Genomic DNA, 55156 nt, shown 5'->3' with positions numbered 1-55156 from the left:
GCCGAGTTCCCGCGCGCCGCGCTGGAAGCCCTGCGCGAGCCGCTGGAGAACGGCCACATCACCATCGCCAGGGCGGCGCGGCGCTGCGAGTTCCCGGCGCGCTTCCAGTTCATAGGTGCGATGAACCCCTGTCCCTGCGGCTGGCTGGGCCATCCCCACAAGGCCTGCCGCTGCACGCCCGACCAGGTGGCGCGCTACCAGGGCAAGCTCAGCGGCCCGCTGCTAGACCGCATCGACCTGCACGTGGACGTGCCCTCCTTGCTGCCGGAGGACTTGCTGCGCGCGCCGGCCGGCGAAGCCAGCGCCGCCATCCGCGCGCGCTGCATTGCCGCGCGGGACCGCGCCCTGGCCCGCCAGCACAAGCCCAACCGCGACCTGCAGGGCAAGGAGATCGATGCCCACGCCGCGCTCGACAGCGCAGCCGCAGCCTTCCTGAACAAGGCCGCCGCCCGGCTGACGCTGAGCGCGCGCGCCACCCACCGCGCGCTCAAGGTGGCGCGCACCATCGCCGACCTGGAAGGCGCGGACCAGGTCGAGGTGGCGCATGTGGCCGAAGCGATGCAATACCGGCGCGCGGGGACCGGCAGCTGAAAACTGCCTTGCGGCAAAGGCCGCGCTGCCACTACCATGGCCCAGACACAGCACCATGGCCCAGCAACCTTTCGACCAACTCAGCGAGCGCCAGCGCCAGCGCGAAGCGTGGCAGCCGCACAAGACGCCCTGGGCGCCGCGCTCGTTCCGCTGCCAGTGCGGGCTGCCGGTGTTCTTCCGCAACAGCCGCTGCCTGACCTGCGGCAGCGAGCTGGGCTACGCGCCGGAGCAGGGCGAGCTGCTGTCCATCGCGCCCACGCCCGAGGTGGCGGACGCCTGGCGGGCGCTGCGCGACGGCGAGGACGGGCCCAGCTGGCGGCGCTGCAACAACTTCAGCCTGGCCGGCTGCAACTGGCTGCTGGCCAGTGACGACGAGGAGAAAGAAGGGCTGTGCCTGGCCTGCCGCCTCAACCGCACCATCCCCGACCTGTCAAACGCCCGGCACGTCCAGCTGTGGTCGCGCATCGAGCTGGCCAAGCGGCGTGTGGTCTCGCAGCTGATTGCACTGGGGCTGCCTATCGATCCCAAGCCGGACGAGACAGCCGAACCCGGCCTGGCCTTCGACTTCCTGGCCTCCTGGCCGGATGGCTCAGCCGTGTTGACCGGCCATGCCAAGGGCCTGATCACCCTGAACATCGAGGAGGCCGACCCGGCCGCGCGCGAGCGCGCGCGCCAGGCGATGGACGAGCCCTACCGCACCCTGCTGGGCCATTTGCGCCATGAGATGGGCCACTACTACTGGGATGTGTTGGTGCGAGACAGCGACTGGCTCGAGCCCTTTCGCGCCCTGTTCGGTGACGAGCGCCAGGACTACCAGGCCGCCTTGCAGGCCAGCTACGACCAGGGGCCGCCGCCCGACTGGGACACCCGCTTCATCACCAGCTATGCCAGCAGCCACCCCTGGGAGGACTGGGCCGAGACCTGGGCCCACTATCTGCACATGATCGACACCATCGACACGGCCCTGAGTTTCGGCATCGACGCCGACAACATCGACATCGAGGCCCAGCCCTGGGGCCGCGACGCGCTGTGGCGCCCCGATGATGCGACCGCCGATGTCTGCCTGGGCTTCGTCAATGCCTGGGTGGAAGTGACGGCCGCCCTGAACGAGATGTCGCGCAGCATGGGCCTGAACGACTTCTATCCCTTCGTCATGTCGCGCCCGGTCATCACCAAGCTGCACTTCATCCACCTGCTGGTCCAGGGCCGGCCGGCGGTGGTCTGAGACCATCTCTCACTCCGCTTTTGATAGCAACTCAGGCCCATTGGACGGGGGCTGGAGGCTGATTTGCCAATGAAGCGCCATGCCACAATGGCGCCATGCCGCCGCTGACCGCCACCACCCGCCCGCTCGACAGGCGGCTGGTGGGCTGGCTCTCGCTGGGCCAGCTGGTCACCTGGGGCAGCGTGTTCTACACCTTCGCCCTGTTGATGGAACCGGTTGAACGCGAGCTGGGCCTGACGCGGGCGCAGTCGTCCCTGGCCTTCAGCATCGCCCTGCTGGCCGAAGGCGCGCTGGCCTGGCCGGTGGGCCGCTGGATCGACCGCGGCCACGAGCGTGCGGTCATGACCGGCGGCTCGCTGCTGGTGGCGGCCGGCCTGCTGCTGCACAGCGTGGCACACAGCGCCGCCGGCTTCTACGCCGCCTGGCTGGTGCTGGGCGCGGCGCTGTCCGCCACCTTGTATGCGCCGGTGTTCGCGGTGGTCACGCGGCGCTTCCCGGATGATTTCCGCAAGGCCATCATCACCCTGACTTTTCTGGGCGGCCTGGCCAGCACGGTCTTCATCCCGCTGTCGGCCTGGCTGATCCAGGCCCTGGGCTGGCGCCATGCGCTGTGGGTGCTGGCCGCCTTCCACCTCTTCTTGTGCGCTCCCTTGCATGCCGTGCTGCTGCGCGATGCGCCGCCGCCACGGGTCCATGCGCCAGATCACGCAGCCGCAGGGCTGTCGACCTACCTGCGCAGCCCGCCATTTCTGCTGATCGGCGTCTTCGTCATCGGCATGATGGGCGTGACCGCGGCCCTGCCGGCCCACATGGTCAGCCTGCTGCGCGAGAGCGGCCTGTCCGAAGCCTGGGTGATCGCGCTGCCTGCGAGCATCGGCGCCATCCAGGTGCTGGGCCGGCTGCTGCTGTACTTCTTCGAGCACCGCTTCGACCTGCATCTGGCGAATCGCCTGATCCCCTGCCTGATCCCGCTGGGTCTGGTCACGCTGCTGGCCGCCGGCGGCCATCCGGCCCTGGCCCTGGTCTTCGTCGCCTTCTATGGCCTGGGCAACGGCATGATGACCATCGTCAAGGGCACGGCCATCGCCCAGTACGTCAACCGGGACCATGTGGCGGCCCTCAACGGCGCGCTGGGTCTGCCGTCGGCGCTAGCCCGCGCGCTGGCGCCTCTGCTGCTGGGGCTGCTGTGGTCGCAGCAGGCAGGCTACAGCTGGGGCCTGTGGCTGCTGCTGGCCATGAGCGTGGTGTCGGCGCTGGCGCTGTTGCTGGCCCAGCGCCGCTCGCTGCTGCCGCTCTGAGCATCGGGCTTGTCGCGGCGCTTGCGCTCGTCCTCCACCGCCTTGGCACAGCCGGCGGCGAACAGCAGCACGGCCGACGAGAAGTAAATCCACATCAGCAGCACCACCAGCGAACCCGCCGCGCCATAGGCCGAGACCACGGCCGCGGTCGACAGGTAGATCGCCAGCACCTGCTTGCCCACGCTGAACAGGATGGCGCCGACAAAGCCGCCCAGCACCAGGTAGCGCAGCTGCGGCTTGGGACCCGCGCTCATGCGCATCAGGGCGACGAACAGCGCGGTGCACACCAGCAGGGAGACGAGCTCATTGAGCACGCGCAGCAGCTGCTCCAGCCCCATCCACTGGCCGGCCCAGCCCGAGAACAGGTTCAGCAGGGTGGACACCGCCAGGGATGTCAGCAGCAGGAAGCCGAAGGCCAGCACATAGGCCACGCCGCGCAGGCGCAGCGAGGCGCCGTGCCACCACTTCTGTTTGGCCGCCACCTCGGTGCCGTGCAGCCAGAGCCGCTCGAAGGCCTCCTGCAGTTCGCTGAAGACGCCGGTGGCGCCGAACAGCAGCACGGCAAAACCGATCAGCGAAGCGGTGATGCCTTCGGCCGGTTCCTTGGCGCTGGCCAGGGCCTGCTCGATCAGGGCTCCGCCCTGCTGGCCGACGATGGTGCCGATCTGCGCCACCAGGCCCTGCTCCAGCACCTCGCGGTCCATCCACCAGCCCAGTACGCCGACCAGCACGATCAGCAGCGGCGCCAGGCTGAGGATGCCGTAGAAGGACATGGCGGCGCTCATGCGCATGCCGCCGGCATCGCTCCACAGCTGCGCGGCGCGCGCGATGGGCGCAGCCGGCCGCGCCGCACTGCGCAGCCAGGCGGGAATGTGGTCAGACCAGGAAGCCATCGCGCCATCCTGGGGCCGCGCCGCTGCGGCGCCCATAGGCCGACCTCATCGGCCGGCGTAGGCTGGCTCCGACGGTTCTAGAGGTTGGGCGCCAACAGGCGCTCGAGGCTGGCGATGTCGGCGCCGCGGCGGCGGGCCTGGTCCTCGAGCTGGTCCTGACCGATCTTGCCGACGTTGAAGTAGGTGCTCTCGGGGTGCGCCAGGTAGAAGCCGCTGACGCTGGCGGCCGGCAGCATGGCCAGGCTGTCGGTCAGCGACATGCCGACCTCGCCGGCCTGCAGCACCTCGAACATCGGGCCCTTGACGCTGTGGTCGGGGCAGGCCGGGTAACCCGGCGCCGGCCGGATGCCGCGGTACTTCTCGCCGATCATCTCTTCGTTGGACAGGCCCTCATCCGCCGCGTAGCCCCACAGGTCGGTGCGCACACGGTGGTGCAACGCCTCGGCAAAGGCCTCGGCCAGCCGGTCGGCCAGGGCCTTGAGCATGATGGCCGAGTAGTCGTCCAGGTCGTCGGCGAAGTACTTCTCCTTCTTGTCCACGCCGATGCCGGCCGTCACCGCGAACATGCCCACGTAGTCCTTCAGGCCGCTGGCCTTGGGCGCGACGAAGTCCGCCAGGCAGCGGCTGGGCCGCATCACGCCCTCGATCACCTGTTTCTCGGTCTGCTGGCGCATGCCGTACCAGGTCAGCGCGGCCTGGCTGCGCGACTCGTCGGTGTAGAGCACGATGTCGTCGTCGTTCTCGGTGTTGGCCGGCCAGAAGCCGACGACACCGCTGGCCGTCAGCCAACGGCCCTCGATCAGGCGCTGCAGCATGCGCTTGGCGTCGCCGTAGACGCGCACCGCCTCCGTGCCCACCACTTCGTCCTTGAGGATGGCCGGGAAGGGGCCGGCCAGGTCCCAGGTCTGGAAGAAGGGGCCCCAGTCGATGTAGCGGGCCAGTTCCGTCAGGTCGAAGTTCTTGAAGACACGGCGGCCCAGGAACTTCGGGACAGGCGGCAGGTAGGCGGCCCAATCCAGCGGCGTCTTGTTGGCGCGGGCCTTGGCCAGGGGCCACAGCGGCACCTGCTTCTTGTTGGCGTGCTGGTGGCGCACCTTGTCGTAGTCGGCGTTGATCTCGTCGATGTACCTGGCCGCCTGGTCCGACAGCAGCGACTGCGCCACGCTCACGCTGCGCGAGGCATCGGGCACGTAGACCACCGGCCCTTCGTAATGCGGCGCGATCTTCACCGCGGTGTGGACGCGGCTGGTGGTGGCGCCGCCGATCAGCAGCGGAATCTTGCGGATGCGGAAATGCTCGTCCTTCTGCATCTCGCCGGCCACGTACTGCATCTCTTCCAGGCTGGGCGTGATCAGGCCCGACAGGCCGACGATGTCCGCTCCCTCGACCTTGGCCCGGGCCAGGATCTCGTGGCAGGGCACCATCACGCCCATGTTGACCACCTCGAAGTTGTTGCACTGGAGCACGACGGTCACGATGTTCTTGCCGATGTCGTGCACGTCGCCCTTGACGGTGGCGATGATGATCTTGCCCTTGGTCCGCACGTCGCGGCCGGCGGCCTCGTCCAGGCGCTTTTCTTCCTCGATGTAGGGGATGAGGTGGGCCACGGCCGACTTCATCACCCGTGCCGACTTGACCACCTGGGGCAGGAACATCTTGCCCTGGCCGAACAGGTCGCCCACGATGTTCATGCCGTCCATCAACGGGCCTTCGATCACGTGCAGCGGCCGGCCGCCCCTGGCCAGGACCTGCTGGTAGGCCTCTTGCGTGTCCTCGACGATGAAGTCGGTGATGCCGTGCACCATGGCATGCGAGAGGCGCTGGTTGACGTGCACCGGATGCTCGGGCGTGCCGCGCCATTCGAGCTTCTTGCTCTCGTCCTTGGCGCCGCTCTTGGCGGTCTCGGCGATCTCGACCAGGCGCTCGCCGGCGTCGGGCCGGCGATTGAGCACCACGTCCTCGACCCGCTCGCGCAGCACGGGCTCGAGCTCGTCGTACACGCCGACCATGCCGGCGTTGACGATGCCCATGTCCATGCCCGCCTGGATGGCGTGGTAGAGGAAGACGGTGTGGATGGCCTCGCGCACCGGGTCATTGCCGCGGAAGCTGAAGGACACGTTGCTCACGCCGCCCGAGACCTTGGCGCCCGGCAGGTTCTGCTTGATCCAGCGCGTGGCCTCAATGAAGTCCACCGCGTAGTTGTTGTGCTCCTCGATGCCGGTGGCGATCGCGAAGATGTTGGGGTCGAAGATGATGTCCTCGGGCGGGAATTCGATCTCGTCGACCAGGATGTCGTAGGCCCGCTTGCAGATCTCGACCTTGCGCGCGTAGGTGTCGGCCTGGCCCTTCTCGTCGAAGGCCATCACCACGGCCGCAGCGCCATAACGGCGCAACAGGCGGGCCTGGTGCTTGAAGCCCTCCACGCCCTCCTTCATGGAGATGGAGTTGACGATGCCCTTGCCCTGGATGCAGCGCAGGCCGGCCTCGATCACCTCCCACTTGGAGCTGTCCACCATGATGGGCACGCGGGCGATGTCAGGCTCGCTGGCGATCAGGTTGAGAAAGCGCACCATGGCGGCCTTGCTGTCCAACATGGCCTCGTCCATGTTGATGTCGATCACCTGGGCGCCGTTTTCCACCTGCTGGCGCGCCACGGCCAGGGCCTCCTCGAACTGGCCGTTCAGGACCATGCGGGCAAAGGCCTTGGAACCGGTGACGTTGGTGCGTTCGCCGACATTGACAAACAAACTGCCCGCGCCGATGGCCACCGGCTCCAGGCCGGACAGTTTCATGGGGGGTACGTGTGTCTGCTGCATCTGCCTCACCTTGTGTTCGCAAGCCGGCGCGTGCCGGCGGTTGGTCCAGGTGAGCGCAGTTGGGTCCTCAAGCCTGACGCCGGGCCTCGGTGGCCGGACGCTGCAGCGCTCCTTGAGATACAGTCATTTTATTCCGCCCAGGCGCATGCCGCTGCGTCCAGCCCTCCAATGCGCATCCTTTCCAAGCTCTTTTCCCGCAAACCCGGCGCAAGCGCGCCGGCAGGGCCGGACGACCGCGGCAGCTATCCGTCCGAAGGCTCGGCGGCCGCCGACCGGGCGGCCGAACTGCTGTCCGCGCCCAGCGCGGCGCTGCAACTGGGCCGCGATGAAGCGCGCCAGGTGGTGGCCTACATGCGGCCGCTGCGCATCAGCGAGGGCACGACCTTCATCCGCGAAGGCGACACCAAGCACACCGACTTCATGCTGTTGCTGCTTGAAGGCCAGGTGACGATCGAGACCATCGTGGTCAGCCGCACCGAGCCCATCACCGTCACCGTGCTGGGCCCGGGCAGTCTGATCGGCGAGATGGGCTTGCTGGACGGCGAGCCGCGCTCGGCCTCCTGCACCGCGATGAGCGAGCTGCGCTGCGCCATCCTCACCCGCAACGCGCTCAACCGCCTGCTGCAGGACCACCCGCAGACGGCCGCCAAGCTGATGATGGCGGTCTCGCTGCGCATCGCCGAGCGCATGCGCGAATGCCAGGACAAGCTCAAGCTCTATGCCCAGCTGACCCAGGCCATGAACGAGGAAATCCACGCTCTGATGCCGCACTAGGCAGGCCCGGGCGCAAAAAAATCCCCCGGGACCTTCCCGCCCCGGGGGATATGAGCAGGTCAGGCTGAAGAAACTTGCAAAAGCTGCCTAACCGAGGAGACGTCAGCAGGTAAGCATCAATCGTGCCTGGGCCGCAGAGCCCCGCTCCGCCGCTCCTGCGACAGGGGTTCCTGCCGGCTTCCCTAAAATCGCCGGTTCCGAAAACAGGGGATTTGCAATGCGTGTGCGTCTTTCCTTGGTGGCAGCGGCAATCTGCTGCGCCGCCCTCCCGGCCGCCCAGGCCCAGGACAAGTGGGTGGTCGGCCAATCCGCGCCCCTGAGCGGCAGCAATGCCAAGTTCGGGACCGACATCCGCGCCGGCGCCGGCGCCTGGTTTGCCGCCATCAACGCCAGGGGCGGCGTGCAGGGCCGGCCGCTCGAACTGGTCGCCATGGATGACAAAAATGACCGCGCCACGGCCGGCACCAACACAAAAGCGCTGTTACAAAAGCCCAACCTGCTGGCCCTGTTCGGCTATGGCTCGGCCACCCTGAGCCTGGACGCCATGCCGCAGGCCGAGGCGGCCGGCGTGCCCTTCGTCGCGCCATTTTCCGGGGCCAACCCGGTCCGGGCCAAAAGCCAGACCCTGTTCACCACCCGCGCCTCCTACGGCGAGGAGATGGAAAGGATCCTGGGCTTCTGGACCAGCCTGGGCTTCAAGCAGGTCACCGTGCTGCACTACGACGACGAGGTGGGCCGGCAGAACCTGCAGGTGGTCACTGAGTACCTGCAGAAGATCAAGCTGACGCCCCAGGCCTTCGCCCTCAAGCGCAACGCCTCGGTGGGCAAGGCCGAGGTCGACGCCATGCTGGCGCAAAAACCCGAGCTGATCCTCAACACCGTGCTGTCGGGCGCGCTGGCCCAGCTGCAAAAGGAAATGGCGGCGCAAGGCAAGATGGTGCCGACCTCCAGCCTGTCCTTTGTCGGGGCCGACCAGTTCATCGTCGCCGCCGGGCCACTGAGCGCCGGCGTGTCGATCGCCCAGGTCGTGCCCAGCCCCTCTTCCTCGTTGCCGGCAGTGCGCGAATGCGATGCCGCGCTGGAAGCGGCCGGCATCAAGGACATGAACTCGACCCAGCTGGAAGCCTGCTTCGGCGCCAAGGTGCTGGTCGAGGCCATCCGGCGGGCGAAGAAGCCCGTTACCGCGCAGGGCGTGCGCGAGGCCCTGGCCAACCTGGGCACCTACGACCTGGGCGGCTTCAAGGTCCACTTCTCGCCCGACGCCCACCACGGCAGCAAGTTCGTCGAACTGGCCCTGGTGACGCGCGAGGGCGTGATGAAGCGCTAAGCGCGGTCCGCTTCTTGCACGATTCCCGTTTTGTTTTATTCAGGAGTTCCCGGATGACTGTTTCGCACCGCCGTCGCGCGCTTGCCGCCTCACTTGCCCTTGGCGCCACCCTGTTCGGGGGCGCGGCCCTGGCCCAAAGCCATGCGCCGCTGCGCATCCTGGTGGGCTTTCCCGCAGGCGGCGGCACCGACGTGATCGCCCGCACCCTGGCCGACAAGCTCAAGGACCAACTGGGCCACCCGGTGATCGTCGAGAACCGCGCCGGCGCCGGTGGCCAGATCGCCGCCCAGGCCCTGAAGGCCGCGGCGCCCGACGGCAACACCATCTTCCTGACGCACGACCACACGGTCTCCATCCTGCCCCTGGTCACCAAGAACCCCGGCTTCGAGCCGGCCAAGGACTTCGTCGCCGTCGCCGGTTTCGCCACCTTCGTCAATGCGCTGGCGGTCTCCGGCGGCACGCCGGCCAAGACCGTGCCCGAGTACGTGGCCTGGGTGAAGGGCGCGGGCCAGGGCAAGGGCACGGTGGGCGTCCCCGCCCCCTCTTCCACGCCGGAATTCCTGGTCAAGCTGATCGGCCAGAAGTACGCGCTGGACCTGCAGGCCGCGCCCTACCGCGGCAGCGCGCCCATGATCGGCGACATGCTGGGCAACCAGATCGCCGCCGGCGTCGGCTCCATCCCCGACTTCATCGAGAACCACAAGGCCGGCAAGATCCGCGTGATCGGCGTGCTGGGCACGCAACGCCAGGCCGTGATGCCGGAAGTGCCGACCTTCGCCGAGTTGGGCGTGTCCGGCTTTGAGGAACTGCCGTATTACGGCCTGTTCGCACCAGCCGGCACGCCGCCGGCTGCCATCGCCCGCCTGTCCGAGGCGGTGGCCAAGGTCGTCGCCATGCCCGAGGTGCGCGAGCGCCTGACCGGCATGGGCCTGACGGTGGGCTACATGCCGCCGCAGCAGCTGGCCGCCCGTGAGAAGGCCTACACCGAGGTCTGGAGCAAGATCGTCAAGACCCTGGGCGTCGTGCCGCAGTAAGCCAGCGCTTGGGCGGTCAGGTCGTGGACGGCTTGGCCAGGCCCAGCGCCGAGGCCGGCAGGCCGAACACCCGGTCGAAGAGCCAGTTGAAGACGAAGGTGTAGGCCAGGAAGAACACCAGCAGGCCCAGGTCCATCACCAGGGCCTGCCACAGGCTCACCTGCAGCCACCAGGCAAACAGCGGCACCAGGACGGCGGCCAGCCCGCCCTCGAAGCCGATGGCATGGGCGACCCGGCGCAGCACGCTGCGCCCGCGCACCGCCTGGCGCGACTCCCAGGCCTCGAAGGCGGTGTTGAAGCCCAGATTCCAGACGATGGCCACGGCCGAGGCCATCACCGCCAGGGCGCCCGAATGGCCCAGGTCGCGCCCGGACATCAGGGCAAGGCCCCAGCTGGCCACGGCGATCGCGATGGTCTCGTAAAGAGCCACGTACACCAGCTTGCGCTTGATTCCCTGCATTGCCCTGTCCTGCTTTGTTCCGCCGAAAAATGCACTTTATGTGCATTCATCTGACATATAAAGTCAGCTAGTTTCAGGACTACTGACAGATCAATCGCCCATGGCCTTTTCCAGCGACAGCGTCCAGGTGTTTCTCGCCGTGCTCGACCACGGATCCTTTTCCGCGGCGGCGCGGGCCCTGCGGCGCGTGCCTTCGGCCGTGAGCATGGCCATCGCCCACCTGGAAGCGGAGTTGCATCTGAACCTGTTCGACCGCTCCGGGCGCGAGCCGCGGCCCACGCCGGCGGCGCGCGCGCTGGAGCCCCAGGCCCGGCTGCTGGCCAGCCAGCTGCGCCAGTTGCAGGCCCAGGCGTTGTCGCTGACCCAGGGCCTGGAAACCCGGCTGGCGCTGGCGATCGCTCCCGAGCTGTTGTCGGCAGCCTGGGCTGCACCGCTGGCGGCGCTGGCCCAGGACCATCCGCTGCTGGAGGTGGAGGTGCTGGCCGCGCCGCAAGCCGACGCCCTGCGCCTGCTGCATGAGGGGCGCGTGCAGCTGGCCCTGGTGTTCGAGCGGCCCAGCCTGGACGGCCGCGAAGGTTTCCGCGAAGTGGGCAGCGAAACCCTGGTGGCGGTGATGGCGACGGACCACCCGCTGCTGCTGGCCCAGGGAGTGCTGGGCGCCGAGCACCTGACCACCACGCGCCAGGTGGTGGTGGCCAGCCGCGACCTCGCCCTGAGCGACCCGCGCTTCGTCTTTGCCCGCCAGCACTGGCGCACCGACAACCACATCGCGGCGCTGGGCCTGATCAGCGCCGGCGTGGGCTGGGGCTGGTTGCCGCGCAGCTTCGTGCAGCCGCACATCGCGGCCGGCACGCTGGTGGAAATCCCGCTGCAACACCTGACCAACCAGCTCGCCCTGTGGGTCGACGTGGTGTGGTCCAAGGAGCGCCCGCTGGGCCTGGCGGCCCAGCGCTTCATCGCGCTGGTGGAAGCAAAAAAATCCCCCGGGCCGATACCGGCGCGGGGGACATGAAGATTGCGCTTAAAACTTGCAGAAATCGCACAACCGAGGAGAAGCATGAAGTATCTGCCCGGTGCCTCCAGGGCAAAGCGCGGATCAAAGGGGTAAATCGGCCCTTTTCAGGGTCCGCAGCACGAAGCTGGACTTGCTGTGGCGGATGCCCTTGATCTTGTAGAGCTTCTCGCGCAGCAGGCGCTCGTAGTCGCGCGTGTCCTTCACCGCCACCCGCAGCAGGTAGTCGTATTCGCCTGAGACCAGGTAGGCCTCGACCACCTCGGGGATGGTGGCCAGCACCTCGCCGAATTTCTCCAGCGTGTTGTCGGTGTGGCTGTCCAGCGTGAGCTGGACCAGCACCGTGTCGCTCCAGCCCAGCGCCTGGGCATTGAGCCGCACGGTGAAGCCCTCGATCACGCCGGACTGCTCCAGCTTGCGGATGCGCTCCCAGCAGGGCGAGGCCGACAGGCCCACCTGCTGGCCGATGTCTTGCAGGCCGGCCCGGCCGTTGGCCTGCAAGGCCTGGAGAATTTTCCGGTCAATGGCGTCCATGCAGAAAAATTATCCGCCTTTTCCGCTGAATCAGAAGATATTTCTGAGATCCTGGCCTATTCGCAGAAGAACAGAAAGGCCTTCGGTGGCCTGGAGCGGATACTTGGGGCAGGACGCAGCGCTTACCGGCGCCGGTGAAATGGCAAGGGGCAGCAAGTTACCGCTTGCTGGCCCCTTTGTTGTTTGTGGCAGCGGCCTTGGCCTTAAGCCGCTTCCTTGTAGAAGAAATCGCGCCGCACCGAACGCGAAGCCAGCGGCTGCACCGCCTGGCCGATGGCGGCGATGTGCTCGGGCGTGGTGCCGCAGCAGCCGCCCACGATGTTGACCAGGCCTTCGGCGGCAAAGTCCTTGAGCAGGCGCGAAGTCACCTCGGGCGTCTCGTCGAAACCGGTCTCGCTCATGGGATTGGGCAGGCCGGCGTTGGGATAGCAGGAGATGAAGGTGTCGCCGGCCACCTTGGCCAGCTCCTGGATGTAGGGCCGCATCAACGCCGCGCCCAGCGCGCAGTTCAGGCCCACGGCCAGCGGCTGGGCGTGGCGCACGCTGTACCAGAAGGCTGTGACGGTCTGGCCGCTGAGGATGCGGCCGGAAGCATCGGTCACCGTGCCGCTGATGATGATGGGCAGGCGCTCGCCGGAATGCTCGAAGTACTCGTCGATGGCGAACAGCGCCGCCTTGGCGTTGAGCGTGTCGAAAATGGTCTCGACCAGCAGCAGGTCGCTGCCGCCCTCGACCAGGGCCTCGACCTGTTCGTAGTAGGCGGCGCGCAGGGCTTCGAAGTCGACGTTGCGCGCGCCCGGGTCGTTGACGTCGGGGCTGATGCTGGCGGTCTTGGGCGTCGGGCCCAGGGCGCCGGCGACGAAGCGCGGCTTGTCCGGCGTGGAGAACTTGTCGCAGGCGGCGCGCGCCAGTTTGGCGGACTGCAGATTCATCTCGCGCGCCAGGCCGGCCATGTCGTAGTCCGCCTGGGCCACCGTGGTGGCGCCGAAGGTGTTGGTCTCGACGATGTCGGCGCCGGCGGCCAGGTAGCCCTCGTGGATGGCGCTGATCACGTCGGGGCGCGTCAGCGACAGCAGTTCGTTGTTGCCCTTGACGTCGCGCTCGAAGTCCTTGAAGCGTTCGCCGCGGTACTGTTCCTCGGTCAGCTTGAAGCGCTGGATCATCGTGCCCATCGCGCCGTCGAGGATGGCGATGCGCTGCGCGAGGATGCCGGGCAGGGCCTGGCCGCGGGTGTAGGTGATGGGCTTCATGGTGCATTCAATTGTAGGAACAAAGCCTTGCGCCCGCGCCATCCCGGACAATAGCCCCATCTTGCAGACCATCGCCCCCGCCCCCCAGTCCATCCTCCACGAAGTCTTCGGCTACGAGCAGTTCCGCGGACCGCAGGCCGACATCGTCGACCACGTGATCGCCGGCGGCGATGCCCTGGTGCTGATGCCCACCGGCGGCGGCAAGTCGCTGTGCTACCAGATCCCGGCGATCGCCCGCCAGAGGGCAGGCCACGGCGTGAGCATCGTGGTCTCGCCGCTGATCGCGCTGATGCACGACCAGGTCGGCGCCCTGCACGAGGCCGGCGTCGACGCTGCCTTCCTCAATTCCACCTTGTCGGGCGAAGAGGCCAACGCGGTCGAAAAGCGCATGCTGCGCGGCGAGATCACCCTGCTGTACGCCGCACCCGAGCGGGTCACGACGCTGCGCTTCCTGGCCCAGCTCGACGCCCTGCACGAGCGCGGCCAGCTCAGCCTGTTCGCCATCGACGAGGCCCACTGCGTCAGCCAGTGGGGCCACGACTTCCGGCCGGAGTACCGCGCCCTGACCGTGCTGCACGAGCGCTATGCCGGCGTGCCGCGCCTGGCCCTCACGGCCACGGCCGACGCCATCACCCGCGAGGACATCGTGGAGCGCCTCCAGCTCGAACAGGCGCGCCAGTTCGTCAGCAGCTTCGACCGGCCCAATATCCGCTACACCATCGTCGAGAAGAAGGACGCCACGACCCAGCTGCTGCGCTTCATCGAGGCCGAGCACGCCGGCGACGCCGGCATCGTCTACTGCCAGTCGCGCAAACGGGTGGAAGAGCTCGCCCAGACGCTCGTCGCCGAAGGCATCAACGCCCTGCCCTACCACGCCGGCCTGGACGCCGAAGTGCGCCAGCGCCACCAGGACCGCTTCCTGCGCGAGGACGGCATCGTCATGACGGCGACCATCGCCTTCGGCATGGGCATCGACAAGCCCGACGTGCGCTTTGTCGCCCACCTGGACATGCCCAAGAACATCGAGGGCTACTACCAGGAGACCGGGCGCGGCGGGCGCGACGGCCTGCCGGCCGCGGCGTGGATGGCCTATGGCCTGCAGGACGTGGTCAACCAGCGCCGCATGATCGACGAGAGCCCGGCCGGCGAGGACTTCAAGCAGGTGATGCGCGGCAAGCTCGATGCCCTGCTGACGCTGGCCGAGGCCGCCGACTGCCGCCGGGTGCGCCTGTTGGAATATTTCGGCGAAGCCTCCACACCCTGCGGCAACTGCGACAACTGCCTGAACCCGCCGGACATCTGGGACGGCACGGACGCGGCGCGCAAGCTGCTGTCCACCATCTACCGCGTGCAGCAGCAAAGCGGCATCAGCTTCGGCGCCGGCCACATCATGGACATCCTGCGCGGCAAGCCCACCGAGAAGGTCAAGCAGTTCGGCCATGAGGCGCTGTCCACCTTCGGTATCGGCGCAGCTTTCAGCGAGACCCAGCTGCGCGGCGTGCTGCGCCAGCTGATCGCCACCGGTTCGCTGGCGGTGGACGCCTCGGCCTTCAACACCTTGCAGCTGACCGCAGGCTCGCGCGCCGTGCTCAAGGGCGAGCTGCCGGTGAAGCTGCGCGAATCCGTCTCCACGCCCAGCGGAGGCAAGCGCCGCCAGGGCAGCGCCAAGGCCACGCCAGCCGTCGCCGCCGGCCTGAGCGACGACGGCCAGGTGCGCTTTGCCGCCCTCAAGGCCTGGCGCGCCGAGGTGGCGCGCGCGCACAACCTGCCGGCCTATGTGATCTTCCACGACGCCACGCTGGCGGCCATCGCCGCCCTGGCGCCGCAGTCGCTGGACGACCTGCAAGGCGTCAGCGGCATCGGCGCCAAGAAGCTGGACGCCTACGGCGAAGAAGTGCTGCGGGTCGTCTCCAGCGCCTGATTGCTATCAAATCAGGAGCTATCCGGCCATGATGGCCGGGAGGATGGCGGCAGTTTTATTGCAAAAAGCCGATGTTGCGGCCTTCCCGCACCTCGGGCTTGATGCGGTGCTCGGCCTCCAGCTGCTCCAGGAAGTCTTCGGCGCTGAACTGCGCGGCCAGGATGGTCGACTGGCGCTTGACGGCGGCAAAGTCGCCCGGGCACAGCTGCTGCAGGCGCGCCAGCCGGCTGCGGATGGCCGGTGCGAGCAGACTCGCATCGCCAGCCAGGGCCTCGGTCACGAACATGGCCTCGCGCTGGGCCGGCAGCAGCGCCTTGAACATGATCTTGAAGGTGAAGCGGCGCAGCGCCGCCTGGTCGATGCGCTCGAGCAGGTTGGTGGTGCACACGAAGATGCCGTCGAAGCGCTCCATGCCCTGCAGCATCTCGTTGACCTCGGTCACCTCGTAGCTGCGCTGGGCGCCGCGCCGGTCCTGCAGGAAGCTGTCGGCCTCGTCCAGCAGCAGCACCGCCTTCTCGCTCTGGGCTTCGCGGAACATCGCGGCCATGTTCTGCTCGGTCTCGCCCACGTACTTGCTCATGAGGTCGCTGGCCTGCTTGACCAGCAGGGGCTTGTCCAGGCTGCGGGCGATGTGCTCGGCCAGCGCGGTCTTGCCGGTGCCGGGCGCGCCATAGAAACACAGCGTGCCGTGGCCGCGCGCGCGCAAGGCCTCGACGATGCGCGGCAGCTCGAAGCGAGTCTCCACGTTGAGCATGGCCAGGTCCCAGGTGGTGACGCTGCGGCGCTGGCCTTCGGCCGGCCGGTTGCCCAGGGCCTGGTCGGCATTGCGCAGCTGGCGGTCGATCAGGCTTTCCACCGAGCTGCCATCCCGGGCGGCCAGGCCTGCAAAGCGCACCGCGGTGCGGATCTGCGCCGGCGTCAGGCCCTTGCGCTCGGTGAGGCGGGCGACGAATTCGCTGGACACGGCCACGCCCTCCAGGGTCTTGCGCACCAGTTGCTCGCGCGCGCCCGGGGGAGGCGAGTTCAGTTCCAGGTGGTAGGCGAAACGGCGGCGAAAGGCCGGGTCGATCTGCTCGATGCGGTTGGTCACCCAGATGGTGGGCACGGCGTTGGACTCCAGGATCTGGTTGACCCAGGCCTTGCCGCTGACGCTGCCGCTGGAGGGCAGGGCGATCTGCTCGGCGCGCGCCATCAGCTGCGCCGCCTCCGAGCTGATCGGCGGGAACACGTCTTCGACCTCGTCGAACAGCAGGGCTGCCTGGGCGCTGCCCTTGAGGAAGACCTGGGCGATCTGCAGCGAGCGGTAACGGTCGCGCCCGCTCAATGAGTTGCCGTCACGGTCGGCGTACTCCACCTCGAACAGCTCCAGGCCGGCGGCCTGGGCCACGACCTTGGCCAGCTCGGTCTTGCCTGTGCCCGGAGGTCCGTACAGCAGCACGTTGACCCCGGCCTCCTTGCGCTCCACGGCGTTGCGCAGCAGGGCGCACAGCACAGGGGCATCTTCCTGCACGAAGCCGAAGTCGGCCATGACCAGGGCGCTCTTGCTGCAGGGCCGGGTGAACACGGCCATCAGCTCGTTCTGGTCGCGGTACTCGCGCATCAGCACCGGCGGCAGCTTTTCGCTGACCTTCATCAGGTCGGCCAGGTCGGTGATGTTGTGCTCGGAAATCAGGTTCTCGACCAGGCCGATGCGCTCCAGCCGCGAACCGGCCCGCAGCGCCTCGCCCACATCGGCGGCGTTGACGCCGGCGATCTCGGCGATGGCGGCATAGGCCTCGGGCGCGTTGTTGACCTTGAACTCCACCAGGATGGAGCGCAGGTCGCGCTGGTAGCGCGCCAGCGTCCCGTACAGCAGCAGGGCGCGCTCGGCCTTGTTCAACTGCAGCAGGCCGGACAGGGCGTCGATGTTCTTCTCGACCAGGGTCGAATGCTTCTTGAGCGCGTGCGTGAGCCAGGCGCCGGTGGCGGTCAGCACCGACAGCAGGTCCTTGGGCTGGTCCTTGGCGTATTCGTCCAGGTAGAAGAACAGCGTGCCCTCTTCGTAGGGGCCGCGCCACAGGCCGTGGCGGTCCAGGAACTCCTCGCTGGCCAGTTGCTCGTGGCCGCGCCAGAACTCGTTGTCCTTGCAGCGCCGGCCCAGGAACTCGCGCAGCCGGCCCAGCGCCGGCGCCGGCCAGACCAGGTGGCGCCCGGCCAGCGAAAGCAGGCCGTTGAGGTCGCGCCTGACGTTGAACTTACCGCCCTGCTTGGCCGCCAGCGTCAGCACGAAATGCGAGCACATCAGGTCCAGCACGGGCGCGTCTTTCAGGCCCGGTGAAGCAAGCACCTGCACATCAACCGAACGCTTGACCATTGGAAGCCTCCAGCAACGGATTGCGGCCCCACGATAACGCGACTTGCTGCCAGAGGGAAGAGATTGATCAAGGGAAAAGCGAGGGTTTGCTGCGGTTTTGCCAGCACAATCCGCCCATGGTCGAACTCGCCGACATCCGCCAAGCCGCCGCGCGCCTGCAAGGCCAGGTGCTGGACACGCCCTGCGTGGAGTCCCGCACGCTGTCGCAGATCACCGGCGCCCAGGTCTTCCTGAAGTTCGAGAACCTGCAGTTCACCGCCTCCTTCAAGGAGCGCGGCGCCTGCAACAAACTGGTGCAGCTCAGTGAAGCCGAGCGGCGGCGCGGCGTGATCGCCATGAGCGCCGGCAACCACGCCCAGGGCGTGGCCTACCACGCGCAGCGTCTGGGCGTGCGCGCCGTCATCGTCATGCCGCGCTTCACGCCCGGGGTCAAGGTGGAGCGCACACGCAGCTTCGGCGCCGAGGTGGTGCTCCATGGCGACACGCTGGACGAGGCGCGCTCCCATGCCATGGAACTGGCACAGCGGCAGGAGCTGGTCTTCGTCCATCCCTACGACGACGCGGACATCGTCGCCGGCCAGGGCACGGTGGGCCTGGAGATGCTGCAGGCCGTGCCGCAGCTGGACACCCTGGTGGTGGCCGTCGGCGGCGGCGGCCTGATCGCCGGCATCGCGGTGGCGGCCAAGGCCCTGAAGCCCTCGATCGAGGTGGTGGGCGTGCAGACCCTGCGCTTTCCCAACATGTTCAACGCCGTCAAGCAACAGACGCTGCCACAGGGCAACAGCACCATTGCCGAAGGCATCGCGGTGGGCACACCGGGCGCCCTGCCGCGCGCCATCATCGAAAAGCTGGTCGACGACATCGTGCTGGTCGACGAGGGCGACATCGAACAGTCCATCGTCATGCTGCTGGAGATCGAGAAGACCCTGGTCGAAGGCGCCGGCGCCGCCGGCCTGGCGGCCCTGCTCAAGCACCCGCAGCGCTTTGCCGGCCGCAAGCTGGGCCTGGTGCTGGGTGGCGGCAACATCGACCCGCTGCTGCTGGCCGCCATCATCGAGCGCGGCATGGTGCGCGCCGGCCGACTGGCCCGCATCCGCGTCAGCGCGCGCGATGTGCCGGGCTCGTTGGCCGGGATCACGGCCACCGTGGCGCAGGCGGGCGGCAACATCGACGAAGTCCACCACCAGCGCGCCTTCACCACCCTGGCGGCCCAAAACGTCGAAATCGAGCTGGTGGTCCAGACCCGGGGCCGCGAGCACATCGCCGCCGTGCTGGACGCCTTGCACGCAGCCGGTTTCCAGGCGCAGGAGCAGAAATGACAGCCGAGACCTTGCAGCAAGCCCTGGCGGAGTACTTCGCGCCCTGGGTCCAGGCCCTGGGACTGCGGGTCGAGACCTTCGATGGCGACAGCGTCACCCTGCGCCTGCCGCAAAGCGAGCAGCTCTCGCGCGCCGGCGGCATGCTGTGCGGCCAGGCCATGATGGCGGCCGCCGACACCGCCATGGTGCTGGCCCTGGTCAACCAGTTCGGCGCCTTCCGCCCCTGCACGACGGTCCAATTGAACAGCACCTTTCTGCGGCCGCTGTCCGGGCAGGACGCCCTGGTGCAGGCCCGGGTGGTGCGCGCCGGCAAGGCCTTGGCCTTCGGTGAGATCGACATCCGCGGCGCCGACGACGGCAAGAGCGCCAGCCGCGCCAGCACCACCTACGCCCTGCTTTAAGGCCGGGGACCGGCCAAGCCCGGTAAAATCCAGCCATCCCCCGTTTTCAGACCTTTCTCAAGGAATCGCCATGTCCAGCCCCGAAACCAGCCACAGCCACGGTCAAGAGCACCAGCCCGACGCCGTTGAAGCCGTCGTCCACGCCATGCCCATCGTGCTGCCCTTGGTCGGCGGCGTGCTGATGTTCCTGCTGGCTTTCATCGCCGTTTCCATGGCCTGAGCCTTCCTGCCTCCTGCCCAACCTCTGCGGTTTGGGCATTCAAACGGCCTGCAGTCCTCGTCCAAAGGGCCCAGGCCGCTCTTGTTTTTGTAGCGCCGATTGGCTGCGCGCCAGTCAGGGCTGTCATGCATAACCCTATGCATGTTTTGCATTGATTTGCCCCCGCCCAAGCGCGAAGATACGACCCGGCGTCATCGAACCAACTTCTCGAAGCCTGATTTCCCAAGCGCCGCCAGCCGCGCCCTCTTGGGAAATCCGGTTTTAACTTCAGGAGCTTTCGAGATGAACTCACCCGTGATGCAAGGGCTGAATCTGGGCACGCCCGCCCATGTGAAGAACGCGAAACTGATTGCCTGGGTCGCCGACATGGTCGCCCTGTGCAAACCCGACAGCGTGTACTGGTGCGACGGCAGCGACGCCGAATACCAGCGCCTGTGCCAGAAGCTGGTCGATGGCGGCACCTTCAAGAAGCTCGACCCGGCCAAGCGCCCCAACTCGTTCCTGGCCTGCTCCGACCCCAGCGACGTGGCCCGCGTGGAAGACCGCACCTTCATCTGCTCCGAAAAGAAAGACGACGCCGGCCCGACCAACAACTGGGTCGCCCCGGCCGAGATGCGCGCCACCTTGCAGCCGCTGTTCGACGGCTGCATGAAGGGCCGCACCATGTATGTGGTGCCCTTCTCCATGGGCCCGCTGGGCTCGCCCATCGCCCACATCGGCATCGAGCTGTCCGACAGCCCCTATGTGGCCGTCAACATGAAGATCATGACCCGCATGGGCAAGGCCGTGTACGAGGTGCTGGGCGTGGACGGCGAGTTCGTACCCTGCCTGCACACCGTGGGCGCGCCGCTGCAAGCCGGCCAGAAGGATGTGAGCTGGCCCTGCAACAAGACCAAGTACATCGTCCACTACCCCGAGACCCGCGAGATCTGGTCCTACGGCTCGGGCTACGGCGGCAACGCCCTGCTGGGCAAGAAGTGCTTTGCCCTGCGCATCGCCTCGACGATGGGGCGCGATGAAGGCTGGCTGGCCGAGCACATGCTGATCCTGGGCGTGACCTCGCCCGAGGGCAAGAAGTACCACGTCGCCGCCGCCTTCCCCTCGGCCTGCGGCAAGACCAATTTCTCCATGCTGGTGCCGCCCGCCGGCTTCGACGGCTGGAAGGTCACCACCATCGGCGACGACATCGCCTGGATCAAGCCCGGCACCGACGGCCGCCTGTACGCCATCAACCCGGAAGCGGGTTACTTCGGCGTGGCGCCCGGCACCAACATGCTGACCAACCCGAATTGCCTGCAGAGCCTGGACCACGACGTGATCTTCACCAACGTCGCCCTGACCGACGATGGCGATGTCTGGTGGGAAGGCCTGGAGCAGGATGCGCCGGGCAAGGCATTGCCGGCCCACCTGATCGACTGGCAGGGCAAGGACTGGACGCCGGCCATCGCCAAGGAGACCGGCGCCAAGGCCGCCCACCCGAACTCGCGCTTCACCGTCGCCGCCACCAACAACCCGGCGCTGGACCCGGCCTGGGACGACCCGGCCGGCGTGCCCATCGACGCCTTCATCTTCGGCGGCCGCCGCTCCACCACCGTGCCTCTGGTCAGCGAAGGCCGCAACTGGGTCGAAGGCGTCTACATGGCAGCCACCATGGGCTCGGAAACCACCGCCGCCATCACCGGCCAGGTCGGCGTGGTGCGCCGCGACCCCTTCGCCATGCTGGCCTTCGCCGGCTACAACATGGCCGACTACTTCCAGCACTGGCTCAACGTCGGCAAGAAGCTGGGCGCCACGGGCGCCAAGCTGCCCAGGATCTTCACCACCAACTGGTTCCGCAAGGGCGAAGACGGCAAATTCATCTGGCCGGGCTACGGCGAGAACATGCGCGTGCTCAAGTGGATGATCGACCGCATCGAGGGCAAGGTCCAGGGCAACGACCACCTGTTCGGCGTCAGCCCGACCTACGAGGAAATGAACTGGACCGGCGTGGACTTCAGCCGCGAGCAGTTCGCCAGCGTCACCAGCATGGACAAGGCCGCCTGGCAGAAAGAGCTGCAGTTGCACACCGAGCTGTTCCAGCAGTTGCAGCACCACCTGCCGGCCGAGTTGGGCCAGACCAAGGACCAGATCGAGAAGCGCCTGGCCGCCTGATCAGCTCCACGCCCCTAAAAAGCCACCCTCGGGTGGCTTTTTTCATGGGCTGGCGGCGAGTCGCGTAGACGATGGCGCCCATGGATGGCACAGAGTTCACAAAAAAATTAAGCCGTCAGAAACAAAACGTCACTTATGCTACTTCTTGTCGGGCGTTGTACGGGTCCCGGTTGTGTCGGTTTCGATTCCCAGCCCAAGAAAAAGGGACCCCATGCCAAATAGACCCGTGCTCGATGGCGCCAGCTCGCCGCAATTTCCGACCATTGCCGAGGACACCGCCGCGCCGGTGAACGGTTCGACCGCCGGCGGCTTCCTGGTTTCCAGTCTCATCGACAGCGGCGGCACGCTGCACAACTTCAGCGACGTGGACGGCGACGCGCCGGGCATCGCCATCACCGGCGTCAACGCCGCCCACGGCACGCTGCGCTACTCCATCGATGGCGGGGCCCATTGGGCCGCGGTCGGCGCGGTGTCCGAAGCCAGCGCCCGCGTGCTGTATGCGGATGCCGGCACGCTGCTGCATTTCCAGCCCGATGCCAACTATTCCGGCAGCGTGGCCGATGCCATCAGCTTCAAGGCCTGGGACCACACCGGAGGGTACGCCAACGGCCAGGCTGGAGTGCAGACAGCGACCGAGCTTGGCCTGGCTGGCACCTACAACACCAGCGGGGCCGCCCTGGCCGTGGTGGCGAGCGGCAGCTACGCCTATGTCGCGGATGGCAGCGCCGGGCTGCGCATCATCGACATCAGCAACCCGACCAGCCCGACCCTGGTGGGCACCTACGACACCAGCGGGTCCGCCGAGGGCGTGACGGTCAGCGGCAGCTACGCCTATGTGGCCGATAACTACGCCGGATTGCTCACCATCGACATCAGCAACCCGGCCAACCCGACCCTGGTGGGCACCTACAACCCCAGCGGGAACGCCATGGCCGTGACGGTCAGCGGCAGCTACGCCTATGTCGCGGATGGCAGCGCCGGGCTGCGCATCATCGACATCAGCAACCCGGCCAGCCCGACCCTGGTGGGCACCTACGCCACCAACGGGTCCGCCAATGGCGTGACGGTGAGCGGCAGCTACGCCTATGTGGCGGAGGGCGGCGTCGGGGTGCGCATCATCGACATCAGCAACCCGGCCAGTCCGACCCTGGTGGCCACCTACGACACCAGCGGGAACGCTGTTGGTGTGGCGGTGAGCGGCAATGGCGTCTACGTCGCGGATGGCGACAGCGGGCTCCAGGTTTTCACATTCAAAACGGCCTTCTCAAGCAACAGCGACACCGTCAGCCTGACCATCGCGCCGGTGGCCGATACGCCCAGCATCACGGCCGCCAGCACCGACGAGGACACGCAGACGGCTGCCGGCCTGGTGATCAGCCGCAACGCGGCCGATGGCGCCGAGGTCTCGCACTTCAAGATCAGCGGCATCACCAGCGGCTCGCTGTACCTGAACGACGGCACGACGGCCATCGCCAACGGCAGCTTCATCAGCTATGCGCAGGCTCACGCGGGCCTGAAGTTCACGCCCGGTGCCAACAGCACGGCCAACGGCTCTTTCAATGTGCAGGCGTCCACCTCGGCCAGCGACGCCGGCCTGGGCGGCAGCACCGCCACGGCCACCATCGCCGTCACGGCCGTCGCCGACGCGCCCACCCTCGATGCGAGCGCATCCCCGGCCTTGCCTGGCCTTGTCGAGGACACCGCCAGCGCGCCAGTCAATGGCTCGACCGCCGGCAGCTTCCTGGTTTCCAGCCTCATCGACAGCGCTGGAGCGCTACACAACTTCAGCGACGCGGACGGCGACGCGCCGGGCATCGCCATCACCGGCGTCAACGCCAACGGCACGCTGTACTTCTCCATCAATGGTGGAGCGACCTGGGCCGCGGTCGGCGCGGTGTCGGACGCCAGCGCCCGCGTGCTGTATGCGGATGCCGGCACGCTGCTGCATTTCCAGCCTGATGCCAACTATTCCGGCAGCCTGGCCGACGCCATCAGCTTCAAGACCTGGGACCGCAGCGGAGGGTACACAAACGGCCAGGCTGGCGTGCAGCTATCGACCGAGCCGTCTGGCCTGGCCGGTACCTACAACACCGGCGGGGATTCCTTGGGCGTGGCTCTGAGCGGCAGCTACGCCTATGTGGCGGATGGCGGCGCCGGGCTGCGCATCATCGACATCAGCAACCCGGCCAACCCGACCCTGGTGGGCACCTACAACACCAGCGGGACCGCCCGGAGCGTGGCTGTGAGCGGCAGCTACGCCTATGTGGCGGATGGCGGCGCCGGGTTGCGCATCATCAACATCAGCAACCCGGCCAACCCGACCCTGGTGGGCACCTATGACACCGACGGGATCGCCAATGGCGTGGCCGTGAACGGCAGCTACGCCTATGTGGCCGATGACGCCGCCGGGCTGACCATCATCAACATCAGCAACCCGGCCAACCCGACCCTGGTGGCCACCTACGCCACCAGCGGGAACGCCATGGGCGTGGCGGTCAGCGGCAGCTACGCCTATGTGACGGAGAGCGACCTCGGGGTGCGCATCCTCGACATCAGCGACCCGGCCAGCCCGACCCTGGTGGCCACCTACGACACCAGCGGGAACGCCGTTGGTGTGGCGGTGAGCGGCAATGCCGTCTATGTTGCGGATGCCAGCAGCGGGCTCCAGGTTTTCACGCTCAAAACGATCTTCTCAAGCAACGGCGACACGGCCAGCCTGACGGTCACGCCGGTGGCCGATACCCCCAGCATCACGGCCGCCACCACCAGCGAAGACGTCCAGTCGCTCGCCGGCCTGGTGATCAGCCGCAACGCGACCGATGGCGCCGAGGTCTCGCACTTCAAGATCAGCGGCATCGCGGGTGGCACGCTGTACCTGAACGACGGCACCACCGCCGTCGCCAACGGCAGCTTCATCAGCTATGCGCAGGCTCACGCGGGCCTGAAGTTCACGCCCAGCGCCAACAGCACGGCCAACGGCTCTTTCAATGTGCAGGCGTCCACCTCGGCCAGCGATGCCGGCCTGGGTGGCAGCACCGCCACGGCCACCATCGCCGTCACGGCCGTCGCCGACGCGCCGACCCTCGATGCGAGCGCATCCCCGGCCTTGCCTGGCCTTGTCGAGGACACTGCCAGCGCGCCAGTCAATGGCTCGAGCGCCGGCAGCGTCCTTGTCGCCAGCCTCATCGACAACGGCGGCACGCTGCACAACTTCAGCGACGGGGACGGCGACTTGCCGGGCATCGCCATCACCGGCGTCAATGCCAACGGCACGCTGTATTACTCCCTCAATGGCGGTACGACCTGGGCCGCGGTCGGCGCGGTGTCGGAAGCCAGCGCCCGCGTACTGTATGCGGATGCCGGCACGCTGCTGCATTTCCAGCCCGATGCCAACTATTCCGGCAGCCTGGCCGACGCCATCAGCTTCAAGACCTGGGACCGCACCGGAGGGTACGCCAACGGCCAGGCTGGAGTGCAGACATCGCCCGAGCTGTCTGGCCTGACTGGCACCTACAACACCAGCGGGCAAGCCTTGGGCGTGACTGTGAGCGGCAGCTACGCCTATGTCGCGGATGGCTTCAACGGGCTGACCATCATCGACATCAGCAACCCGGCCAGCCCGACCCTGGTGGGCACCTACGACACCAGCGGGTATGCCTTGGGCGTGGCCGTGAGCGGCAGCTACGCCTATGTGGCCGATGAAGGGGCTGGGTTGCGCATCATCAATATCAGCAACCCGGCCAGCCCGACCCTGGTGGGCACCTACGTCACCGGCGGGTACGCCTATGGCGTGGCCGTGAGCGGCAGCTACGCCTATGTCGCGGATGACGAGGCCGGCTTGCGCATCATCAACATCAGCAACCCGGCCAGCCCGACCCTGGTGGGCACCTACGACACCAGCGGGTGGGCCAATGGCGTGACGGTCAGCGGCAGCTACGCCTACGTGGCGGACTACGAGGCCGGGCTGAGCGTCATCGACATCAGCAACCCGGCCAGCCCGACCCTGGTGGCCACCTACGACACCAGCGGGACCGCCGTTGGCGTGGCGGTGAGCGGCAATGCCGTCTATGTTGCGGATAGCGACAGCGGGCTCCAGGTTTACCCGTTCAGCTCGTCCGGGGCATTCTCGATCAGCAGCGACACCGTCAGCCTGACGGTCACGGCTGTGGCCGATACGCCCAGCATCACGGCCGCCAGCACCAACGAGGACATGCAGACTGCCGCCGGCCTGGTGATCAGCCGCAACGCGGCCGATGGCGCCGAGGTCTCGCACTTCAAAATCAGCGGCATCACCGGCGGCTCGCTGTACCTGAACGACGGCACGACGGCCGTCGCCGAGGGCAGCTTCATCAGCTACGCGCAGGCCAGCGCTGGCCTGAAGTTCACGCCGGGCGCCAACAGCACGGCCGACGGCTCGTTCAATGTGCAGGCGTCCACCTCGGCCAGCGACGCCGGCCTGGGCGGCGGCACCACCACCGCCACCATCGCCGTCACGACCGTCAACGACGCGCCGACCGGCGTGCCCTCGATCACAGGCACGGCGGCGGTCGGGCGCACGCTCACGGCGGACTCGGCGGCCATCGCCGACCCCGAGGGCCTGGGCGCCTTCAGCCACCAATGGCTGCGCGCGGGCAGCCCCATCGACGGGGCGACCGGGTCCTCCTACACGGTCACCCTCGACGATCTGGGCGCGAACCTGAGCGTCGCCATCACTTACACCGATGGCGGCGGAACATCCGAAACACTGACCTCCGCAGACACCGCCGCGGTCGCACCCGACACCACGCCGCCCACCACCGGCACGCTGGTCCTGGCCAGCTACAGCGGCTCCACCGACCACAGCTTCGAGCTGCAACTGACCGGCGTGGAAGCCGATGCCAGCGTGGCCTACGAAGTCTCGGGCGACCTCGGTGCGCATTGGACCAGCACAACGGCCGCCCAACTGGACCTGGCCGTGGGCGACTACCAGTTCCGCGCCCAGGTCACGGACGCCGGCGGCAACACTGTCGCCAGCAACGTTGTCAGCGTCACGCTGCAAACCGGCAGGAGCGGCGGACTGGGCAACGACACCTACACCGTCGTCGACGCGTACGACGCAGTGGTGGAGACTCCCGGCGAAGGCAAGGACAGCGTGCGCACCAGCCTGGCCAGCTACGCGCTGCCGGACAACGTCGAGAACTTGATCTACACCGGCAGCGCTGCATTCACAGGCACCGGCAACGCGGCGGCCAACGCCATCACCGGCGGGGCGGACAACGACACGCTCGCGGGTGACGCAGGCAACGACGCGCTCAACGGCGGCGCGGGCAACGACACGCTCGCGGGCGGCACAGGCAACGACGTTCTCAACGGCGGCGTGGGTGCCGACGCAATGAGCGGCGGGCTGGGCAACGACATCTATTTCGTCAATGACGCACTCGACACCGTGACGGAGAGCGCGGCCGAAGGCACGGACCAGGTGTTCACCAACCTGGCCAGCTACGTGCTGGCCAACGCCGTCGAGAACCTGCGCTACATCAGCAGCGGACCGTTCACAGGCACGGGCAACGCCCTGGCCAACACCATCACCAGCGGGGCGGGCAATGACACGCTTGCGGGCGACGCAGGCAACGACGCGCTCACCGGCGGGGCGGGTGCCGACACAATGAGCGGTGGCTTGGGTGCCGATACCTTCGTGTTCACCAAGACAAGTGACGCTGCCATCTCCGCGTGGGACGTGGTGCTCGACTTCCGAGCGGTCGAAGGCGACAGGATCGATCTGCACACCATCGATGCCAACGACAGTGTGGCCGGAAACCAGGCCTTCGCCTACATCGGCACGGCTGTCTTCGTTGAGGGCTCGGCGGCAGGCAAGCTGCGGTTCGATGCGGCCGCGCACATGCTCTACGGCAGCACCAACGCCGATGCGAATGCCGAGTTCGCCATCGAACTGGTGGGCGTGAACACGCTGGCTGCGACTGCCATTTCTCGGTGAAGACCGGCCAGCAACTCAGGGGGAGCGCCCCAGTTTGGGTCGGCTTTTGCAAACACCCCGGCCCATGAAAAAAGCCACCCGAGGGTGGCTTTTTTATTTGCTGGCGCTGGCGGCGCGGCGTCGCTTCTCAGCGCTTTGCCTGGCAAGCCTGTGCGACCAGGCGTCGAGCGCCGCCTTCACCGGCAAGGGCAGGCGGCGCAGCGCGCCGATCCACCAATGGCCCAGGACGAAGACGTTCACGATCGGGCCCGCCTGTAGTCAGTAGTACGAGCGCATCAGGCGCTGGGCGCGGGTGCTCAGGTTCATGGCGCGGCTGATGTCGGCCATCACGCGGGCATCGCGCAGGGCCAGTTGCCACATCTTGTCGTCTTCGGCCATTTCGCGGCGGGCGGCGGCCCAGACCTTGAAGCCTTGGCCGATGGAAGCGGCAGCGCGGCGCGCCGGTGCGGCAAACAGGGCCAGGGCGGCGAAGCCCACGGTCCACATCACCACCCAGGCGGCCAGCAAATGGCCTTCGGTCCAGGTGTCGACGAACTGGTTGGCAACCACCAGCAGGGCCGAGACGATGGCCGCCAGCAGCAGGGTGGCGCCGCCGCGGGCGCCGGTGTACGCACCGATGACCCGCTGGAGGCCATGCGCGGCGCGTTCTGCGCGAACCACGCCGGGGTGTTCGGTGGGTTGGTCAACGTGGACAAAGCTGGTCATGGTGTTCCCTTTCAAACGCTACGGCGGCATTGCCGTTTGCGTAGGGTCAATACTAGGGTTTCACCTGATATTCGTCCAATTTAGTCTAGTGATAGCTATCATTCACTATGGTGATACATGCCCCCAACTTCCGGACCCTGGACCTGAACCTGCTGCGGGTCTTCGACGAAGTCATGTCCGAGCGCAACCTGACCCGTGCGGCCCGCAACCTGGCCATGACCCAACCGGCCGTCAGCAACGCCCTGAACCGCCTGCGCGATGCCGTGGGCGACAAGCTGGTCACGCGCAGCGGCTACGGGGTGGAGCCCACGCCGCGGGCGCTGGTCCTGTGGCCGGCCGTGGGCGATGCGCTGCGCCAGCTCGAGGCCTCGCTCTCACCCGGCGACTTCGTCGCTGCGCAGGCCAGCACCACCTTTGTGCTGGCCATGGCCGATGCCACCGCCGCCGAGCTCATGCCGGGCCTGGTGGAGATCATCGAGCGCGATGCGCCGGGCGTGTCGATGCGGGTGCTGCCGCTGAACACGCGCGACCCCCGGCCGCTGCTGGACGAAGGCCAGATGGATCTGGCTGTGGGCTTTTTCCCGCCGGTGCTGGCCGACCTGACGGCGCAGGCGCAGTCGGGCGGGCTGGCGGCCTTTGACCACCAGCGGCTGTACAACGGGGAATATGTCTGTGTGATGCGCAACGGCCATCCGCTGGCCAGCGGGCCGTTCACGCTCAAGCGCTTCTGCGCGGCGCGGCATCTGCTGGTGAGTTTTTCCGGTCGGCCCTATGGCTTCATCGACGAGGCCCTGGCGGCGCTGGGCCAGAAGCGGCGCGTGGTGCTGACGGTCAACCAGTTCTACACGGCCGGCCGGGTGGTGGCGACCTCGAACCTTCTGACGGTGCTGCCCCGGCACTTCTTCAATGACACCGGCATGGCCGATCAGCTGGTGATGCGTGACCTGCCCTTTGTGGTGCCGCCGGTCAATGTGGACTCGCTCTGGCACCGCCGGCAAAGCCAGCGCAGCGACCATTCCTGGCTGCGCATGGCGGTTTCCACCGCCGCCCAAATGGCTTTCGCGGCTGGCGAACTCTGAGAGCTCGCGCTAACTTCGGACGGTCTTCAGCGAACCACGCTCAGATAGGCGTAGGCGGCTTCGCGCAGTTCCTGGGCGTGGCGCGGGCTGCGGCCGGCGCGCACATCGGCGCGCTCGAGCAGGTGGTGCGGGACCTCGTTGCGAAGCGGCTTGGCAGCCTGCAGCAGGCGGACGATCTGGGCAAATACGGCGTACATGGATTCCACCCTTGTGGGGTGCTCGTGGGGAAGGATGAACCTAGATTAAGGGTAATCCCTAGGATGGCAAGCGGCATTTGGCCTAAGCCCCATGCCGCTTGTGCATGACTCCGGCAGCCCCGGCGCATAGCCGCCTGCCCGCAGGTGCTGGACCGGCCGGACCCAGCCGCTATGCTCGGCCCATGGCAGGCCCGTCTCCCGACCCCGTCCCTACTGCACAGCCCGGCACGGCCTGGCTGGCAGCCCTGGCCGATGGGGTGGAGGAAATGCTCTGGGTCTGGGAAGCTGGCAGCGGGCGCATCCGCTATGCCAACCCCGCGTTCGAGCAGTTCTGGGGCGCTGCGGCCCTCCAGGACGATGGCCGCGCTGTCCTGCTGGACCATGTGGTGGCGGCCGACCGCGAGCGCATGCGCCAGGCCCGCGCCCATGTGCTGCAAACCGCCTACCGGGAGGAGTACCGCGTCAGCCAGCCGGCCCTCGGCGGGCGGCTGCTGCGGGAGGCCAGGCTGCGCGAACGGGCCTTTGCCAGCCGCAGCCCCGGCGGCGAGGTGCTGGTGACCCATGTGGCACGCGATATTACGTGGCAGTTCGACACCACGGCCCAGTTGCGCGCGGAAATCAGCCGCCGCACCGACGCGGAGCGTAATCTGAGCGATGCGACCGAGCGCCTTCAGGCACTGGTGGCCACCACCAACGACGCCCTGATCACGATCGATGAAGCCAGCCTCGTCATCGACTGGAACAATGCCGCGCAGCGCATGTTCGGCTGGAGCCGGCTGGAAGCCCTGGGGCGCAACCTGACCGAGCTGATCATCCCGGCCGCCCATCGCGAGCAGCACAACGCCGGCATCGCGCGTTTCCTGCGCGAGGGCACGGCGGTGATCTTCAATCGCCGGGTCGAAACCCTGGCCCTGCGCAGCAACGGCCAGGAGTTCCACGCCGAACTGACGGTCTGGCCGGCCCGCGCCGGCGAACGCTACAGCTTCAGCGCCTTCGTGCGCGACATTTCGCGCCGCAAGGCGGCCGAGCACGCCCTGGCCGAGTCCGAAACGAAGTACCGCACGGTGGTGGAGAACGTCAACGAGGGCATCCTGGTCACGGCGGGAGGCCGCATCCTGTACGCCAACCCGCGGGCCCTGGCGCTGACCGGCCTGACCGAGGAGGTCGCCAGATCCAGGCCCTTCATCGAGTTCATCCACCCGGACGACCGCGACCTGGTGCTTGGCAACCACCTGCGCCGCTTGCGCGGCGAAGAGGTCGACAACCACTACCAGTTCCGCGTCATCCACAGCGATGGCAGCGTCCGCTGGCTGGAGATCAGCGCCGTGGTCTTCGAGTGGCAGAAGGCGCCGGCCACGCTGAACTTCCTCACCGACGTCACCCAACGGCGGCTCGCCGAGCAGGAGACGCAGGCGGCGCTGGCCCGCGAACGGGAACTGTCGGAGCTCAAGTCGCGCTTTGTCGCCGTGGCCTCGCACGAATTCCGCACGCCGCTGGCGGCCATCCTCTCGTCGGTGGAATTGCTGGACGACTACGGCAGCCGGTTGCCCGTGGACGAGCGCAAGGAGATCGTCGGTCTGATCAAGACGGCGGTGGCCCGCATGAACGGCATGGTTGACCAGGTCCTGCTGACCAGCCGCCTGGAGTCCGGCGGCTTCGCTTTCGAGCCAGCGCCCCGCCTGCTGCCGCAGTTGCTGGTGCAGGTGGCGTCGGAGCTGGACCAGGCGCATCCGCAGGCCTCGCGCATCGCCATGCGCTGCGAGGGCCTGGACGCGACCAGGCTGGTCGACGCCCAGCTGCTGCGCCACATCCTGGTCAACCTGCTGGGCAACGCGCTCAAGTACTCGCCGGCCGACAGCCCCGTGACATGTGCCATCAGCGCGGACGGCGAGCGGTTGCGGCTGGTGGTAAGCGACAGCGGCATCGGCATCCCCCCGGCGGACCTGCCGCGCCTGTTTGAAAGCTTTCACCGCGGCACCAACGTCGGCAACGTGCAGGGCACGGGCATGGGGCTGCACATCGTCAGGGAATGCGTCGCGTTGCACCGCGGCAGCATCGAGGTGCGCAGCGAGCCCGGCCGCGGCACCACCTTCGACGTGCAACTGCACGCGCCGGCAACGGCCGCCTGACACCATGGCACGCATCCTCATCGTGGACGACGACGCAGCGCTGCTGCGCCTGCTGTCCCTGCGCCTGCGCGGCGAAGGCCATGACGTGGTCGAATCGGCCAGCGGTGAGGCCGCGCTGGGCGTGCTGGACCACGAGCTGCCGCAGCTGCTGCTGACCGACATGCGCATGGGCGGCATGGACGGATTGCAGCTGTTCGAGGCCGTGCACCGGCGCCACCCCTTGCTGCCGGTGCTCATCCTCACCGCCCACGGCACGATTCCCGATGCGGTCAAGGCGCTGCAGCGCGGTGTGTTCGGCTACATCGCCAAGCCTTTCGAGGCGCGGGCGCTGATGGCCGAAGTGGACCGGGCACTGCAGGCCTCGCAGGCCCTGGGCGCCAACATGCCGGTCGACCCGGCCGACGCGTCGCCAGACGAAGCCTGGCGCGAGGCCATCCTCACCCGCAGCCCGCGCATGCAACAGCTGCTGGCCGAAGCGCGGCAGATCGCGCAAAGCGATGCCTCGGTCCTGGTCCAGGGCGACAGCGGCACCGGCAAGGAATTGCTGGCGCGCGCCATCCACGCGGCCAGCGCGCGCAGCCGCGCCAAACTGGTGGCCGTCAACTGCGGCGCCATCCCCGAGAACCTGGTCGAGTCCGAGCTGTTCGGCCACGTCAAGGGCGCCTTCACCGGCGCCGTGCGCGACCGGCCCGGCCTGCTGGTGGAGGCCCAGGGCGGCACCGTCTTCCTCGACGAGATCGCCGACCTGCCGCTGCAGATGCAGGTCAAGCTGCTGCGGGTGCTGCAAGAGCGCGAGCTGCGACCGGTCGGCGCCGAAAAGACGGTGAAGATCAACCTGCGCGTGATTTGCGCCTCGCACCGCAGGCTGCAGGACGAGGTGGCGGCCGGGCGCTTCCGCGAAGACCTGTTCTACCGGCTCAACGTGGTCAGCCTGGAGCTTCCTGCGCTGGCCCAGCGGCGCGAAGACATCCCCTTGCTGGCGCAGCATTTCATGGCCTCGCTGGCGCAGCGCTACGGCAAGCCGCTCACGGCCTTCGCGCCGGGCGCGCTGGAGCTGCTGGCCGCGGCAGCCTGGCCGGGCAACGTGCGGCAGCTGCAGAACGTGGTCGAGAAGTGCGTCGTGCTCGCCACCGCGCCGCTGATCCCGCCCTCGCTGGTGCAACGCGCCCTGTCCCACCAGGTGGGCGACATGCTGCCCTTCGACGAGGCACGCCGCGAATTCGAACGCGACTACCTGACCCAGCTGCTGAAACTGACCGCCGGCAACGTCAGCCAGGCGGCGCGGCTGGCGCAGCGCAACCGCACGGACTTCTACGCCCTGTTGGCGCGTCACCAGCTCGAACCCGGCGCATTCAAGACCGCGCCCTGACAAGGGCCAGCCCGTGTCGGTGATCACCGACAGCGCAGGCTGATGATTCACAAGGCTTTTTCGGCATGGCCGGGCCAGGCTGTCGGCAAACACCGACAGACGCGCCCGGGCAAGGCGCTGCAAGTCCTTGATTCATATGGACTGAGGCCCTGGCACAGAACTTGGAACATGGCTTGCACACCATCCCAAGGAACATCCCATGACCCCGCAACAGATCACCCTGGTCCAGACCAGCTTCGCCGACGTCAAGCCCATCGCCTCCACGGCGGCGGAGCTGTTCTACAACAAGCTGTTCGCGCTCGACCCGTCCCTGCGCCCGCTGTTCAAAGGGGAGATGGCCAAGCAGGGCCAGATGCTCATGGGCATGATCGGCGCCGCCGTGGGTGGCCTGCGCAACCTGGAGACGCTGGCGCCGGTGGTGCGCCAGCTGGGCGCCCGCCACGTCGCCTATGGCGTGCGCACCGAGCACTACGCCACGGTGGGCACCGCCCTGCTCTGGACCCTGGAGCAGGGCCTGGGCCACCGGTTCACCCCTGAAGTGCGTGAAGCATGGAGCGAAGCCTACGGCCTGCTGTCCGAAGTGATGCAGCTGGGCGCGCTGGAAGAAGCCGCCGCGGCCTGAAGACAGGAGGCAGCTCCGCGACAATGGGCGGGTGAAGATCCAGCTGCTGTCCGACCTGCACCTCGAAGTCCATCCCCATTTGCGGCCCAAGCCGGCGCCGCAGGCCGAGCTGCTGGTGCTGGCCGGTGACATCGGCTCCTACCAGGCCGGTAGCCAGCTCGAGGGCGGGGATTTCGGCCTCGAACGGTTCTCGCCCCGCCACGGCTGGCCGGTGCCCGTGCTCTATGTCCCCGGCAACCATGAATACGATGGCCTGGATTTCGACGAGGCGCACCAGCGCCTGCGCGAGACCTGCGAGCGCCTTGGCATCACCTGGCTGGAGCGCGAGACCCTGGTGTTGGGCGGCATCCGCTTCATAGGCACCACGCTGTGGGCCGACTTCGACGCGCTGGCCGCCGACGCGGCCGACACCACCGGCCTCCTCAAGCAGCGCGAGAAAGCCTTTCGCGCCGCCAACTACTACCTGCGCAAGACCGGCACCCTCCGCGAGGGTGAACCGATGCTCGCGCCGCAATGGCGCGCGCTGGCCCTGGAATGCCAGCAGTGGCTGCGCCAGGCGCTGGAACAGCCCTTCGATGGCACGACCGTCGTCGTGACGCATTTCGCCCCCAGCCTGCGCAGCGCCGATCCGCGCTATGGCCTGACGCCGGGCACGGCGGGCTTTTGCAATGCGCTGGACGAGCTGCTGCCGCTCGCGCAATGGTGGCTGCACGGCCACCTGCACTGCCAGCAGGACTGGCGCGCCGGCGACTGCCGGGTGGTGGCCAACACCCTGGGCTACGCCGCCAAGGGAGAGCAGGCGGACTTTCGCGAGAACTTTCTTCTCGATCTGGCCAAACCCGCTGCGGGTTACTTATGAGAACACTTGCACTGTGGGCTTTACATTCCGGAAAACCTCTGCAGCAAGCGATGTGAAACACTGGCCTTGTCCCGCCCCCGCCAGCCTGTTTGTTCGAGGCGCAAATGAAAACCATCTGGATGCAGACGCTGCTCTGGCTCGCAGCCGTCGCCACGGCATTGGCCCTGGCGTTCGCAACGCCCAGTGAGTCGTCGGTGATGGGACGCTTGCCCTCGCTCACGGCCAAACGCCTGGACAGCCAGATGGTGAGCCTGCCGCAAGGTCTGCCCGCCAGTCGCACGCTGGCCCTGGTCGCCTTCCAGGGCGGCCATCATGGTGAGATCGACAGCTGGATCCGCGGCCTGCAACTGCGCCAGGACGCCAGCATCCCCTGGATGAAGATCCCGGTGCTGGAAGACCCGGGCAACGAGGGCGCGCGCAGCGTCATCGAAAACCGCATGCTGGCGCGCCACACCTCGCAAGCCGATCGCGAGCGCCTGCTGCCCATCTTCACCGACCGCAACGCCTTCGTGCGCTCGGCCGGCCTGTCAGGCACCGACCATGCGGGCGTGCTGGTGCTGGGCCGCGACGGCCGGGTGCTGGCCCGCGTGGAAGGCCACTTCGACCAGGACAAGGCGCAGGCCCTGCTCGAGACCCTGGTCGGCCGGGATTACGACTGAGCCTCAGGCCCTGGTGGCCAGCGCGCCTGCCGCAGCGTCGGTGAGGGCCCGCGTCAGGGCATCCAGCACTTCCGACTCCAGGTTCCAGCAGTGCCAGTACAGCTGGATCGGCAAGGCATGGGCCGGCGCCACGTTGACCAGAGCGCCCTGCTCGATCAGGCCGCGCGCCAGCAGCTCGGGCACAACGCTCAAGCCCCAGCCCGCCAGCACCGCCCGCACCTGGCCTTCCGAGCTGGGCACGAACAGCTGGTTGAGGGCGACACGCTTGAGGCCGAAAGCCTTGCCGACGAACTCGCGCTGCATGTCGTCCTTGCGGTTGAAGGCGATGAAAGCATGCTCGCGGAAGTTGTGCGCCGTCAGGCCCTTGGGCAGGCGCTCGCGCGCATAGTCGCCGCGCGCCACCACCACATAGTCCATCGCACCCAGCGGCACCATCTTGCAGCCGCGCAGCGCCTGCTTGAGCGTGGTCACGCAGCCCAGCACCTGGCCCTCGCGCAGCCAGCCGTGGGTGAAGTCCTGGTCGTCGGTGATCAGCTCCAGCGGCAGGCCCTGGCAGGCCAGTTCGTTGAGCGCCGGCAGGGCCCAGGTGGCGATGCTGTCGGCGTTGACGGCGATGGAGATGCGCTCCTCCTCGCGGCCGCCACCGGTGGAACTGGGCGCCAGCTCCTTGAGGTCGCGCTCCAGGTCGGCGCGCAGCAGGCGCAACTGCTTGGTGTGCTTGAGCAGCAACTGGCCGGCCGAGGTGGGCTTGAGCGGGCGGCTGCGCACGATCAGCACCGTGCCGACCTGCGCCTCGAGGGCGCGCAGCCGCTGCGAGACCGCTGACTGGGTGATGGACAGGCGCTGGGCGGCCCGCTCGAAGCCGCCCTCCTCCACGATGGCCGCCAGGCACTCCAGCGCGTCCGGATCAAAAGTACTCATATAAGCAGACCTGATGTTTTGGGAGAGAGTTTAATTTCGCTTTTGCAAGAAGCTGATCGGCAGCACACTGGCGCCATGAAAGTCCTCGTCCTGGGCGCCGGCATCATCGGCGCCAGCACCGCTTGGCACCTGCTGGACAAGGGCCATGACGTCACCGTGGTGGACCGCCAGAGCGGCGCCGCCCGCGAGACCAGTTTTGCCAACGCGGCCCAGATCTCGGTGAGCTATTGCGAGCCCTGGGCCAATGCCCAGGCGCCGGCCAAGCTGCTCAAGTGGATGTTCCGCAACGATGCGCCCCTGCTGTTCCGCCCGCAACTGGACTGGCGACAGTGGCGCTGGGGATTGCAATTCCTGGGCCAGTGCAATGACGCCGCTTTCGAGCGCAATGTGCAGCAGCTGGTGGCGCTAGGCGCATACAGCCATGCAGCCCTCAAGGACGTGGTGCGTGCCACCGGCATCAGCTACCAGCGGCTGGAGCGCGGCATTGCCCACTATTACACCGACCAGGCATCGTTCGACGCTGCGGGCCACGCGGCCGAACTGATGCGCCGCTACGGCGTTCAGCGCCGCGTCGTCAGCACCGCCGAACTGCTGGCCATCGAGCCGGCCTTCCAGCCTTTCGCCCACCGCATCGTCGGCGGCACCTACACCGCCAGCGACGAAAGCGGCGATGCGCGCGTGTTCACCGAAAAGCTGGCCGCGCGCAGCGCGGCGCGTGGTGCGCAGTTCCTGTTCGGCCACGACGTGCTGCGCCTGGAGCGCTCCGGCGGCGCCATCGAGGCTGTGCAGGTGCGCGACCGCTCCAGCGGCCAGAGCCAGCGGCTGAGCGCCGACGCGGTGGTCGTGGCCTGCGGCTCCTGGAGCGCGCCGCTGCTGCGCTCGGTGGGCGTGGACCTGCCGATCTACCCGGGCAAGGGCTACAGCGCCACCTTCCGCATCCTGCAGCCCGAGCGCGCGCCCTTTGTCAGTGCCATCGACGACGAGGTCAAGTGTGCGATGAGCCGGCTGGGCGACGAGCTGCGGGTGGCGGGCACGATCGAGCTCTCCGGCTACAACAGCACACTGGACACGCCGCTGGCGCGCGCGCGTTGCCGCATGCTGGCCGAGCGCGTCGAGCAGGTGCTGCCGGGCGTGTGCGACACGCGCAGCGAGGCCGAGGGCGGCAACCCGCGCTTCTGGACCGGCCTGCGCCCCGCCACGCCCACCAACATCCCCTACATCGGCCGCACCCGACTGGACCGCCTCTGGGTCAATGCGGGACATGGCACCTTGGGCTGGACCCACGGTGCCGGTTCGGGCAAGGCGATGGCGGCGTTGATCAGCGGCGAGCGGCCGCAGATGGCGTTCGGCTTCCTCGGCTTCGACGACGGCGGCGCGCAGCTGGCACACTCGCGGGCATGAGCACAGCCACGCGTCACTTCCTCTTCCTCGTCACCTCCACCCGCGAACCAGGCCACGTCGGCAACACCGAGTGGCTGGCCCGCCAGGCCGCGGCCAGCCTGCCAGAAGGCGCGCAACAAACCTGGCTGCAGCTGGCCGCCATGGCCTTGCCGCCCTTCACCGACCAGCGCCACACCGCCGGCCAGTACCCGCTGCCCGAAGGCGACATGAAGACCCTGCTGGACGCCACCATGGCCGCCACCGACATCGTCTTCGTCTCACCGGTCTACTGGTACAGCATTCCGGCGCCGCTCAAGACCTACCTGGACCACTGGAGCGCCTGGATGCGCGTGCCCGGCCTGGCGTTCAAGGAGGCCATGGGCCAGAAGCGCCTCTGGCTGGTGAGCACCAGCGGCGACCGGGCCAAGGCCCAGCCCATGATCGATTCAGTGCAACTGTGTGCCGGCTTCCTGGCCATGCAGTGGAGTGGCGTGCTGTGGGGCAAGGGCGGCCCGCCCAACGCGGTGGCGGGCGATGCGGATGCGCTGGCGGCCGCTGCCGGCTTCTTCAGAACAGAGTGACTTCGCTGGCCTGCGCGGCCGCCACCGGACGGCCCGGGGCATGGACTTCATGCTCGTCGGCCATGGAGTAGCTGCCGCGCAGTTCCGCCAGCAGGGCCACGATGTCGACCGGCTCGAGCAGGCCCGTGTGATCGAAGTGGCGGCGCTTGTCGGACAGCACCTCCGGGATGCGTTCGATGCTGTGGCGCACGTGCATCATGCGCTGGCTGACACGGTCCTGGAACTGCAGCTGGACCAGGGCCTGGCCCAGGTCCGACTGGATCCCGGCGCTCTCATGCATCAAGGTGCCGACGCAGCTTTCCACGGCCAGGGCCAGGCCCTGGACGCGTTCGAGCAGAGGGTGGTCGCCCAGTTCGCCTTCTCGCATGGATTCCAGCGCGTCGAGCAGGCTGCTCAGCTCCAGGCTGTGCTCGAACAGTCCCGCCAGGCCGCGCATGCCGTCGGGCGCCGAGCCCTGTTGCAGCAGGCCCAGCCTCCCCATCACGCCAACGAAGTTCTGGGTCAGCGCGCCGACGGCGTCTTCCATCTGGGCGCGCGAGTTTTCGATCTGCGCGCTCCACACCGGCAGCAGGTCCTGGCCGAGCTGGTCGGTGCCGGCAACGAAGGCGGCCTTGGTGCCGTGGTCGTCCGCATCACGGCGGCGGCGACGGTGGTCGGACCAGGTCCCAGCCACCACCAGTGCGGCTGCACCGGCAATGCTCGCCAAGCTCCAGTGCCAGCCGCCGGCGCCCCACATCCCCAAAGCGCCTGCCAGGCCGAGGCCGAGGCCGGGCGCGCTCAGGTGGCGGCCGATGGAGGGAAAAGCCATGGTGTGTGTTTGCGCAAGAGGGCAGAAAGGAACAGGTGCGAGCAGGGAGCTCCCCCCTGCTATCGGCCCCGGCGCGGAAATCTTGAATCAGCGGCCGGTGTCGGCCGGGCTGCCCAGGGACTTTTCGCCCATCCAGCGCAGCAGGTCCAGCCACATCTGGCGCATCTCGGCTTCCAGCGGCGTGCGCATGGAATTGGGCAGCTCGATGGTGACCACTGGCACGCCCTTGTGCACGCCGCCGTAGTTGCCCAGCGAGCCGGGGAAGATGCCGACCTGGTCCAGGTACAGCCGTCCCAGCCGCGACGGCGGCACCGACGGCCCGTCGAAATCGAGCACGCCATAGGGCGCGTGGATGGCGACGATCAGGTGCGGCCTGAAGGTTTGCATCTGCTCGTGCAGGAAGCGGCTCTCGGGCTCCGACAGCGGCTTGGGACCAGGCCAGCGGCGCGGGTCCTTGCGGGTGCGCTTGTCCCAGTAGACCGGGGCATCACGCTCCCAGTTGGGCGTGGGAAAGTTGCGGTTCAGGTCCACGCCATTGGCGTTCATGCGGCGCGGCGGCTGGTGCAGCACGCCGTCCGGGTTGAGCACCGGCACAAAGCGCCAATGCACGGGCTGCGGCATCTGCGTCGGCTGCTGGGCCAGCGCGATCCAATGCAAGGCCAGCGAGGCCGAGGACAGTTCGTCGCCGTGGATGGCGCCGGTGACCAGCACGCGCAGTTTCGCGCCCTCGGGCTGGATGTCGCGCGTGTACAGGGGCACGCCACGCACCGAACGCCCGCTGCCCGGTTGCAGACCGGCGGCCATGCACAACGCGCGGCTGACATTGGGCAGGCGGCGCGCAAAGTCTTCACAGCCTGGCACCACGGTGGCCGGCGCCGTGGCGCGCGGCGGGTCGGCGCGGCCCGGCCCCGCAGCCGCCATGCCGGTCAGGCAGGCCAGCACGAGCGCGGCTGTGGACCTTTTCATTCGTCCCGCTCCCCGGGCTCGTACAGGGTCTCGCGGCCCATGCGGTCGAGCACCAGTTCGGCGGTCCAGGGCAGCATCAGCGAGCCGCAGCGGCTGTCACGGTAGATGCGCTCCAGCGGCAGGTGCTTCATCATGGCCTGGCCGCCGCAGGTACGGATCGCCAGCCGCGCGATGTCGTTGGCGCCCTCCATCACCGTGTACTGCGCGGCGTACAGGCGCATGCGTTCATCCTTGGAGGGATTGGGCCGCGCCTCGGCAATCACGCGCGTGAAGATGCTCTTGAGGTTCTCCAGCTGGATGCGCATCTGCGCCACCGCGATCTGCTTGGTGGGGTACATGCGGCGCTTGACCGGCGGCTCGCCGGCCACCTCGCCACGCAGGTAGCTGACGGTGAAGTCATAAGCCGCATTGGCCAGGCCCAGGTAGGTGGGCGCCAGAGTAAAGAACATGGCGGGCCAGGTCTGCGCGCCCTTGTAGTACACGCCGCGCGGCATCAGCTGCTCGCCGTCGGCAACGAAGACGTCCTTGAACGTGAGGTTGCGGCTGACGGTGCCGCGCATGCCCAGCGGATTCCACTCACCGCTGATGGAGAAGCCCTCGCTGGTGGCCGGCACGGCCAGGTACAGGGTGTCGCGCGCATCGGGCTTGTCGTCGCCCTTGTCCTCGGTGCACAAAATGCCGTAGTAGTTGGCCGCGCCGGACAGCGAGGCAAAAATCTTGCGGCCGTTGACCAGCCAGCCGCCTTCGACTTTTTTCGCGATCGTGCCAAAGGGCGCGCGGCCGGCTGCTGCGGCGCTGCCTTCGGAAAACGGCTGGGCATAGATGGCGCCGTCCCGCACCACGCGGTCGAAGTGCAGCGCGCGGCAGCGCAGGTGCTCGGCGCGTTGCGCGTCCGTCATGGGCACGCCGTCGGCCAGCACGCCGGTCCACATGGTGGAGCAGATGTGCATGTTCCAGGTCAGGGCCGTGGCGCCGCAAAAGCGACCGATCTCGGCCGCCACCATCATGTAGCTGGCGTAATCCGCACCACCGCCGCCATGCTCTTGCGGCACGCACAGGGCCAGCAGACCGGCTTCACGCAGGTCCTGGTAATTGGCAAAAGGAAAGCTCGCCGATTCGTCCCACTGCGCTGCACGCGGCGCGAACTTCTCCCGTCCCAGCTGGTGGGCCAGCGCCAGCAGTTCGCGCTGGCGCGCGGTGAACGGCAGCTCGCCGACGGCGGGGGTGAAGCTCAGGGCATCCATCAGTGCAGCTGGCGCGGCAACGCCAGGAAGTTCAGCAGCAGGCCGTCGAAGTCATCGGGCGCTTCCAGGTTCTGCAGGTGGCCTATGCCCTTCATTTCCAGGTAGGTGCTGCCGGCAATGGCGTCCGCCATCTTGCGCATCACCGCCGGCGGTGCGTTGCGGTCGTACTCACCGGCCAGCAACAGGGTCGGCACGTGGATGCGGGCCAGACTGTCGCGCCGGTCGAAAGTGACCAGGGCCTCCAGCGCGCGACGGTAGGTGGAGGGATTGACCTGGGCCATGCAATGCGTGGCCAGGCGCAGGCCTTCGGGCAGCGAGCCGGGGCCCACCATCTGGGGCACCAGCAACTCGGCCAGCTCGCCCATGGTCTTGCCCGCGTCCAGCGGCGCCGTGCGCTGGGCGATGAAGTCGCGTTGCCAATCCCCATCGGGCTTGCCGAAGGACGGCGAAGTGCCGCACAGCACCAGCTTGGCCACCAGCTCGGGCCGGCGCGCCACCACCTCCTGCGCCACCATGCCGCCCATGCTATGACCCACCAGGGTGACGCTGCCGCACTGCAGGCTGTCGATCAGCGCGATGCAGCGCTGGGCCAGGCCCTTGAAGGTGTAGGGCTCGATGGGCGCGCTGCGGCCGTAGCCGGGCATGTCCCAGGCCACGGCGCGGTAGCCGCTGGAAGCCAGGGTCTCGACCTGCGGCGCGAACGCCAGGTGGCCGCCGCCGATGCCGTGCAGCATCAGCACCGTAGGCCCGGCGCCCAGCGTGGTGAAGGCCGGCAGCGTCATGCCGCGGCCACCAACTGGCCGCTGTCGACCACCGCCTGGCCATCGAGCAGCACCGTGCAATTGCGCAGGGGCAGGTCGAAATGGCCCAGGGTGTGGCGGCCGGCCACCTCGTTGGCGCCGGTGCTGTAGAGAAAATTGCCGGCGAAGGCGCGCAGCTCCGTGCCGTTGAAGTCACGCTTGTCGTACAAGGCCATGCTGTCCCAGCGCGCCGCGGCGTTCAGACCGTAGCCGACGTGGCTGACGGCATAGGCTTCCTTGTCACCCCAGCCGGCGATGTGGCTGCGCATCAGTTCGGCATCGACGCCCCTGCCTTCGATGCTTGTGATGTGGTCGTCCTCGATGCGCAGCGTGATGGGCCGCTCGATGTAGCGCTTGAAAGTGAGGTTGACGTCACCCTCGTCCAGCACCAGCGTGCCGTTGACGCTGCCTGCTGCCGGGAAGGCCAGGGCCAGGCCGCCCGGCCAGTGGCTCATGGTGCCGGGCCGCGCCGTGTAACCCCAGTTGCCGCCGCAGGTGGCGCCGGCCAGCGCGATCTGCAAGTCGGTGCCGGCGCGTGACTGCACGCGCATCGCGCCGGCCGCGCGCAGGCGCTTGACGTGCTGCTTGACCAGCGGCTCCAGCGTGGCATCGGGCACCAGCCGGGCCAGGGCCTCGGGATGCTCGTTGCTCACATAGAGCACGCGCGCGCCACCCTGCAAGATGGCAGGGAGCTCGGGTGCGTGCATCAGGCCCTCCACCGTGCAGTCCACCACCAGGGTGCTGCCGGCCAGGGCCGCGATCACGGGCGCTATATTTTGGATAGCATTCGAGGCGCCTGTGGAGCGCGCCACAGGCAGTTTTTTCTCAAAGACACTGGGCAGCACCAGGCTGAAAGCCCGGCAGCCCAGCCGCGCCGCGGCCAGCCGTGCCAGCTGCGCCAGCACCGGCCGGCTCTGGCTTTCGCTGAGCACCGCCACGGTGTCACCCGGCTGCAGGGCGCAGCGGCGCAACACGGCCTCGAAGGCGTCCAGCCAGGCGGGTTCGATCTGTTCTTGCAGCATGGTCTTGTGCTTCGCGGCATACTACATGAAATTTCATGCAAATAGTTCCGTGACACCGCCACGCCAAGCCCAGCCCCCCAGCTTCTCCACACCGGAGTTCCGCGCCGCCCTGGGCATGTTTGCCACCGGCGTCACCATCGTCACCGCGCTGACGCCCGAGGGCCAGCCGATCGGCCTGACGGCCAACTCCTTTGCCTCGGTCTCGCTGGCGCCGCCCCTGGTGCTGTGGAGCCTGGCCCAGGCGGCCGCGTCGCTGCCGGCTTTCCGCGCCGGCTCGCACTACGCCATCAACGTGCTGGCCGCCGACCAAAAGGCGCTGGCGGAGCGCTTTGCCCTCAAGGGCGCGGACCGCTGGAGCGGCGTGGAGTTCACCGCCGGCATCAGTGGCGCGCCGGTGCTCGCCGGCGCGGCAGCCAGCTTCGAGTGCTTCAACCGCAGCCGCTACGAAGAAGGAGACCACCTGATCTTCGTCGGCGAGGTCGAGCGCTGCAGCCGGCGTGAGGGCGTCTCACCGCTGCTGTTCCACGGCGGCCGTTTTTACACTGAACACCCGCTATGAGCCAGGTGGCCGGTGAGCGGTTTATCGACAGCTACCTGGGCTACCTGCTGGGACAGGCCAACCACGCGCTGTACAAGGACTTCGACGCCCATGTGCGGGCCGCCGGCCTGAGTTCGATCGAATGGCGGGTGCTGGCCACGCTGCACGATGGCGAGCCGCTGACGGTGAGCCAGCTGGCCCATGAAGTGCTGTCCAAGCAGCCCACGGTGACCAAGCTGGTGCAGCGCATGGCCGACCAGGGCTGGGTGGCATTGCAGGCCGACGCCAGCGACCAGCGCCGCACCATGGTGCTGGCCACGGCCGCCGGCCGGCGCCTGGTCAAGCCCCTGGTGGCAGAAGCAAAACAGCATGAAGCCCGCATGCTGCGGACTTTGGGTGCTACTGAAAAAGTAGCGCTTCGCAAACTGCTCGAAAAGCTCGCGCAACATCCTTGAAGCGCGGCCGCTACCATTGCGGCCCATGGTCCAGCGCAAACAACACCTCGACACGCTCGCGATTTCCCTGCTCCTGGCCTGCTGTGTGTTCTGGGGCTTCCAGCAGATCCTGATCAAGACCACGGTGGGCGAGGTACCGCCGCTGTGGCAAGCCTCGCTGCGTTTTGCCGGCGCCACCGCCTTGCTGTGGCTGTGGTGCGCGGTGCGTGGCGTCAAGCTGTTCGAGCGCGACGGCACCCTGGGTGCGGGCCTGCTGGCCGGGGCGCTGTTCGCCGGCGAGTTCAGCTGCATCTACCTGGGGCTGCGCGACACCACGGCCTCGCGGCTCACCGTCTTTCTGTATTCCTCGCCCTTTGTCGTGGCCCTGCTGCTGCCACGCTGGGTGCCCAGCGAGAAGCTGCGCGGCCTGCAGTGGCTGGGCCTGTTCATCGCGTTTGCCGCCGTCGCCCTGGCGTTCAGCGAGGGCTTCCTGCATGGCAGCACGCCGCGCCAGCTGCGCGGCGACGCACTGGCGCTGGCCGCCGGCACGCTGTGGGGGCTGACCACGCTGGTGCTGCGCGGCAGCGCCAGCATGGCAAAGGCCAGCCCCGAAAAAACCTTGTTCTACCAGGTGGCGGTGACGGCCGCGGTCGCGCCCCTGCTGTCACTGGCGCTGGGCGAGACCTGGTCGCTGCAGTACTCGGCCCAGGCCTGGGGCTCGCTGTTCCTGCAGACCGCCATCGGGGCCTTCGCCAGCTACCTGGCCTGGATGTGGCTGCTGCGGCACTACCCGGCCACGCGCATGGCGTCCTTCACCTTTCTCACGCCGGTGTTCGCCCTGGTGTTCGGCGTGGCGCTGCTGTCCGAGCCGCTGACGCCGCAGCTGGTGCTGGCACTGACCGGCGTTGCGGTTGGCATCGTGCTGGTCAACCGCCGGTCCACCTGAGCAGGCCGGCCGGCGCTAGTTGGCGTTGACGTTGAGGTAGCGCTCGATCTGGCACTCGTACGAGGCCTCGCTGGCATAGCAGGGCGAGCTGGTGTCGGGGCGGTATTGCGCTCCGGTGCAGCCGACCAGCAGAAAAAGCACGACGGGAAAAGCCTTGGCCATGGTGGACCTCCTGGGTGCCGCTTTAAACGGCCCCAGGGTACAACAATGCGCCCTTCGTTCAGGCTCCGCCTGGGCTCTTGCGGCCGCGCAGCTGCAGCACGATGGCGGCGTTGTCCAGCTCGCCCCGGCCCTGGGCCACGGCCTCGGCCAGCAGCGCGGCGTGCACGCGTGACAAGGGCAGATCCAGGCCCTGCGCGCGGGCGCTATCGAGCATCAGGGTCACGTCCTTCTGGTGCTGGCGGATGCGCGAACGCGGCGCGAAGTCTTGCGCCACCATCTGCGGGCCTTTGACAGCGGCGGCCTCCGAACGGGCCGGCGTGGCCAGCACCAGGGCCAGGAACTGCTCGGGCGCAATGCCCAGGCTTTCGGCGAATGCCAGGCCTTCGGCGAACACCGCGCGGTTCAGGCCCAGCACCAGGTTGGTCGCCAGCTTGGCCTTGGCGCCCATGCCGGGCGGGCCGATATGGATGGACTCGCGCGCCAGCAGCGCCAGCAGCGGCGCCGCCTGGGCATAGGCTGCGTCCTGCGCGCCCACCAGCGCCACCGCCTCGCCGGCACCGATCTGCTGGCTGGAGCCTGACAGCGGCGCTTCGACAAAAGCGATGCCGCGCTGCGCCAGCCTGGCACCCAGACCTAGCAACAAGTCGGGCGAACCTGTCGAGCAATCGAGCAGCAGACGCACGCTGTGCGGCTGGGCCAGCAGGCCGGCCGGCCCTTCCACCACCTCGAGAACCCCCTGGGTGTCGAAGACGGCCAGCAGCACCGTCTCGGCGGCCTCGGCCAGCTGCGCCAGCGAAGCGGCCAGTTCGCCGCCGGCCTGCCCGAAGGCCTGCGCCGCCTGCGGGCTGCGGTCGTAGCCCAGGGTGTGCAGGCCGGCGGCACGCAAGCGCGCGCCCAGCGCCTGGCCGACCAGGCCCAGGCCGACGATGCCTATGGTTTGCGCCATGCTCAGGCCTCCAGCGACGCGCCGCCGCAGACCTGGATGTCCTGGCCGGTGATGGCGGCTGCAGCGGGCGACAGCAGGAAGGCCACCAGCGCGGCGACCTCCTGCGGCTCGATCAGCCGGCCCAGCGGCGGCAGGCGTGGCTGCACCGTCTGGCGCGCAGGGTCCTGCAGCATCTGCGTGGCCGTCGCCGCGGGCGACACCACATTGACTGTCACGCCCGCGGGCGCCACTTCCGCGGCCCAGCTGCGCGCCAGCGACACCAGCGCCGCCTTGGTCGCAGCGTACTGGCTGCGGCCGGCGATGCCGCGTGCCACGCGGCTGCCCACCAGCACCATGCGGCCGCCGCGCGCACGCGCCATCTCCGGCAGGAAGCGGTTGGCCAGGCGGGTCGCGGCGTCCACATGCAGCCGCCACATCTGCTCGCCGGCGGCGCCGTCCAGCCCGCCCAGGCGCGCGACACGCAGCACGCCGGCTGCGTGCACCAGGGCCTGCACGCCATGCTCGGCATCGGCAACGGCCTCGCAACGCGCCGCATCACACAGGTCCACCGTCACTGCCCGGAAGCCGGCCGCCTCGATGCTTGCGGGCGCCTTGTCCAGGCCGGTCACCTGCCAGCCGTCCGCCAGCAGGGCCTGGCTGACAGCCAGGCCTATGCCCGAACTGCTGCCGGTGACGATGGCGCGCCGTGCCTCACTCGACACGGATCTGGCCTTCGGTGATGACTTTTTGCGACTTGGCCATGTCAGCCTCCTGGAAGCGGGCGAAGTCCTCCGCGGAGCCAGGCGCGAACAGCAGGCCTTGCTGGGTGAAACGCTCGCGCAGTTCGCCGGCCAGGGCCTTGTTCACCTCAGCGTTCAGGCGACGCACGATGTCTTGCGGGGCCTTGGCCGGCGCCCACAGGCCATACCAACTGTAGAACTCATAGCCCGGCAGGCTCTCGGCCACCGTCGCCACCTCGGGCAGGTTGGGCGTGCGCTTGTCGGAGGTCACGGCCACCACTTTGAGCATGCCCGAGCGGTGGTATTGCAAGGAGCCCAGGATGGGGTCGATGAAGCCGGCGATCTGGCCGCCGATCAGGTCCTGGAAGGCAGGCGCCGTGCCCTTGTACGGCACGACCGTGTACTCGATGCCGGCCGAGCGCTTGAGAAGCTCGGTTGCCAGGTGGCCGGCCGATCCGACCGAACCGACGGCGAAGGTCATCTTGCCGGGGTTGGCCTTGGCATAGGCCTGCAGCGATTTGATGTCCGTGACCGGCAGGTCCTTGTTGATTGCCACCGACAGCGGCGCCTTGGCCACCAGCGCAATGGGAGAAAAGTCGCGCACCACTGCATATGGCACGGACTTCATGGTCATGGGCGCCGTCACGAAGGTCGACGCGTTGAACAGCAGGGTGTAGCCGTCGGCCGGCGCCTTGGCCACCTGGTCGGCGCCGATGATGCCGTTGCCGCCGGGCTTGTTCTCGATCACGAAGGGCTGGCCGGTCTGCTCGGCCAGCTTTTGCGCCACAGCGCGGCCCAGGGTGTCGAGCGTGCCGCCCGGCGGGAAGGGGATGATGACGCGCACCGGGCGCGAGGGATAGGTCTGGGCCGAGGCGGCCAGCGCGCACAGGCCGAACGCGGCCGCGGCGAGCAAGGGGATGATCTTCATGGCTTGTCTCCTGTTGGAATGCGCGCATCTTGGGTCGACCTCACCATCAGGTCAAATCATGTTTTTTGATGCGTCTATCATTTGCACAGATAGCCAACCGCCATGGACCACCGCCAGATTCAATACTTCGTCTCCCTCTACGAAGAGGGATCGGTCACCCGCGCGGCCAGCCGCCTGAACATCGTGCAGCCGGCGTTGAGCATGCAGATCGCGCGGCTGGAAGAAGAACTGGGCCGCCAGCTGTTCGTGCGCAGCAACCGCGGCATGGTGCCCACTGCGCATGCGACACAGATGTACACGCTGTTCCTGCCGGTGCTGGCGGACTTCGAGCGGGCGCGCGCGCAGCTGCTGGACACCAGCAGCGAACTGACCGGCCATGCGCGCATCGGCCTGCCGGCCAGCATCGCCCAGGACATCCTGGCCCACGCGCTGGCCGAGTTCTCGGCCTTGCACCCGCAGGTGACCGTCTCGGTCACCGAGGCCTATACCGATGCCCTGGTCCAGGGCGTGGCCAGCGGTCAGCTCGACGCCGCCATCGTCAACCGGCCGCGCCGCCTGGCGCTGGATGCGCAGCCGGTTCTGGACGAGGACTTCGTGCTGGCCACCGGCAGCAAACACCGGCTCTTGCCGGCCAAAGTACCGCTGCGCGACGCGGCCAAGCTGCGCCTGGTGCTGCCGACACGCCAGCACGGCCTGCGCGCCATGCTCGAGGGTTTCGCCGACGCCGCTGGCGTGCAGTTGGCCTGCACGCTGGAGGTGGATTCGATGAGCGCCATCGTCCACACGGTGGAGCACGGCGAGTTCGCCACCATCCTGCCGCGCACAGCCCTGCGCAGCAAGCTGGCCGATGGCAGCCTGCTGGGCCACCAGGTGGTGCGGCCGGTGCTGGTGCGCCGGCTCATCTGCGTGTCCCATCCGCGCCGGCCCATCCCGCCGCCCGCGGCCGCATTGCTGGAGGTGCTGGTGCGCAGCATCCGTGCGCGCGATGACAGCGGCCCGGCAAGCAGCACTGCGAAACGCCGGTCCCGGCGCTGAACGGCGCGCCGGTGTAGCCTTCGCGCCATGGACTCCCTGATCACCGCCAGCGCGCGGGCGCTGGCCGCCGGCGACGCGCTGGGTGCGCTCAAGCGGGTGGCCCTGCGCGACGACCCGCCGGCGCTGGCCATGCGCGGCATCGCGATGGCCCAGCTGGGCGAACACCCGCGCGCACGCGAGCTGCTGCGGCGCGCGGCACGCGACTTCGGCGCGCACGAGGCGCTGGCACGCGCGCGCTGCGTGGTGGCCGAGGCCGAGGTGGCGCTGGCCATGCGCGACCTGGGCGGCTCGCCGCGCGCGCTGCTGGCCGCCGGCGCAACCCTGGAGGCCCATGCCGACCGCGCCAATGCCATGCAGGCACGGCTGATCGCGGCACGCAAGCTCTTGCTGCTGGGCCGGCTGGGCGAGGCGGCCGATGCGCTGGCACAAGTCGACGCGCAAGGGCTGCCGCCCGCGCTGGCGGCAGTGGCCCAGTTGGCTCACGCGGAACTGGCCCTGCGTTCGCTGCGCATCGCAGCGGCACGGGAGGCCTTGGCCCTGGCCTACGCAGCGGCAGAGCGTGCCGGCGTGCCCGCCTTGCTGGCCGAGGTGGCCGAGGCCGCCGCCGCGCTGGAGCGCCCGGCGGCGCGCCTGGTCTCGGACGGCAGCGAGCAGACGCTGCGGCTCGACGAAGTGGCGGCGCATCTGGCATCGGACGCGCTGGTGGTCGACGCCTGCCGGCGCGGCCTGGGCACGGGCTCCCTGTGGCAACCACTGGCCAGCAGGCCCGTGCTGTTCACGCTGGCACGCTCACTGGCACAGGCATGGCCCGGCGACGCCGAGCGCGAGAGCCTGATCGCCGACGCCTTTCGCACCCGCCATCCCGACGAGACGCACCGGGCGCGGCTGCGGGTGGAGATCGGCCGGCTGCGCGCGCTGATCAAGCCCTTGGCCGCCATCGAGGCCACGCAGCGCGGCTTCACGCTGCGGCCGGCGCAAGGGCGCGCACTCGTCCTGCTGGCGCCACCCATCACCGGCGACCAGGGCGCGCTGCTGGCCCTGCTGTCCGATGGTGCGGCCTGGTCGACCTCGGCCCTGGCACTGGCACTGGACGCCAGCCAGCGCACGGTGCAGCGCGCGCTGGCCGAACTGCAGGCCGAGGGACGGGCACGCGCCATCGGCCAGGCGCGCTCGCGCCGCTGGCTCGCGCCACCGCTGGCCGGATTCACGACGATCTTGTTACTCCCCACTGCGCTGCCGATTCAATAGAGTTCTTCCCATGGCGCCGCTTCCAGGCGCAAAAGGAGTTGCGATGAGCACAGCAAGCCAGGACAAGATCAAGGCCCGCCCCGCCGAGATCGTGCGCGAGTACGGCCCCTTCCCCGGCGTGGAAAAGGTCAACGGCGTCACCCATGACGGGCGCAACGTCTGGTTCTCCAGCGGCCCCAACCTGCTGGCCTTCGATCCCGCCAGCGGCGAGGCCACACGCACCCTGGCCCAGGTAGGCGACGCCGGCACGGCCTTCGACGGCAAGCACCTGTACCAGATCGCCGAGTCCCGCATCGACAAGATCGATCCGGCCACCGGCGCCGTGCTCGCCTCCATCCCGGCGCCGGGCAAGGGCGGCGACTCGGGCCTGACCTGGGCCGAGGGCAGCCTCTGGGTGGGCCAGTACCGCGACCGCAAGATCCACCAGATCGACCCGGCCACCGGCGCGGTGCTGCGCACCATCGAGACCAACCGCTTCGTCACCGGCGTGACCTGGGTCGACGGCCAGCTGTGGCACGGCACCTGGGAGGGCGACGAGAGCGAGCTGCGCCGCATCGACCCGGCCAGCGGCACCGTGCTGGAGCGGCTGGAGATGCCGGCCGGCACCGGCGTCAGCGGCCTCGAGTCCGATGGGGCCGGCCTGTTCTATTGCGGCGGCGGCACCAGCGGCAAGGTGCGCGCCGTGCGGCGGCCCAAAGCCTAGCCCCTTCCCTGCAGACGTTTCCCCCGCGCGCCCGCCACCACGGCGGCTGGATGGGTGCGCCCCATGCAACCCCAACGGCCTGCACGGCCAGACAAAGGAGCCTCCATGACCACCGCCACCACCGAAGACACCACCCTCAAGCACGCCGTCGTGACGCCGGACCAATGGCTGGCCCGGCGCACCGCGCTGCTGGCGCGCGAGAAGCAACTGACGCAGCTGCGCGACCAGATCGCCGGCGAGCGCCGCGCCCTGCCCTGGCTGCACATCGAGAAGGACTACGCCTTCGACACACCCGCAGGCCGCCGTTCGCTGGCCGATCTGTTCGAAGGCCGCAGCCAGCTGCTGGTGCAGCACTTCATGCTGGGCCCGGGCTGGGCCCAGGGCTGCCCGAGCTGCTCTTTCATGGCCGACCACAGCGATGCGATGGCGCTGCACCTGGCGCACCGCGACGTCACGCTGCTGGCCATCTCGCGCGCGCCGCTGGCCGAGATCGAGCGCTTCCGCCAGCGCATGGGCTGGCAGTTCCCCTGGGCCTCGTCACACGGCAGCAGCTTCAACCACGACTTCAAGGTCTCGTTCACGCGCGAGCAACTGGCTGCCGGCGAGGCTTACTACAACTACGCCATGCGGCCCATAGGTTCCGAGGAGCTGCCCGGCATCAGCGCGTTCTACAAGGACGATGCGGGCCGCATCTTCCTGACCTATTCCACCTACGGGCGCGGCGTGGAAGTGATGATGGGCACCTACAACATGCTGGACCTGGTGGCCAAGGGGCGCGACGAGCGCGACGTGGACTACAAGATGGAATGGGTGCGCCACCACGACCGCTACGAGGCCGCGCCTGCCCCTACCGCCGCCACCTGCTGCGCGGCCAAGGCCTGAGGGCAGGCTGGAAGAAAGCGCGCGCCATGGACACGCTGTGGCCCTGGCTGGCGGTGGTGGGACTGGGCGCCTTGCACGGGCTCAACCCCGCCAGCGGCTGGATGCTGGCCGCTGCCTGGGGCCTGCGCGCGCACGACCCGATGCAAGCGCTGCGGGCCTTGTGGCCGATCGCCGCAGGCCACACTGCATCGATCGCGCTGGTGGGCATTGCGGTGGTGCTCGGGCTGGCGCTGGACCGGGTGGTGCTGCAGGCCGCGGCCGCCACGCTGTTCGCCATCGCCGTGCTGGTCCACCTGTGGGGCCGCACGCCGCTGGCGGCACGCGCGCCGGCGGGGCACGCCGGCCTGGCCCTGTGGTCCTTCTTCGCGTCGACCGCGCATGGCGCGGGCCTGATGCTGGTGCCAGCCCTGTTGCCGCTGTGCATGCAGGACGCGCCGGCGGGCCTGGCCGGTGCGTCGCCCTTGCTGCTGGCGCTGGCGGCCATCGCCGTGCACACCGCGGCCATGCTGGCCGTCACCGGCCTGATGGCCACCGGGGTCTGCCGCGGCCTGGACGCGGCGGTCCGCCGCTACCGGCGGGTCTTGGGCTGCTGAGGCGCGGGATCGCCGCGGCCATGCCGCGCCTTCATCCGCTGCACCTGGTCCAGCTGCAGGCGGAAGTCGTCGAGCACGGCGCGCTCTTTCGCGTCCAGCCGCTCCAGCTTGACGTGGTCCAGCAGCACCTGCAGGGCCTCGCCCATGCGGCCGAGCTGGCGGCCGTAACTGCCGACTTCATCGAGGATGCGCTGCTCCAGGTCGGGGTCGGCACTCTTGCCCAGGTTGATGTTGACCAGGCCGAACTGGCTGCCTTCCGAACGGAAGGCCCAGTTCCATGGATTGATTGCCTGGATGACATCGCCGGACAAGGGCAGTTTGAAATCTGGCATGGCGTCCTCCCGTGGTTGCGGAAGAACCCATTCTGCAAGCTAGCCGGCCTGCTGTCCCGCCACTTTCGCGCGCAAGCGCTCCTCCTGCTCGCGCAGCTCGGGCGTGAAGGCCTCGCCGAAATCCTCGGCCTCGAAGACCTGGCGGATCTCGATCTCGGATTCCCCCGGCATGGGGTTGGGGCAGCGCTTGAGCCAGTCGACGGCCTCCTGCAGCGAGGCGCATTTCCACATCCAGAAGCCGGCGACCAGCTCCTTGGTCTCGGCAAACGGGCCGTCGATCACCTTGCGGTCCTTGCCGGCAAAGCGCACACGCGCGCCTTTGGAACTGGGGTGCAGGCCCTCGCCGGCCTGCATGATGCCGGCGTTGACCAGCTCCTCGTTGTACTTGCCCATCCCGGCGAACAGCTGCTCGCTGGGCATCACGCCGGCTTCGCTGTCGGCGGTGGCCTTGACCAGAACCATGAATTTCATTGCTCTCTCCTGAGGTTGCTTGGGTGCGCAACAGCTGCGCTCCTCCTGCACGACGAACGGGGCGGCGCGTTCTCGACATGCGCCAGCCCGGACGGAGCCGAAATTCGAACGCGGTGACGGGCCGGCGTCAACCTCAACGGGTTGTCGCAGTGGATTCTGAGGGCCAAACTGGCCCCTAGCCCCCGGCGAATGGACCTCGTTTGCTATTTATTTTGTAGCGCGCGCAGACCCAGCCTGCGCCCCTTGGCTTCCGCAGAAGCCAGTTCCTTGGCCGTCAGAAAGTACTCCCGGTTGTCGAGCAAGCGCTCGACCGCCAGGTCGATGAAGGCGCGCACGCGGGCCGGCTGCGCGGTGCGGCTGCCGTAGTAGATGTAGACGCCGACGTGGTCGGCGACGTGGGCCGTCAGCAGCGGCACCAGGCGCCCCGCGCGGATATGGGCGGCGGCGGTGACGCCCGTGAGCATGCCGATGACGTGGCCGGCCAGCACGGCTTCGATCTCCAGCTGCTCCTCGTTGGTCGACAGCGCCGGCGCCACCTCGTGGTCCACCACCGCATCGCCCTCCTTGAGATGCCAGGGCAGCACCCTGCCCGTGGCCGGATGGCGAAAGACGCTGCAGCGGTGCGCGGCCAGCGCTGCCAGCTGGTCGGGCGCGCCATGGCGGGCGATATAAGCCGGTGCGGCGCAGACGATCAGCTGCAGGCTGAACAGGCGCCGCGCCACCACGCCTTCCTCGGCGGAGCGGCCCACCCGGAAGCCGACATCGACACGGTCTTCCACCCAGTTGCCGATGCGGTCGTCCAGCTGCACATCCGGCTGCACCTCGGGATAACGGCGGCTGAACTCGTCGAGCACCGGCCACAGCACAGGCAGGAAGGTCGAGCGCGGGCCGACGATGCGCAGCGGGCCGGCGATCTCGTCCTTGGCATGGCGCGCCATCTGCAGCGCGCGCTGCAGGCCCGCCAGCGAAGGCTGGGCAGCCTCCAGAAAGCGCCGGCCTTCATCGGTGAGCGACATGTTGCGCGTGGTCCGGTGAAAGAGGCGCACGCCCAGGTGCAGCTCCAGCTGCGCCAGCGCCTGGCTGGCGGCTTGCGGCGAGATGCCCTGGACCACGGCGGCCCGGCGCAGGCTGCCCAGCTCGGCCGTTTTCACAAAGGTCGCAATCGAGCGGATCTCGTTGATGGGCATGACCGCATTATCAAGCGCAGCTTGCCAATCCTTCAAGGTTCAAGCGGCTAGTTCAATGCCAATCCCGCGCCTACAGTCCGAGCTTGCTATGCATGAAAGGATCCGGCGATGAAGGCTCTTGCCGCCACCGTGATGTCGCTCTCGCTGGCCACTTCGGGCCTGGCGCAGACCGAGCAGCCGCTCAAGATCACCCGCAACGGCGCCCAGCCTTCCAGCAAGGGGCCGGCCGAGAACTTCAGCGGCGCGGTGCGCGTCGATTCGCTGTTTCGCGCCGACGAGCCTGCACGCGTGAGCGGCGGCCACGTGACTTTCGAGCCTGGCGCCCACACGGCCTGGCACACGCATCCGCTGGGACAGACGCTGATCGTCACCAGCGGGGTCGGCCTGGTGCAGCGCTGGGGCGGGCCGGTGCAGGAGATCCGTCCCGGCGACATCGTCTGGATTCCGCCGGGCGAGAAGCACTGGCACGGCGGCACGCCCACCACCGGCATGAGCCACTACGCGATTTCCGAACAGCTCCATGGCAAGTCGGTCGACTGGCTGGAAAAGCTCAACCCTTCGCAATACGGAGCAGCACGATGATGAAAAAATGGATGGCAGGCTGGCTGGCGGCAAGCGCTCTCTCGGCCATGGCACAAGCGACGCCCGCGCAACAGACACCGGCGCAGCGCATGTTCGGCGACGTCAACCCCAAGCTCGCCGAACTCACCGACACCGTGCTGTTCGGCGACATCTGGGCCCGGCCCGGCCTGTCGCCGCGCGACCGCAGCCTGGTGACCGTCAGCGCCCTGATCGCGATGAACCGCCCCGACCAGCTGCGCTCGCACCTGCAGCGCGCGCGGGACAACGGCCTGAGCGAAGCCGAACTGGTCGAGGCCATCACCCACTTGGCCTTCTATGCGGGCTGGCCCAGCGGCGTGATGGCCAGCCAGGTGGCCAAGGAAGTCTTCCAGAAGAAGTAGCCGGCCACCATGCACATCCCGAAAGCACTTGCCGTGATTGGTACCGCCCTTGTTTGCGCGGCTTGCGCCGCACCGGCCGGTCCCGGCCCACAGGCGCCCCTGGCCATCCAGGAGCAGGGCAGCTTCGCCGTCGGCGGCAGCGTGCTCAGCCGGGCCGACGGCCAGAGCTTCCATGG

The 55156-nt window shown here is 68.3% G+C and carries 53 protein-coding genes, 1 pseudogene and 1 riboswitch (2 of these 55 running past the window's edge); of the genes and pseudogenes, 32 read left to right on the top strand and 22 right to left on the bottom strand.

The window, feature by feature from the left end; all coding sequences use genetic code 11:
* From Q0632_RS20270 to Q0632_RS20260, 3 genes and pseudogenes are all read left to right on the top strand, one after another.
* A pseudogene (locus tag Q0632_RS20270) lies at positions 1 to 591 on the top strand (ATP-binding protein) (its annotated part extends 3 nt beyond the left edge of the window); the annotation flags it as partial.
* A gap of 55 nt (positions 592 to 646) precedes the next feature.
* On the top strand, positions 647 to 1816 hold the full coding sequence (locus tag Q0632_RS20265) for a putative zinc-binding metallopeptidase (protein ID WP_298933607.1): 1170 nt from the start codon (positions 647 to 649) through the stop codon (positions 1814 to 1816).
* 95 nt (positions 1817 to 1911) lie between these two features.
* Positions 1912 to 3114 carry an MFS transporter gene (locus tag Q0632_RS20260; protein WP_298933605.1) on the top strand — a complete coding sequence of 401 codons (1203 nt, stop codon included), beginning with the start codon at positions 1912 to 1914 and terminating at the stop codon, positions 3112 to 3114.
* Here Q0632_RS20260 and Q0632_RS20255 read toward each other — a convergent pair.
* Both Q0632_RS20255 and metH read right to left on the bottom strand, forming a co-directional pair.
* Entirely contained in the window at positions 3021 to 4007 is a 987-nt protein-coding gene (locus Q0632_RS20255; protein WP_298933603.1) for a YihY/virulence factor BrkB family protein, read from the bottom strand. The two genes, Q0632_RS20260 and Q0632_RS20255, sit on opposite strands and share 94 nt — an antisense overlap.
* A 77-nt stretch (positions 4008 to 4084) precedes the next feature.
* Entirely contained in the window at positions 4085 to 6832 is a 2748-nt protein-coding gene (gene metH / locus Q0632_RS20250; protein WP_298933601.1) for a methionine synthase, read from the bottom strand.
* A gap of 35 nt (positions 6833 to 6867) precedes the next feature.
* Positions 6868 to 6941, bottom strand: a riboswitch (S-adenosyl-L-homocysteine riboswitch).
* 50 nt (positions 6942 to 6991) lie between these two features.
* Here metH and Q0632_RS20245 point away from each other — a divergent pair.
* The 3 genes from Q0632_RS20245 to Q0632_RS20235 all read left to right on the top strand — a co-directional run bounded on the left by Q0632_RS20245 (position 6992) and on the right by Q0632_RS20235 (position 9958).
* Positions 6992 to 7597, top strand: a complete 606-nt coding sequence (locus Q0632_RS20245) for a cyclic nucleotide-binding domain-containing protein (protein WP_298933599.1) — start codon at positions 6992 to 6994, stop codon at positions 7595 to 7597.
* Positions 7598 to 7814: 217 nt separating this feature from the next.
* Positions 7815 to 8924 carry an ABC transporter substrate-binding protein gene (locus Q0632_RS20240; RefSeq protein WP_298933597.1) on the top strand — a complete coding sequence of 370 codons (1110 nt, stop codon included), beginning with the start codon at positions 7815 to 7817 and terminating at the stop codon, positions 8922 to 8924.
* Between the two features lie 53 nt (positions 8925 to 8977).
* On the top strand, positions 8978 to 9958 hold the full coding sequence (locus Q0632_RS20235; RefSeq protein WP_298933595.1) for a Bug family tripartite tricarboxylate transporter substrate binding protein: 981 nt from the start codon (positions 8978 to 8980) through the stop codon (positions 9956 to 9958).
* 16 nt (positions 9959 to 9974) lie between these two features.
* On the opposite strand, the gene Q0632_RS20230 is transcribed toward Q0632_RS20235, so the two are convergent.
* Complete coding sequence (locus tag Q0632_RS20230; RefSeq protein WP_298933592.1) at positions 9975 to 10418, bottom strand: PACE efflux transporter; 444 nt, start codon at positions 10416 to 10418, stop codon at positions 9975 to 9977.
* Between the two features lie 100 nt (positions 10419 to 10518).
* Between Q0632_RS20230 and Q0632_RS20225 the strand changes: the two genes are divergently transcribed.
* Positions 10519 to 11430, top strand: coding sequence for a LysR family transcriptional regulator (locus tag Q0632_RS20225; RefSeq protein ID WP_298933590.1), 912 nt, complete (start codon positions 10519 to 10521; stop codon positions 11428 to 11430).
* An 84-nt stretch (positions 11431 to 11514) separates the two neighbouring features.
* Here Q0632_RS20225 and Q0632_RS20220 read toward each other — a convergent pair whose 3' ends face one another.
* Both Q0632_RS20220 and Q0632_RS20215 read right to left on the bottom strand, forming a co-directional pair.
* Complete coding sequence (locus tag Q0632_RS20220; protein WP_298933589.1) at positions 11515 to 11964, bottom strand: Lrp/AsnC family transcriptional regulator; 450 nt, start codon at positions 11962 to 11964, stop codon at positions 11515 to 11517.
* Positions 11965 to 12167: 203 nt separating this feature from the next.
* Entirely contained in the window at positions 12168 to 13214 is a 1047-nt protein-coding gene (locus Q0632_RS20215) for a homocysteine S-methyltransferase family protein (RefSeq protein ID WP_298933588.1), read from the bottom strand.
* Positions 13215 to 13284: 70 nt separating this feature from the next.
* On the opposite strand from Q0632_RS20215, the gene recQ reads away from it, so the two are divergent.
* On the top strand, positions 13285 to 15135 hold the full coding sequence (recQ, locus tag Q0632_RS20210; RefSeq protein ID WP_298933622.1) for a DNA helicase RecQ: 1851 nt from the start codon (positions 13285 to 13287) through the stop codon (positions 15133 to 15135).
* 55 nt (positions 15136 to 15190) lie between these two features.
* Here the strand turns inward: recQ and Q0632_RS20205 are convergent, their stop codons facing one another.
* Positions 15191 to 17488: an AAA family ATPase gene (locus tag Q0632_RS20205; protein ID WP_298933587.1), complete on the bottom strand. Its 2298-nt coding sequence runs from the start codon at positions 17486 to 17488 to the stop codon at positions 15191 to 15193.
* A 116-nt stretch (positions 17489 to 17604) separates the two neighbouring features.
* Between Q0632_RS20205 and Q0632_RS20200 the strand changes: the two genes are divergently transcribed.
* From Q0632_RS20200 to Q0632_RS20180, 5 genes are all read left to right on the top strand, one after another.
* A complete protein-coding gene (locus tag Q0632_RS20200) occupies positions 17605 to 18807 on the top strand; it encodes a threonine ammonia-lyase (RefSeq protein ID WP_298933586.1) in 1203 nt (400 codons plus the stop codon).
* Positions 18804 to 19208: a PaaI family thioesterase gene (locus tag Q0632_RS20195; protein ID WP_298933585.1), complete on the top strand. Its 405-nt coding sequence runs from the start codon at positions 18804 to 18806 to the stop codon at positions 19206 to 19208. Before Q0632_RS20200 ends, Q0632_RS20195 begins: the two co-directional genes overlap by 4 nt.
* Before the next feature lie 70 nt (positions 19209 to 19278).
* On the top strand, positions 19279 to 19428 hold the full coding sequence (locus Q0632_RS20190; RefSeq protein WP_298933584.1) for a hypothetical protein: 150 nt from the start codon (positions 19279 to 19281) through the stop codon (positions 19426 to 19428).
* Between the two features lie 282 nt (positions 19429 to 19710).
* Positions 19711 to 21579 (top strand): phosphoenolpyruvate carboxykinase (GTP), encoded by a 1869-nt coding sequence (locus Q0632_RS20185; RefSeq protein WP_298933582.1) that lies wholly within the window; start codon positions 19711 to 19713, stop codon positions 21577 to 21579.
* A 211-nt stretch (positions 21580 to 21790) separates the two neighbouring features.
* Positions 21791 to 27553, top strand: a complete 5763-nt coding sequence (locus tag Q0632_RS20180; protein ID WP_298933580.1) for a hypothetical protein — start codon at positions 21791 to 21793, stop codon at positions 27551 to 27553.
* Between the two features lie 93 nt (positions 27554 to 27646).
* On the opposite strand, the gene Q0632_RS20175 is transcribed toward Q0632_RS20180, so the two are convergent.
* On the bottom strand, positions 27647 to 27793 hold the full coding sequence (locus Q0632_RS20175) for a hypothetical protein (protein ID WP_298933578.1): 147 nt from the start codon (positions 27791 to 27793) through the stop codon (positions 27647 to 27649).
* A gap of 18 nt (positions 27794 to 27811) precedes the next feature.
* Entirely contained in the window at positions 27812 to 28258 is a 447-nt protein-coding gene (locus Q0632_RS20170) for a hypothetical protein (protein ID WP_298933576.1), read from the bottom strand.
* Between the two features lie 107 nt (positions 28259 to 28365).
* Between Q0632_RS20170 and Q0632_RS20165 the strand changes: the two genes are divergently transcribed.
* Positions 28366 to 29337, top strand: a complete 972-nt coding sequence (locus tag Q0632_RS20165) for a LysR family transcriptional regulator (protein ID WP_298933574.1) — start codon at positions 28366 to 28368, stop codon at positions 29335 to 29337.
* A gap of 26 nt (positions 29338 to 29363) precedes the next feature.
* On the opposite strand, the gene Q0632_RS20160 is transcribed toward Q0632_RS20165, so the two are convergent.
* Positions 29364 to 29534: a hypothetical protein gene (locus Q0632_RS20160; RefSeq protein ID WP_298933572.1), complete on the bottom strand. Its 171-nt coding sequence runs from the start codon at positions 29532 to 29534 to the stop codon at positions 29364 to 29366.
* A 182-nt stretch (positions 29535 to 29716) separates the two neighbouring features.
* Between Q0632_RS20160 and Q0632_RS20155 the strand changes: the two genes are divergently transcribed.
* The 5 genes from Q0632_RS20155 (at position 29717) to Q0632_RS20135 (ending at position 35172) form a co-directional block, all read left to right on the top strand.
* Positions 29717 to 31663 carry a PAS domain S-box protein gene (locus Q0632_RS20155; RefSeq protein ID WP_298933570.1) on the top strand — a complete coding sequence of 649 codons (1947 nt, stop codon included), beginning with the start codon at positions 29717 to 29719 and terminating at the stop codon, positions 31661 to 31663.
* A 4-nt stretch (positions 31664 to 31667) separates the two neighbouring features.
* Positions 31668 to 33032 carry a sigma 54-interacting transcriptional regulator gene (locus Q0632_RS20150; protein ID WP_298933568.1) on the top strand — a complete coding sequence of 455 codons (1365 nt, stop codon included), beginning with the start codon at positions 31668 to 31670 and terminating at the stop codon, positions 33030 to 33032.
* Positions 33033 to 33231: 199 nt separating this feature from the next.
* Positions 33232 to 33654, top strand: a complete 423-nt coding sequence (locus Q0632_RS20145; RefSeq protein ID WP_298933566.1) for a globin family protein — start codon at positions 33232 to 33234, stop codon at positions 33652 to 33654.
* A 31-nt stretch (positions 33655 to 33685) separates the two neighbouring features.
* Positions 33686 to 34513 (top strand): metallophosphoesterase, encoded by an 828-nt coding sequence (locus Q0632_RS20140; protein ID WP_298933565.1) that lies wholly within the window; start codon positions 33686 to 33688, stop codon positions 34511 to 34513.
* A 104-nt stretch (positions 34514 to 34617) separates the two neighbouring features.
* Positions 34618 to 35172: a hypothetical protein gene (locus Q0632_RS20135; RefSeq protein ID WP_298933563.1), complete on the top strand. Its 555-nt coding sequence runs from the start codon at positions 34618 to 34620 to the stop codon at positions 35170 to 35172.
* Between the two features lie 3 nt (positions 35173 to 35175).
* Here Q0632_RS20135 and Q0632_RS20130 read toward each other — a convergent pair whose 3' ends face one another.
* On the bottom strand, positions 35176 to 36093 hold the full coding sequence (locus Q0632_RS20130) for a LysR family transcriptional regulator ArgP (RefSeq protein WP_298933561.1): 918 nt from the start codon (positions 36091 to 36093) through the stop codon (positions 35176 to 35178).
* A gap of 75 nt (positions 36094 to 36168) precedes the next feature.
* On the opposite strand from Q0632_RS20130, the gene Q0632_RS20125 reads away from it, so the two are divergent.
* Complete coding sequence (locus tag Q0632_RS20125) at positions 36169 to 37494, top strand: D-amino acid dehydrogenase (RefSeq protein ID WP_298933558.1); 1326 nt, start codon at positions 36169 to 36171, stop codon at positions 37492 to 37494.
* The gene (locus Q0632_RS20120; protein ID WP_298933556.1) at positions 37491 to 38054 is read left to right on the top strand and encodes a flavodoxin family protein; all 564 of its coding nucleotides are present in this window, start codon (positions 37491 to 37493) and stop codon (positions 38052 to 38054) included. The genes Q0632_RS20125 and Q0632_RS20120 overlap by 4 nt, the downstream gene beginning before the upstream one ends.
* Here the strand turns inward: Q0632_RS20120 and Q0632_RS20115 are convergent.
* From Q0632_RS20115 to Q0632_RS20095, 5 genes are all read right to left on the bottom strand, one after another.
* Positions 38041 to 38862 (bottom strand): hypothetical protein, encoded by an 822-nt coding sequence (locus tag Q0632_RS20115; RefSeq protein WP_298933554.1) that lies wholly within the window; start codon positions 38860 to 38862, stop codon positions 38041 to 38043. The two genes, Q0632_RS20120 and Q0632_RS20115, sit on opposite strands and share 14 nt — an antisense overlap.
* An 87-nt stretch (positions 38863 to 38949) precedes the next feature.
* The gene (locus Q0632_RS20110; RefSeq protein ID WP_367181232.1) at positions 38950 to 39828 is read right to left on the bottom strand and encodes a M14 family zinc carboxypeptidase; all 879 of its coding nucleotides are present in this window, start codon (positions 39826 to 39828) and stop codon (positions 38950 to 38952) included.
* Entirely contained in the window at positions 39825 to 41072 is a 1248-nt protein-coding gene (locus Q0632_RS20105; protein ID WP_298933552.1) for an acyl-CoA dehydrogenase family protein, read from the bottom strand. The genes Q0632_RS20110 and Q0632_RS20105 overlap by 4 nt, the downstream gene beginning before the upstream one ends.
* Positions 41072 to 41854, bottom strand: a complete 783-nt coding sequence (locus Q0632_RS20100; RefSeq protein ID WP_298933550.1) for an alpha/beta hydrolase — start codon at positions 41852 to 41854, stop codon at positions 41072 to 41074. The genes Q0632_RS20105 and Q0632_RS20100 overlap by 1 nt, the downstream gene beginning before the upstream one ends.
* Positions 41851 to 42894, bottom strand: a complete 1044-nt coding sequence (locus Q0632_RS20095) for a peptidase M29 (protein WP_298933548.1) — start codon at positions 42892 to 42894, stop codon at positions 41851 to 41853. The genes Q0632_RS20100 and Q0632_RS20095 overlap by 4 nt, the downstream gene beginning before the upstream one ends.
* Positions 42895 to 42919: 25 nt before the next feature.
* Between Q0632_RS20095 and Q0632_RS20090 the strand changes: the two genes are divergently transcribed.
* The 3 genes from Q0632_RS20090 to Q0632_RS20080 are packed head-to-tail and all read left to right on the top strand — an operon-like array spanning position 42920 to position 44812.
* Positions 42920 to 43453, top strand: a complete 534-nt coding sequence (locus Q0632_RS20090; RefSeq protein WP_298933546.1) for a flavin reductase family protein — start codon at positions 42920 to 42922, stop codon at positions 43451 to 43453.
* Positions 43450 to 43887: a MarR family winged helix-turn-helix transcriptional regulator gene (locus Q0632_RS20085; protein ID WP_298933544.1), complete on the top strand. Its 438-nt coding sequence runs from the start codon at positions 43450 to 43452 to the stop codon at positions 43885 to 43887. Before Q0632_RS20090 ends, Q0632_RS20085 begins: the two co-directional genes overlap by 4 nt.
* Positions 43888 to 43912: 25 nt before the next feature.
* Positions 43913 to 44812, top strand: coding sequence for a DMT family transporter (locus tag Q0632_RS20080; protein ID WP_298933542.1), 900 nt, complete (start codon positions 43913 to 43915; stop codon positions 44810 to 44812).
* A 15-nt stretch (positions 44813 to 44827) separates the two neighbouring features.
* On the opposite strand, the gene Q0632_RS20075 is transcribed toward Q0632_RS20080, so the two are convergent.
* The 4 genes from Q0632_RS20075 to Q0632_RS20060 are packed head-to-tail and all read right to left on the bottom strand — an operon-like array spanning position 44828 to position 47567.
* Positions 44828 to 44974 carry a hypothetical protein gene (locus Q0632_RS20075; RefSeq protein WP_298933540.1) on the bottom strand — a complete coding sequence of 49 codons (147 nt, stop codon included), beginning with the start codon at positions 44972 to 44974 and terminating at the stop codon, positions 44828 to 44830.
* A 58-nt stretch (positions 44975 to 45032) separates the two neighbouring features.
* On the bottom strand, positions 45033 to 45920 hold the full coding sequence (locus tag Q0632_RS20070; RefSeq protein ID WP_298933537.1) for an NAD(P)-dependent oxidoreductase: 888 nt from the start codon (positions 45918 to 45920) through the stop codon (positions 45033 to 45035).
* A 2-nt stretch (positions 45921 to 45922) separates the two neighbouring features.
* On the bottom strand, positions 45923 to 46621 hold the full coding sequence (locus tag Q0632_RS20065) for an SDR family oxidoreductase (protein ID WP_298933535.1): 699 nt from the start codon (positions 46619 to 46621) through the stop codon (positions 45923 to 45925).
* Positions 46611 to 47567: a tripartite tricarboxylate transporter substrate binding protein gene (locus Q0632_RS20060; protein ID WP_298933533.1), complete on the bottom strand. Its 957-nt coding sequence runs from the start codon at positions 47565 to 47567 to the stop codon at positions 46611 to 46613. The genes Q0632_RS20065 and Q0632_RS20060 overlap by 11 nt, the downstream gene beginning before the upstream one ends.
* A 102-nt stretch (positions 47568 to 47669) precedes the next feature.
* Here Q0632_RS20060 and Q0632_RS20055 point away from each other — a divergent pair, with 102 nt between their 5' ends.
* From Q0632_RS20055 to Q0632_RS20035, 5 genes are all read left to right on the top strand, one after another.
* A complete protein-coding gene (locus Q0632_RS20055) occupies positions 47670 to 48602 on the top strand; it encodes a LysR family transcriptional regulator (protein ID WP_298933530.1) in 933 nt (310 codons plus the stop codon).
* A gap of 27 nt (positions 48603 to 48629) precedes the next feature.
* A complete protein-coding gene (locus Q0632_RS20050; RefSeq protein WP_298933528.1) occupies positions 48630 to 49850 on the top strand; it encodes a helix-turn-helix domain-containing protein in 1221 nt (406 codons plus the stop codon).
* A 43-nt stretch (positions 49851 to 49893) separates the two neighbouring features.
* On the top strand, positions 49894 to 50553 hold the full coding sequence (locus tag Q0632_RS20045) for a PQQ-binding-like beta-propeller repeat protein (RefSeq protein ID WP_298933526.1): 660 nt from the start codon (positions 49894 to 49896) through the stop codon (positions 50551 to 50553).
* A 105-nt stretch (positions 50554 to 50658) separates the two neighbouring features.
* Positions 50659 to 51435 (top strand): thioredoxin family protein, encoded by a 777-nt coding sequence (locus tag Q0632_RS20040; RefSeq protein ID WP_298933524.1) that lies wholly within the window; start codon positions 50659 to 50661, stop codon positions 51433 to 51435.
* Between the two features lie 26 nt (positions 51436 to 51461).
* Positions 51462 to 52028, top strand: coding sequence for a hypothetical protein (locus Q0632_RS20035; protein WP_298933523.1), 567 nt, complete (start codon positions 51462 to 51464; stop codon positions 52026 to 52028).
* Here the strand turns inward: Q0632_RS20035 and Q0632_RS20030 are convergent.
* From Q0632_RS20030 to Q0632_RS20020, 3 genes are all read right to left on the bottom strand, one after another.
* On the bottom strand, positions 52004 to 52360 hold the full coding sequence (locus Q0632_RS20030; RefSeq protein ID WP_298933522.1) for a hypothetical protein: 357 nt from the start codon (positions 52358 to 52360) through the stop codon (positions 52004 to 52006). The genes Q0632_RS20035 and Q0632_RS20030 overlap by 25 nt on opposite strands.
* A gap of 39 nt (positions 52361 to 52399) precedes the next feature.
* Positions 52400 to 52831, bottom strand: a complete 432-nt coding sequence (locus tag Q0632_RS20025) for a YciI family protein (RefSeq protein ID WP_298933520.1) — start codon at positions 52829 to 52831, stop codon at positions 52400 to 52402.
* Between the two features lie 203 nt (positions 52832 to 53034).
* Entirely contained in the window at positions 53035 to 54018 is a 984-nt protein-coding gene (locus tag Q0632_RS20020; RefSeq protein WP_298933518.1) for a LysR family transcriptional regulator, read from the bottom strand.
* A 108-nt stretch (positions 54019 to 54126) separates the two neighbouring features.
* On the opposite strand from Q0632_RS20020, the gene Q0632_RS20015 reads away from it, so the two are divergent.
* The 3 genes in view from Q0632_RS20015 to Q0632_RS20005 are tightly spaced (at most 9 nt apart) and all read left to right on the top strand, a layout consistent with a single transcriptional unit that may run on beyond the window.
* Complete coding sequence (locus tag Q0632_RS20015; protein ID WP_298933515.1) at positions 54127 to 54600, top strand: cupin domain-containing protein; 474 nt, start codon at positions 54127 to 54129, stop codon at positions 54598 to 54600.
* Positions 54597 to 54980, top strand: coding sequence for a carboxymuconolactone decarboxylase family protein (locus Q0632_RS20010; protein ID WP_298933513.1), 384 nt, complete (start codon positions 54597 to 54599; stop codon positions 54978 to 54980). Before Q0632_RS20015 ends, Q0632_RS20010 begins: the two co-directional genes overlap by 4 nt.
* A gap of 9 nt (positions 54981 to 54989) precedes the next feature.
* On the top strand, positions 54990 to 55156 hold the start of the coding sequence (locus Q0632_RS20005; protein WP_298933511.1) for an alpha/beta fold hydrolase. It continues 886 nt past the right edge of the window; only the first 167 of its 1053 coding nucleotides appear in the window; it begins with the start codon at positions 54990 to 54992; the stop codon falls past the right edge of the window.

The organism is uncultured Ramlibacter sp., from assembly GCF_936925435.1.
Taxonomy (GTDB): Bacteria; Pseudomonadota; Gammaproteobacteria; order Burkholderiales; family Burkholderiaceae_C; genus Ramlibacter.
This window is presented reverse-complemented; position numbering and strand designations above follow the sequence as displayed.

Excerpts from the sequence above, each read along its gene's own strand:
- Q0632_RS20030 (WP_298933522.1), bottom strand. The coding sequence starts at position 52,360 with ATGCCAGATTTCAAACTGCCCTTGTCCGGCGATGTCATCCAGGCAATC.
- Q0632_RS20170 (WP_298933576.1), bottom strand. The coding sequence starts at position 28,258 with ATGACCAGCTTTGTCCACGTTGACCAACCCACCGAACACCCCGGCGTG.
- Q0632_RS20200 (WP_298933586.1), top strand. The coding sequence starts at position 17,605 with ATGGTCGAACTCGCCGACATCCGCCAAGCCGCCGCGCGCCTGCAAGGC.
- Q0632_RS20015 (WP_298933515.1), top strand. The coding sequence starts at position 54,127 with ATGAAGGCTCTTGCCGCCACCGTGATGTCGCTCTCGCTGGCCACTTCG.
- Q0632_RS20185 (WP_298933582.1), top strand. The coding sequence starts at position 19,711 with ATGAACTCACCCGTGATGCAAGGGCTGAATCTGGGCACGCCCGCCCAT.
- Q0632_RS20145 (WP_298933566.1), top strand. The coding sequence starts at position 33,232 with ATGACCCCGCAACAGATCACCCTGGTCCAGACCAGCTTCGCCGACGTC.
- Q0632_RS20130 (WP_298933561.1), bottom strand. The coding sequence starts at position 36,093 with ATGAGTACTTTTGATCCGGACGCGCTGGAGTGCCTGGCGGCCATCGTG.
- Q0632_RS20225 (WP_298933590.1), top strand. The coding sequence starts at position 10,519 with ATGGCCTTTTCCAGCGACAGCGTCCAGGTGTTTCTCGCCGTGCTCGAC.
- Q0632_RS20035 (WP_298933523.1), top strand. The coding sequence starts at position 51,462 with ATGGACACGCTGTGGCCCTGGCTGGCGGTGGTGGGACTGGGCGCCTTG.
- Q0632_RS20180 (WP_298933580.1), top strand. The coding sequence starts at position 21,791 with ATGCCAAATAGACCCGTGCTCGATGGCGCCAGCTCGCCGCAATTTCCG.
- Q0632_RS20165 (WP_298933574.1), top strand. The coding sequence starts at position 28,366 with ATGGTGATACATGCCCCCAACTTCCGGACCCTGGACCTGAACCTGCTG.
- Q0632_RS20255 (WP_298933603.1), bottom strand. The coding sequence starts at position 4,007 with ATGGCTTCCTGGTCTGACCACATTCCCGCCTGGCTGCGCAGTGCGGCG.
- Q0632_RS20190 (WP_298933584.1), top strand. The coding sequence starts at position 19,279 with ATGTCCAGCCCCGAAACCAGCCACAGCCACGGTCAAGAGCACCAGCCC.
- Q0632_RS20265 (WP_298933607.1), top strand. The coding sequence starts at position 647 with ATGGCCCAGCAACCTTTCGACCAACTCAGCGAGCGCCAGCGCCAGCGC.
- Q0632_RS20260 (WP_298933605.1), top strand. The coding sequence starts at position 1,912 with ATGCCGCCGCTGACCGCCACCACCCGCCCGCTCGACAGGCGGCTGGTG.
- Q0632_RS20075 (WP_298933540.1), bottom strand. The coding sequence starts at position 44,974 with ATGGCCAAGGCTTTTCCCGTCGTGCTTTTTCTGCTGGTCGGCTGCACC.
- Q0632_RS20050 (WP_298933528.1), top strand. The coding sequence starts at position 48,630 with ATGGACTCCCTGATCACCGCCAGCGCGCGGGCGCTGGCCGCCGGCGAC.
- Q0632_RS20195 (WP_298933585.1), top strand. The coding sequence starts at position 18,804 with ATGACAGCCGAGACCTTGCAGCAAGCCCTGGCGGAGTACTTCGCGCCC.
- Q0632_RS20095 (WP_298933548.1), bottom strand. The coding sequence starts at position 42,894 with ATGCTGCAAGAACAGATCGAACCCGCCTGGCTGGACGCCTTCGAGGCC.
- Q0632_RS20090 (WP_298933546.1), top strand. The coding sequence starts at position 42,920 with ATGAAATTTCATGCAAATAGTTCCGTGACACCGCCACGCCAAGCCCAG.
- Q0632_RS20235 (WP_298933595.1), top strand. The coding sequence starts at position 8,978 with ATGACTGTTTCGCACCGCCGTCGCGCGCTTGCCGCCTCACTTGCCCTT.
- Q0632_RS20215 (WP_298933588.1), bottom strand. The coding sequence starts at position 13,214 with ATGAAGCCCATCACCTACACCCGCGGCCAGGCCCTGCCCGGCATCCTC.
- Q0632_RS20135 (WP_298933563.1), top strand. The coding sequence starts at position 34,618 with ATGAAAACCATCTGGATGCAGACGCTGCTCTGGCTCGCAGCCGTCGCC.
- Q0632_RS20080 (WP_298933542.1), top strand. The coding sequence starts at position 43,913 with ATGGTCCAGCGCAAACAACACCTCGACACGCTCGCGATTTCCCTGCTC.
- Q0632_RS20010 (WP_298933513.1), top strand. The coding sequence starts at position 54,597 with ATGATGAAAAAATGGATGGCAGGCTGGCTGGCGGCAAGCGCTCTCTCG.
- Q0632_RS20085 (WP_298933544.1), top strand. The coding sequence starts at position 43,450 with ATGAGCCAGGTGGCCGGTGAGCGGTTTATCGACAGCTACCTGGGCTAC.
- Q0632_RS20155 (WP_298933570.1), top strand. The coding sequence starts at position 29,717 with ATGGCAGGCCCGTCTCCCGACCCCGTCCCTACTGCACAGCCCGGCACG.
- Q0632_RS20040 (WP_298933524.1), top strand. The coding sequence starts at position 50,659 with ATGACCACCGCCACCACCGAAGACACCACCCTCAAGCACGCCGTCGTG.
- Q0632_RS20020 (WP_298933518.1), bottom strand. The coding sequence starts at position 54,018 with ATGCCCATCAACGAGATCCGCTCGATTGCGACCTTTGTGAAAACGGCC.
- Q0632_RS20120 (WP_298933556.1), top strand. The coding sequence starts at position 37,491 with ATGAGCACAGCCACGCGTCACTTCCTCTTCCTCGTCACCTCCACCCGC.
- Q0632_RS20115 (WP_298933554.1), bottom strand. The coding sequence starts at position 38,862 with ATGGCTTTTCCCTCCATCGGCCGCCACCTGAGCGCGCCCGGCCTCGGC.
- Q0632_RS20070 (WP_298933537.1), bottom strand. The coding sequence starts at position 45,920 with ATGGCGCAAACCATAGGCATCGTCGGCCTGGGCCTGGTCGGCCAGGCG.
- Q0632_RS20205 (WP_298933587.1), bottom strand. The coding sequence starts at position 17,488 with ATGGTCAAGCGTTCGGTTGATGTGCAGGTGCTTGCTTCACCGGGCCTG.
- Q0632_RS20220 (WP_298933589.1), bottom strand. The coding sequence starts at position 11,964 with ATGGACGCCATTGACCGGAAAATTCTCCAGGCCTTGCAGGCCAACGGC.
- Q0632_RS20245 (WP_298933599.1), top strand. The coding sequence starts at position 6,992 with ATGCGCATCCTTTCCAAGCTCTTTTCCCGCAAACCCGGCGCAAGCGCG.
- Q0632_RS20025 (WP_298933520.1), bottom strand. The coding sequence starts at position 52,831 with ATGAAATTCATGGTTCTGGTCAAGGCCACCGCCGACAGCGAAGCCGGC.
- Q0632_RS20105 (WP_298933552.1), bottom strand. The coding sequence starts at position 41,072 with ATGGATGCCCTGAGCTTCACCCCCGCCGTCGGCGAGCTGCCGTTCACC.
- Q0632_RS20125 (WP_298933558.1), top strand. The coding sequence starts at position 36,169 with ATGAAAGTCCTCGTCCTGGGCGCCGGCATCATCGGCGCCAGCACCGCT.
- Q0632_RS20150 (WP_298933568.1), top strand. The coding sequence starts at position 31,668 with ATGGCACGCATCCTCATCGTGGACGACGACGCAGCGCTGCTGCGCCTG.
- Q0632_RS20110 (WP_367181232.1), bottom strand. The coding sequence starts at position 39,828 with ATGAAAAGGTCCACAGCCGCGCTCGTGCTGGCCTGCCTGACCGGCATG.
- Q0632_RS20100 (WP_298933550.1), bottom strand. The coding sequence starts at position 41,854 with ATGACGCTGCCGGCCTTCACCACGCTGGGCGCCGGGCCTACGGTGCTG.
- Q0632_RS20045 (WP_298933526.1), top strand. The coding sequence starts at position 49,894 with ATGAGCACAGCAAGCCAGGACAAGATCAAGGCCCGCCCCGCCGAGATC.
- Q0632_RS20240 (WP_298933597.1), top strand. The coding sequence starts at position 7,815 with ATGCGTGTGCGTCTTTCCTTGGTGGCAGCGGCAATCTGCTGCGCCGCC.
- Q0632_RS20160 (WP_298933572.1), bottom strand. The coding sequence starts at position 29,534 with ATGTACGCCGTATTTGCCCAGATCGTCCGCCTGCTGCAGGCTGCCAAG.
- Q0632_RS20060 (WP_298933533.1), bottom strand. The coding sequence starts at position 47,567 with ATGAAGATCATCCCCTTGCTCGCCGCGGCCGCGTTCGGCCTGTGCGCG.
- Q0632_RS20230 (WP_298933592.1), bottom strand. The coding sequence starts at position 10,418 with ATGCAGGGAATCAAGCGCAAGCTGGTGTACGTGGCTCTTTACGAGACC.
- Q0632_RS20055 (WP_298933530.1), top strand. The coding sequence starts at position 47,670 with ATGGACCACCGCCAGATTCAATACTTCGTCTCCCTCTACGAAGAGGGA.